The sequence below is a fragment of the Belnapia rosea genome (assembly GCF_900101615.1).
GTDB lineage: Bacteria > Pseudomonadota > Alphaproteobacteria > Acetobacterales > Acetobacteraceae > Belnapia > Belnapia rosea.
In genome coordinates, this window is record NZ_FMZX01000023.1 from 1 (window position 1) to 56,197 (window position 56,197).

Annotated in this window: 48 protein-coding genes, 2 tRNA genes and 1 pseudogene (1 of these 51 cut by a window edge); 23 read left to right on the forward strand and 28 right to left on the reverse strand. The window is 70.3% G+C overall.

Annotation, left to right across the window (positions count from 1 at the left end; all coding sequences use genetic code 11):
- The 3 genes and pseudogenes from BLR02_RS29725 to BLR02_RS23325 all read left to right on the forward strand — a co-directional run.
- Positions 1–237, forward strand: a pseudogene (locus tag BLR02_RS29725) (transposase); the annotation flags it as partial.
- A gap of 65 nt (positions 238–302) precedes the next feature.
- The gene (locus BLR02_RS23320; protein ID WP_245704921.1) at positions 303–1,301 is read left to right on the forward strand and encodes a Bug family tripartite tricarboxylate transporter substrate binding protein; all 999 of its coding nucleotides are present in this window, start codon (positions 303–305) and stop codon (positions 1,299–1,301) included.
- Positions 1,302–1,334: 33 nt separating this feature from the next.
- Positions 1,335–2,249 (forward strand): DMT family transporter, encoded by a 915-nt coding sequence (locus BLR02_RS23325; protein WP_090561340.1) that lies wholly within the window; start codon positions 1,335–1,337, stop codon positions 2,247–2,249.
- Positions 2,250–2,446: 197 nt separating this feature from the next.
- Here BLR02_RS23325 and BLR02_RS23330 read toward each other — a convergent pair whose 3' ends face one another.
- Positions 2,447–3,469 (reverse strand): enoyl-CoA hydratase/isomerase family protein, encoded by a 1,023-nt coding sequence (locus tag BLR02_RS23330; protein ID WP_090664830.1) that lies wholly within the window; start codon positions 3,467–3,469, stop codon positions 2,447–2,449.
- Between the two features lie 108 nt (positions 3,470–3,577).
- Between BLR02_RS23330 and BLR02_RS23335 the strand changes: the two genes are divergently transcribed.
- Positions 3,578–4,093 carry a pyridoxamine 5'-phosphate oxidase family protein gene (locus BLR02_RS23335; protein ID WP_090561335.1) on the forward strand — a complete coding sequence of 172 codons (516 nt, stop codon included), beginning with the start codon at positions 3,578–3,580 and terminating at the stop codon, positions 4,091–4,093.
- Positions 4,094–4,131: 38 nt separating this feature from the next.
- Here BLR02_RS23335 and BLR02_RS23340 read toward each other — a convergent pair whose 3' ends face one another.
- The 4 genes from BLR02_RS23340 to BLR02_RS23355 all read right to left on the reverse strand — a co-directional run bounded on the left by BLR02_RS23340 (position 4,132) and on the right by BLR02_RS23355 (position 7,154).
- Entirely contained in the window at positions 4,132–5,010 is an 879-nt protein-coding gene (locus BLR02_RS23340; RefSeq protein ID WP_090664831.1) for a 3-hydroxybutyryl-CoA dehydrogenase, read from the reverse strand.
- Between the two features lie 72 nt (positions 5,011–5,082).
- A complete protein-coding gene (locus BLR02_RS23345; RefSeq protein ID WP_090561332.1) occupies positions 5,083–6,012 on the reverse strand; it encodes an electron transfer flavoprotein subunit alpha/FixB family protein in 930 nt (309 codons plus the stop codon).
- A gap of 2 nt (positions 6,013–6,014) precedes the next feature.
- Positions 6,015–6,764 carry an electron transfer flavoprotein subunit beta/FixA family protein gene (locus BLR02_RS23350; protein WP_090561330.1) on the reverse strand — a complete coding sequence of 250 codons (750 nt, stop codon included), beginning with the start codon at positions 6,762–6,764 and terminating at the stop codon, positions 6,015–6,017.
- Between the two features lie 195 nt (positions 6,765–6,959).
- The gene (locus tag BLR02_RS23355; RefSeq protein WP_090561329.1) at positions 6,960–7,154 is read right to left on the reverse strand and encodes a twin transmembrane helix small protein; all 195 of its coding nucleotides are present in this window, start codon (positions 7,152–7,154) and stop codon (positions 6,960–6,962) included.
- Positions 7,155–7,267: 113 nt separating this feature from the next.
- Here BLR02_RS23355 and BLR02_RS29730 point away from each other — a divergent pair, with 113 nt between their 5' ends.
- Together BLR02_RS29730 and BLR02_RS23365 are read left to right on the forward strand one after the other, a co-directional pair.
- Positions 7,268–9,736, forward strand: coding sequence for a mechanosensitive ion channel family protein (locus BLR02_RS29730; RefSeq protein ID WP_176849762.1), 2,469 nt, complete (start codon positions 7,268–7,270; stop codon positions 9,734–9,736).
- A gap of 131 nt (positions 9,737–9,867) precedes the next feature.
- Positions 9,868–10,668 (forward strand): DUF305 domain-containing protein, encoded by an 801-nt coding sequence (locus BLR02_RS23365; RefSeq protein ID WP_090561325.1) that lies wholly within the window; start codon positions 9,868–9,870, stop codon positions 10,666–10,668.
- Here the strand turns inward: BLR02_RS23365 and BLR02_RS23370 are convergent.
- From BLR02_RS23370 to BLR02_RS23380, 3 genes are all read right to left on the reverse strand, one after another.
- Entirely contained in the window at positions 10,662–10,964 is a 303-nt protein-coding gene (locus tag BLR02_RS23370; protein WP_090561323.1) for an AzlD family protein, read from the reverse strand. The two genes, BLR02_RS23365 and BLR02_RS23370, sit on opposite strands and share 7 nt — an antisense overlap.
- Positions 10,961–11,614 carry an AzlC family ABC transporter permease gene (locus BLR02_RS23375; protein WP_090664833.1) on the reverse strand — a complete coding sequence of 218 codons (654 nt, stop codon included), beginning with the start codon at positions 11,612–11,614 and terminating at the stop codon, positions 10,961–10,963. Before BLR02_RS23375 ends, BLR02_RS23370 begins: the two co-directional genes overlap by 4 nt.
- 108 nt (positions 11,615–11,722) lie before the next feature.
- Positions 11,723–12,361, reverse strand: coding sequence for a NeuD/PglB/VioB family sugar acetyltransferase (locus tag BLR02_RS23380; RefSeq protein ID WP_090664834.1), 639 nt, complete (start codon positions 12,359–12,361; stop codon positions 11,723–11,725).
- Positions 12,362–12,455: 94 nt separating this feature from the next.
- Here BLR02_RS23380 and BLR02_RS23385 point away from each other — a divergent pair, with 94 nt between their 5' ends.
- Positions 12,456–12,680, forward strand: a complete 225-nt coding sequence (locus BLR02_RS23385; RefSeq protein WP_090561318.1) for a hypothetical protein — start codon at positions 12,456–12,458, stop codon at positions 12,678–12,680.
- Positions 12,681–12,717: 37 nt separating this feature from the next.
- On the opposite strand, the gene BLR02_RS23390 is transcribed toward BLR02_RS23385, so the two are convergent.
- The 9 genes from BLR02_RS23390 to BLR02_RS23430 form a co-directional block, all read right to left on the reverse strand.
- Positions 12,718–12,794, reverse strand: a tRNA-Met gene (locus tag BLR02_RS23390).
- Between the two features lie 82 nt (positions 12,795–12,876).
- Complete coding sequence (locus tag BLR02_RS23395) at positions 12,877–14,130, reverse strand: cation:proton antiporter domain-containing protein (protein ID WP_090561316.1); 1,254 nt, start codon at positions 14,128–14,130, stop codon at positions 12,877–12,879.
- Positions 14,131–14,208: 78 nt separating this feature from the next.
- The gene (locus tag BLR02_RS23400; protein WP_143018257.1) at positions 14,209–16,656 is read right to left on the reverse strand and encodes a putative bifunctional diguanylate cyclase/phosphodiesterase; all 2,448 of its coding nucleotides are present in this window, start codon (positions 16,654–16,656) and stop codon (positions 14,209–14,211) included.
- A 57-nt stretch (positions 16,657–16,713) separates the two neighbouring features.
- Positions 16,714–17,259, reverse strand: coding sequence for a molybdopterin-dependent oxidoreductase (locus BLR02_RS23405; protein ID WP_218127351.1), 546 nt, complete (start codon positions 17,257–17,259; stop codon positions 16,714–16,716).
- Between the two features lie 182 nt (positions 17,260–17,441).
- Entirely contained in the window at positions 17,442–17,762 is a 321-nt protein-coding gene (locus tag BLR02_RS23410) for a 6-pyruvoyl trahydropterin synthase family protein (RefSeq protein ID WP_176849763.1), read from the reverse strand.
- A 228-nt stretch (positions 17,763–17,990) separates the two neighbouring features.
- A complete protein-coding gene (locus BLR02_RS23415) occupies positions 17,991–19,094 on the reverse strand; it encodes a zinc-binding metallopeptidase family protein (RefSeq protein WP_090561310.1) in 1,104 nt (367 codons plus the stop codon).
- Between the two features lie 84 nt (positions 19,095–19,178).
- Positions 19,179–20,069 carry a transglutaminase family protein gene (locus BLR02_RS23420; protein WP_090561308.1) on the reverse strand — a complete coding sequence of 297 codons (891 nt, stop codon included), beginning with the start codon at positions 20,067–20,069 and terminating at the stop codon, positions 19,179–19,181.
- On the reverse strand, positions 20,066–22,588 hold the full coding sequence (locus BLR02_RS23425) for a circularly permuted type 2 ATP-grasp protein (protein ID WP_090664835.1): 2,523 nt from the start codon (positions 22,586–22,588) through the stop codon (positions 20,066–20,068). Before BLR02_RS23425 ends, BLR02_RS23420 begins: the two co-directional genes overlap by 4 nt.
- A complete protein-coding gene (locus tag BLR02_RS23430; protein WP_090664836.1) occupies positions 22,589–25,897 on the reverse strand; it encodes a transglutaminase family protein in 3,309 nt (1,102 codons plus the stop codon).
- A 226-nt stretch (positions 25,898–26,123) separates the two neighbouring features.
- Between BLR02_RS23430 and BLR02_RS23435 the strand changes: the two genes are divergently transcribed.
- Together BLR02_RS23435 and nhaA are read left to right on the forward strand one after the other, a co-directional pair.
- Positions 26,124–26,816 carry a cyclase family protein gene (locus BLR02_RS23435; protein WP_090664837.1) on the forward strand — a complete coding sequence of 231 codons (693 nt, stop codon included), beginning with the start codon at positions 26,124–26,126 and terminating at the stop codon, positions 26,814–26,816.
- Positions 26,817–26,924: 108 nt separating this feature from the next.
- A complete protein-coding gene (gene nhaA / locus BLR02_RS23440; protein ID WP_342670592.1) occupies positions 26,925–28,109 on the forward strand; it encodes a Na+/H+ antiporter NhaA in 1,185 nt (394 codons plus the stop codon).
- Here nhaA and BLR02_RS23445 read toward each other — a convergent pair whose 3' ends face one another.
- Positions 28,110–29,063, reverse strand: a complete 954-nt coding sequence (locus BLR02_RS23445; RefSeq protein ID WP_176849764.1) for a Bug family tripartite tricarboxylate transporter substrate binding protein — start codon at positions 29,061–29,063, stop codon at positions 28,110–28,112.
- Positions 29,064–29,181: 118 nt separating this feature from the next.
- Between BLR02_RS23445 and BLR02_RS29735 the strand changes: the two genes are divergently transcribed.
- From BLR02_RS29735 to BLR02_RS23470, 5 genes are all read left to right on the forward strand, one after another.
- Positions 29,182–29,688 carry a MarR family winged helix-turn-helix transcriptional regulator gene (locus tag BLR02_RS29735; protein WP_176849765.1) on the forward strand — a complete coding sequence of 169 codons (507 nt, stop codon included), beginning with the start codon at positions 29,182–29,184 and terminating at the stop codon, positions 29,686–29,688.
- The gene (locus BLR02_RS23455; protein WP_090664840.1) at positions 29,685–31,157 is read left to right on the forward strand and encodes a 4-hydroxyphenylacetate 3-hydroxylase family protein; all 1,473 of its coding nucleotides are present in this window, start codon (positions 29,685–29,687) and stop codon (positions 31,155–31,157) included. The genes BLR02_RS29735 and BLR02_RS23455 overlap by 4 nt, the downstream gene beginning before the upstream one ends.
- 92 nt (positions 31,158–31,249) lie before the next feature.
- Positions 31,250–32,440, forward strand: coding sequence for an ABC transporter substrate-binding protein (locus BLR02_RS23460; RefSeq protein WP_218128036.1), 1,191 nt, complete (start codon positions 31,250–31,252; stop codon positions 32,438–32,440).
- A gap of 120 nt (positions 32,441–32,560) precedes the next feature.
- A tRNA-Leu gene (locus tag BLR02_RS23465) sits at positions 32,561–32,646 on the forward strand.
- Between the two features lie 120 nt (positions 32,647–32,766).
- Complete coding sequence (locus tag BLR02_RS23470; RefSeq protein WP_090561293.1) at positions 32,767–33,369, forward strand: hypothetical protein; 603 nt, start codon at positions 32,767–32,769, stop codon at positions 33,367–33,369.
- 162 nt (positions 33,370–33,531) lie between these two features.
- Here the strand turns inward: BLR02_RS23470 and BLR02_RS23475 are convergent, their stop codons facing one another.
- A complete protein-coding gene (locus BLR02_RS23475) occupies positions 33,532–34,335 on the reverse strand; it encodes an SDR family NAD(P)-dependent oxidoreductase (protein ID WP_090561291.1) in 804 nt (267 codons plus the stop codon).
- A gap of 78 nt (positions 34,336–34,413) precedes the next feature.
- Here BLR02_RS23475 and BLR02_RS23480 point away from each other — a divergent pair, with 78 nt between their 5' ends.
- Positions 34,414–34,608 carry a hypothetical protein gene (locus BLR02_RS23480; RefSeq protein ID WP_143018258.1) on the forward strand — a complete coding sequence of 65 codons (195 nt, stop codon included), beginning with the start codon at positions 34,414–34,416 and terminating at the stop codon, positions 34,606–34,608.
- Between the two features lie 104 nt (positions 34,609–34,712).
- Here the strand turns inward: BLR02_RS23480 and BLR02_RS23485 are convergent, their stop codons facing one another.
- Both BLR02_RS23485 and BLR02_RS23490 read right to left on the reverse strand, forming a co-directional pair.
- Entirely contained in the window at positions 34,713–35,138 is a 426-nt protein-coding gene (locus BLR02_RS23485; protein WP_090664842.1) for a response regulator, read from the reverse strand.
- Positions 35,139–35,493: 355 nt separating this feature from the next.
- Complete coding sequence (locus tag BLR02_RS23490) at positions 35,494–36,222, reverse strand: transglycosylase (protein WP_245704922.1); 729 nt, start codon at positions 36,220–36,222, stop codon at positions 35,494–35,496.
- Between the two features lie 220 nt (positions 36,223–36,442).
- On the opposite strand from BLR02_RS23490, the gene BLR02_RS23495 reads away from it, so the two are divergent.
- The 3 genes from BLR02_RS23495 (at position 36,443) to BLR02_RS23510 (ending at position 43,357) form a co-directional block, all read left to right on the forward strand.
- Positions 36,443–37,432, forward strand: coding sequence for a Bug family tripartite tricarboxylate transporter substrate binding protein (locus BLR02_RS23495; RefSeq protein ID WP_090561285.1), 990 nt, complete (start codon positions 36,443–36,445; stop codon positions 37,430–37,432).
- A gap of 64 nt (positions 37,433–37,496) precedes the next feature.
- Positions 37,497–38,330: an NADPH-dependent oxidoreductase gene (locus BLR02_RS23500; RefSeq protein ID WP_090561283.1), complete on the forward strand. Its 834-nt coding sequence runs from the start codon at positions 37,497–37,499 to the stop codon at positions 38,328–38,330.
- A gap of 77 nt (positions 38,331–38,407) precedes the next feature.
- On the forward strand, positions 38,408–43,357 hold the full coding sequence (locus BLR02_RS23510) for a calcium-binding protein (protein WP_143018259.1): 4,950 nt from the start codon (positions 38,408–38,410) through the stop codon (positions 43,355–43,357).
- 2 nt (positions 43,358–43,359) lie between these two features.
- Here BLR02_RS23510 and BLR02_RS23515 read toward each other — a convergent pair whose 3' ends face one another.
- From BLR02_RS23515 to BLR02_RS23525, 3 genes are read right to left on the reverse strand one after another with little or no spacing between them, the layout of a single operon-like run.
- Positions 43,360–44,463 (reverse strand): microcin C ABC transporter permease YejB, encoded by a 1,104-nt coding sequence (locus BLR02_RS23515; protein WP_090664844.1) that lies wholly within the window; start codon positions 44,461–44,463, stop codon positions 43,360–43,362.
- Positions 44,463–46,334: an extracellular solute-binding protein gene (locus tag BLR02_RS23520; protein WP_090664845.1), complete on the reverse strand. Its 1,872-nt coding sequence runs from the start codon at positions 46,332–46,334 to the stop codon at positions 44,463–44,465. Before BLR02_RS23520 ends, BLR02_RS23515 begins: the two co-directional genes overlap by 1 nt.
- 38 nt (positions 46,335–46,372) lie before the next feature.
- Positions 46,373–47,146, reverse strand: a complete 774-nt coding sequence (locus tag BLR02_RS23525) for an inositol monophosphatase family protein (RefSeq protein WP_090664846.1) — start codon at positions 47,144–47,146, stop codon at positions 46,373–46,375.
- 86 nt (positions 47,147–47,232) lie between these two features.
- Between BLR02_RS23525 and BLR02_RS23530 the strand changes: the two genes are divergently transcribed.
- Positions 47,233–48,084 (forward strand): prephenate dehydratase, encoded by an 852-nt coding sequence (locus BLR02_RS23530; protein ID WP_090664847.1) that lies wholly within the window; start codon positions 47,233–47,235, stop codon positions 48,082–48,084.
- Here BLR02_RS23530 and BLR02_RS23535 read toward each other — a convergent pair.
- Both BLR02_RS23535 and BLR02_RS23540 read right to left on the reverse strand, forming a co-directional pair.
- On the reverse strand, positions 48,054–48,719 hold the full coding sequence (locus BLR02_RS23535) for a uracil-DNA glycosylase family protein (RefSeq protein ID WP_090664848.1): 666 nt from the start codon (positions 48,717–48,719) through the stop codon (positions 48,054–48,056). The two genes, BLR02_RS23530 and BLR02_RS23535, sit on opposite strands and share 31 nt — an antisense overlap.
- A gap of 11 nt (positions 48,720–48,730) precedes the next feature.
- A complete protein-coding gene (locus BLR02_RS23540; protein WP_090561272.1) occupies positions 48,731–49,432 on the reverse strand; it encodes a response regulator transcription factor in 702 nt (233 codons plus the stop codon).
- An 84-nt stretch (positions 49,433–49,516) separates the two neighbouring features.
- On the opposite strand from BLR02_RS23540, the gene BLR02_RS23545 reads away from it, so the two are divergent.
- The 4 genes from BLR02_RS23545 to BLR02_RS23560 all read left to right on the forward strand — a co-directional run bounded on the left by BLR02_RS23545 (position 49,517) and on the right by BLR02_RS23560 (position 54,800).
- A complete protein-coding gene (locus BLR02_RS23545) occupies positions 49,517–50,245 on the forward strand; it encodes a HugZ family pyridoxamine 5'-phosphate oxidase (RefSeq protein ID WP_090664849.1) in 729 nt (242 codons plus the stop codon).
- A 150-nt stretch (positions 50,246–50,395) separates the two neighbouring features.
- Positions 50,396–51,991, forward strand: coding sequence for a phosphoenolpyruvate carboxykinase (locus BLR02_RS23550; protein ID WP_090561270.1), 1,596 nt, complete (start codon positions 50,396–50,398; stop codon positions 51,989–51,991).
- Positions 51,992–52,107: 116 nt separating this feature from the next.
- Positions 52,108–54,273, forward strand: a complete 2,166-nt coding sequence (locus BLR02_RS23555) for a hypothetical protein (protein ID WP_143018260.1) — start codon at positions 52,108–52,110, stop codon at positions 54,271–54,273.
- Between the two features lie 176 nt (positions 54,274–54,449).
- Positions 54,450–54,800, forward strand: coding sequence for a DUF2237 family protein (locus tag BLR02_RS23560; protein ID WP_245704923.1), 351 nt, complete (start codon positions 54,450–54,452; stop codon positions 54,798–54,800).
- Between the two features lie 10 nt (positions 54,801–54,810).
- Here the strand turns inward: BLR02_RS23560 and BLR02_RS23565 are convergent, their stop codons facing one another.
- Both BLR02_RS23565 and BLR02_RS23570 read right to left on the reverse strand, forming a co-directional pair.
- A complete protein-coding gene (locus BLR02_RS23565) occupies positions 54,811–55,725 on the reverse strand; it encodes a dioxygenase family protein (RefSeq protein WP_090561268.1) in 915 nt (304 codons plus the stop codon).
- Between the two features lie 56 nt (positions 55,726–55,781).
- Positions 55,782–56,197 carry the 3' portion of a cupin domain-containing protein gene (locus BLR02_RS23570; protein WP_176849766.1) on the reverse strand. The gene runs 4 nt beyond the window's last position, so the window shows 416 of its 420 coding nt (coding positions 5–420); its start codon lies off the right edge, out of view; its stop codon occupies positions 55,782–55,784.

Sequence of the window (56,197 nt, forward strand, 5' to 3'; positions counted from 1 at the left end):
CTGCACGCCATCGTCCTCGCCCGCCGCCTCGGCCTGTTCTCCGCCCTGCCCGCGCCCTCCCAACTCCTCCCCGACCCGGATTTGTCCGAAATCTACCGCCCCATCTTCCGCCGCTTCGCCGAGAGCTTCCTCGCCCGCCCCTGGTACCCGCCCCGCATCGTCTGGCGAACCTTGCACTCGATGCACCGCATGGCCGGCGGCCGCGCCCGCATTCCACGCTGGATGGAGCCGGCATGAGCGCCCTCCCTGGCCGAACGAACCGTTTCGCGGCATGCTCCGCTGCAAATCCCGGGAGGATCCTCATGTCCATGATCACGCGCCGCACCGCGCTCGCCAGCCTGCTCGCCGCCCCTGCCCTGGCCCCTGCCCCCGCCCTGTCCCAAGCTTCGGACTGGCGCCCGAGCCAGCCCCTCCGCATCATCGTCCCCGCCGCCCCCGGCGGCACGGCCGATATCAGCGCCCGCCTGCTGGCCCCCTATCTGCAGACCCATTTCGGCCAGAACTGCGTGGTCGAGAACCGCTCCGGCGCAGGCGGCGTCATCGGCACCGCCGAGGTGGTGCGCGCCGCGCCGGATGGGCTGACCATGCTGCTCGGCAATATCGGCCCGCAGGCCATCGGCCACTCGCTCTACCGCAGCCTGCCCTATGCGCGGGACAGCCTGCTGCCGGTCTCCGGCACCGTGCGCGGCCCCAATGTGCTGGTCGTCCACCCCTCCGTCCCGGCGAAGACGCTGCCGGAGCTGGTGGCGCATCTGAAGGCGAATCCCGGCAAGCTGAGCTTCGGCTCGCCGGGCGTCGGCCAGTCGCCGCATCTCACCGGCGTCTGGTTCAACCAGGCGACGGGAACGGAGGCGATCCATATCCCCTTCCGCGGCGCCGGCCCGGCGGCGGTGGAACTCGTCGCCGGCAACATCCAGTACATGTGGGACAACCTGACGAGCGGCATCCAGCAGATCCGCGGCGGCCGGGTGCGGGCGCTGGCCGTCAGCAGCGCCGACCGCAACCCGCAACTGCCCGACGTGCCCGCGGCGCGCGAGACGATGCCGGAGCTGGCGGGCTTCGACGTCAACACCTGGTTCGGCATCTTCCTCCCCGCCGCCACGCCACGCCCGATCGCCGAATCCATCAACCGCGCCATGAAATCCTGGAGCGAGACGGAGGAGGTGAAGGCCCGCTGGCGCGAGATGGGCGGCGTCTCGCTCTACGGCTCGCTCGAGGACTACGCCGCCTTCGTCAATGGCGAGGTGGAGAAGTGGGCCAGCGTCATCCGCAAGGAGGGGCTGCAGCTCGACGCCGGTTGACGCCATGCGGCCCGCACCTCAGCCTGAGCGGCAATGATCCTCTCGCCGCTCTGGCTGCCGGTGACCCTGGCCGCCGCGTTGTTCCAGACCTGGCGTACCGCGATGCAGCAGCGGCTGCGCGGCCAGCTCTCCGTCAATGCCGCGGCGGTGGTGCGCTACCTCTACGGCGTGCCGGTGGGCGCCCTGTTGCTGGCGCTCTACCTGCTGCTCTTCGGCGGGTCGCTGCCGGCGCCGAACCTGCAATTCCTGCTGCTCTGCGCCGCCGGCGGGCTCGGCCAGATCCTCGGCACCAACCTGCTGATCATGGCCTTCGGCTATCGCGGCTTCGCCGTCGGCACGGCCTATGCGAAGACCGAGGCGGTGCAGGGTGCCATCCTAGCCCTGGTGCTGCTGGGCGAACGGATCTCGGCCATCGCCTGGTGCGGCATCGCCATCGGGGTCTGCGGCGTGCTGTGGCTCTCGCTCGCCGGCCGCGCCGCCTCATGGCGGGAGCTGGCGCGCGCCACGGTGCAGCCGGCCGCCGTCTGCGGCCTCGCCTCCGGCTTCTTCTTCGCCCTCACCAGCGTCCTCATCAAGGCCGCCAACCTTTCCCTCCCCGGCGAGGACCCGGTGCTGCGGGCGCTGGCGACGCTGGTGATGGCCAATATCCTGCAGACCATCATGCAGGGCGGCTGGCTCCTGGCGCGGGAGCCGGCGCAGGCCCGCGCGGTCTTCGCCACCTGGCGCACCAGCGCCCAGGTCGGCGCCCTTTCGGCCTGCGGCTCGGCCTGCTGGTTCACCGCCTTCGCCCTGGCCCCCGTGGCGCTGGTACGGGCCGTCGGCCAGGTGGAGATCCTGCTGACCCTGCTGTTCAGCCGCTTCTACCTGCGCGAACAGCCCAGCCGCACGGAAGTGCTCGGCGCGCTGACCGTGGTGCTCGGCGTGGTGCTCGTGCTGGCCGGGCAATAACGGGCCGCCACGTCACCGCGCGGCGCCGGGGCACCCATGGCAGGGCCTCGCCCGTAGAGAGGCGAGCACCGGCCGGACCGGGCCGAGACCACGTTGCTCGATGCCCGCCCAGCCGGCGACACGTGACCGGCGCAGGTCACGCAGACGCTGCGGCACAAGGCCCAGGGCCCTGGTTGAGCCCGGGGCCGGAGCGTCCCTCAGCCCTCGAAGAGCGCGGCGATCGCGGTCGGGTCCACGGCCTCGATCGTCGCCGGCTGCCAGCGCGGTGCGCCATCCTTGTCGACCAGCACGCTGCGGACGCCTTCCCGGAAATCCGGATGGTGGTTCACCACGCTGCGGGTGAGGGCGAGCTCCATCGCCAGGCACTCGTCGAGCGTGGCGCCGGCCCCTCGCCGCAACAATTCGAGCGAGACGCAGAGGCTGGTCGGCGACATCCGGCGCAGGATCTTCACCTGCTCCGCCGCCCAGTCCGTTCCCTCGGCCTCTAGCGCCGCCAGGATGGCAGGCATGCTGCTCTGCCCGAAGCAGCGGTCGATGGCGCCACGATGCGGCGCGAAGGAGGCCTCGGGCGGTGCCTCGGCGAAGCGCTCGACAACGGCGGCATCGCCGCCGAGCAGCGCCTCGCGCAGCGCCGGCAGCCTGGCTTTCGGCACGTAATGGCTGGCGAGGCCGGCCGCCACCGCATCGCCGCCCCGCAGCCTTGCGCCGGTGAGCGCCAGCCAGGTGCCGATGGCGCCCGGCAGCTTGGGCAGGACATAGCTGGTGCCGACATCGGGGAAGAGGGCGATGGCCGTCTCCGGCATGGCCAGCAGCGCCGCCTCGGTGACCACCACCGGCCGGCCATGCACCGAGACGCCGATGCCGCCCCCCATGCAGACCCCGTCGATCAGCGAGACCCAGGGCTTCTGCAGCGTGGCGATGCCGCGGTTGACCGCATATTCCTCGGCGAAGAAGGCTTCGATGGCCTTCGCATCACCGGCGATCGCCTGCTCGCGCACCCGTCGCACGTCACCACCGGCGCAGAAGGCCTTGCCGCCCGCGCCCTCGACGATGAAGAGCGCGACGGCCGGGTCCGCGCCCCAGGCATCGAGCGCCGACTGGAAGCCGCGGATCATGGCGAGGTCGAGCGCGTTCAGCGTCTTCGGCCGGTTCATCAGCAGGGTGCCGGCGGCGCCCTCGCGGCGGGCGATGATGGTGGGCTCGGATGCTGCGTCGCTCACGCGGGTTTCCTCAGGTTATGCGGGCGGAGGCTAGGCCGCCCGGTTTCCACCTGCAACCGGCCGCCGCCCCGATCGTTGGTCCCCCGATACCCCGAAACGGAGACCACCATGCCGGAAACCCGCAGCGACGCCGAGGCCAAGCGCAAGGTCTGGGAAATGATCAAGGACATCGACGTGACCATGATGGTCACGCAGGATGGCGAGGGCCGCTTCCGCGGTCGGCCGATGCGCGCGGTGAACAAGGAATTCGACGGCGTGCTCTGGTTCTTCGCCAGCGCCGGCAGCCCGGTGACCGGCGAGACCAGGGAAGATGGCCGCGTCCTCCTCGCCTTCTCCGATCCGAGCAGCCAGAACTACGTCTCGATCTACGGCATGGCCGAGGTGGTGAAGGACGTGTCGAAGCAGAAGGCGCTCTGGAGCGAGCCGCTGCGCGTCTGGTTCCCGGCCGGTGCCGAGGACCCGAAGATCGAGCTGATCCGCGTCGAATGCGAGGGCGCCGAATACTGGGACAGCCCGAGCAGCACGCTCGTCCATGCCTATGGCTACATCAAGGCCGTCACGACCGGCGAGCCGCCGCATCCCGGCGAGAACGACAAAGTGGACTTCACCAAGAAGGCCGGCTGAGACGCCTTGGCCGGGCGGCGAACCGCCCGGCCATGTTCCTACCGCGTCGGCGTCGGCGGGTTCGTGCTGTAGTCGTAGAACCCCTTGCCCGACTTGCGGCCGAGCCAGCCCGCCTCGACATATTTGGCGAGTAACGGGCAGGGCCGGTACTTCGGGTCGCCCAGCCCCTCGTGCAGCACCTTGAGCACGCTGTAGAGCGTGTCGAGGCCGACGAAGTCGCTGAGCTCCAGCGGCCCCATCGGATGGTTGGCGCCAAGCTTCATGCCGGCATCGATCGCCGCCACATCGCCAACGCCCTCCATCAGCGCGAAGATCGCCTCGTTCAGCATCGGGCAGAGGATTCGGTTGACGACGAAGGCCGGGTAGTCGGCTGCCGCGACAACGGTCTTGCCCATCCGCTCCGCGAGCGCCGTGACGGCGGCAACGGTCGCATCCTCGGTGGCGAGGCCGCGGATGACCTCCACCAGCTTCATCATCGGCACCGGGTTGAAGAAGTGCATGCCGACGAATCGGCCCGGCCGGTCCGTCGCGGCGCCGAGCCGGGTGATGGGGATGGAGGAGGTGTTGGAGGCAAGGATCGTGTCCGGCCGCAGGATCGGACAGACGGCGGCGAAGATCTTCTTCTTGATCTCCTCATTCTCGGTCGCTGCCTCGATGACGAGGTCGCAATCGGCGAAGGGCGCGTAGTCGGTGCCCGTGGAGATGCGCGCGAGCGCCTCCTCCTTGGCCCCGGCCGGAATGCCGCCCTTGGCCGCCTGGCGGTCGAGATTCTTGCCGATGGTCGCCAACGCCTTCTCGAGCGCCGCCGGGTTCACATCGACCAGCGCGACCGGGACGCCCGACAGCGCCGCGACATGCGCGATGCCGTTGCCCATCAATCCGGCGCCGATGACGCCAAGCTTCTTCACCTCTGCCATCACTTCCACCCCATAGAAAAAAGGCCGCCGGACGCTGAGCCAGCGTCGGCGGCCTTCCGTGGCACGGATGCCCTACTTCTTGGCCAGCTCGGCCTCGAATTCCGGCATCACCTTGAACAGGTCGCCGACCAGGCCGTAGTCGGCCACCGAGAAGATCGGCGCCTCCTCGTCCTTGTTGATGGCGACGATGACCTTGCTGTCCTTCATGCCGGCCAGGTGCTGGATGGCGCCCGAGATGCCGACGGCGATGTAGAGCTCGGGTGCCACGATCTTGCCGGTCTGGCCGACCTGGTGGTCATTCGGCGCGTAGCCGGCATCGACTGCGGCGCGCGAGGCACCGACGGCGGCGCCGAGCTTGTCGGCCACGCTTTCGATGATGTGGAAGTTCTCGGACGAGCCCATGGCCCGGCCACCGGAGATGACGATCTTCGCCGCCGTCAGCTCCGGCCGCTCGGACTTGACGATCTCGGCGCCGAGGAAGCTGGAAAGGCCCGGATCCTCGCCCTTCGGCGCGGCCTCGACGGCGGCGCTGCCGCCCTCGGCGGCGGCCGGGTCGAAACTCGCGGCGCGGACGGTGATGACCTTCTTGGGGTCGGCCGACTTCACCGTCGCCAGCGCGTTGCCGGCATAGATCGGGCGGACGAAGGTATCGGCATCGACCACGCCGGCGATGTCGGAGATCACCTGCACGTCGAGCAGCGCGGCGACCCGCGGCATGACGTTCTTGCCGGCGGCCGAGGCCGGGGCCAGCAGGTGCGAATATTCTGACGCCATCGAGACCAGCAGGGCCGCCAGCGGCTCCGCAAGGCCATTGGTGTAGAGCGCGTCCTCGGTGTGGAGGACCTTCGCCACGCCGGCGACCTTGGTGGCGCTCTCCGCCGCGGCGCGGGGGCCCAGCACCAGCACCGTCACATCGCCGAGCTTGCTCGCAGCGGCGACCGCGCTGCGCGTCGGCTGCGTCACCGCCGACCCGTCATGGTCGGCCAGAACCAGGACTGCCATGGTCAGATCACCTTCGCTTCGTTGCGCAGCTTCTCGACAAGTTCCTGCACCGAGCCGACCTTCTTGCCGGCCTGGCGCTTCGGCGGCTCCTCCACCTTCAGCACGGTCAGGCGCGGGGAGACATCGACGCCGAGATCGGCCGGCTTCAGCGTCTCGATCGGCTTCTTGCGCGCCTTCATGATGTTGGGGAGCGAGGCGTAGCGCGGCTCGTTCAGGCGAAGGTCAGTCGTCACGATGGCCGGCAGCTTGAGCTGCAGGCGCTCGAGGCCGCCATCGACCTCGCGCGTCACCTTGATGCCGCCATCGGCCGGCTCGACCTTCGAGGCATAGGTGCCCTGTGGCCAGCCGAGCAGCGCCGCCAGCATCTGGCCGGTGGCGTTCATGTCGTCATCGATCGCCTGCTTGCCGAGGATGACGAGGTCCGGGCTCTCCTTGGCGATGACGGCCTTGAGCAGCTTCGCCACGGCCAGCGGCTCGAGGATGCCGTCATGCTCGATCAGGATACCGCGATCGGCGCCCATGGCGAGGGCGGTACGGATCTGTTCCTGGCAGGCCGTAGGCCCGGCGGAGACGGCAATGATCTCGGTCGCCGCGCCTTTCTCCTTCAGGCGCACGGCTTCCTCGACCGCGATCTCGTCGAAGGGGTTCATCGACATCTTGACGTTCGCGGTTTCGACGCCGGTGCCGTCCGCCTTCACGCGGACCTTCACATTGTAATCGACGACCCGCTTGACGGGGACGAGGAGCTTCATCGCCTCTGCCGTTTCCTGCGTGCTGTTGATGTTTCCCCCGGCGCCCCGTGCGGGCACCGAAGCCGATCCCGGCGGCGTGGCACGGACCTGCCCCGGGACCGATCCCATCGGGGGCCACGCCCCCGCAAAATCCGCGGCAAAATAGGTCGCCCCGGAGGCCTCTGTCAAAGCGGCTACCGTGTGGCCGCAGCCCGCCTAGCCGCGTGAGATCGCCAGCAGCAGGGCGAACAACAGAAGCGTGATGCCCTGCAGCACCACGCGCCAGCGCATCAGCAGGTTCGACCGTTCCCCCGTGCCGTCACCTTTGGCGAGACCCAGCATGCCGGCGAAGAGAGTGCCGAGCGTCGCCAGCATGCCGATGGCGACCAGAATGGTCAGAATCGTCTTCATCGCCCCCAGTTAGATGTTTTACGCCGGGTTACAATCCTGCGCTGAATGCTTGACCGGAGATGGCCGATGAGGTTGCTGCCCAACCCATGAGCTTGTTCCGCATCCTCTCAGCATTGTTGCTCCTGCTCGCGAGCCCGGCCTTCGCCCAGGGTAATGCCCAGCCGGGCCAGTCAACGCGCCAGGCACCAGCAAAGCCGGCGACCAGCCTTACGACCGACGATATCGACCGGCTGACCTCCCTGCTGCAGGACGAGGCCAGGCGGGCGGAGTTCCTCCGCACGCTGGAGGCGCTGGCGGCAGCCAGCCGGGCCCAGGCGGGCACCGCCGGAGAAGGCTCCCTCCCGCCGGCGCATGCGACGGCTCCTGTCCAGCCGGCGGCCCAACCTGCCACGACGCCCGCGGCAGCCCCGGCAGCGGCCGAGGGGGCCGAGGCCAGCCCGCCGGAGCCGGCCAAGCCGGCCGCGCCTGCCCCGGCGCCCGCGGCACCCTCGGGCGCCGCCCCCGGCGGCGCGGCTCCGGCCCAGGCCGCGCCGGCCGAGCCGCTGATCGCCCCCAACACCGTCGGAGCCCAGCTCCTCTCCGGCCTGTCCGGCCGGATCGGCATCTTCGCCGACAACCTGCTCGCCGTGGTGCAGTCCATGGCCGACCTTCCCGCGCTGTGGGACGCGGCCGGGCAGCTGGCCAAGGATCCGGTGGCGCAGACGCGGCTGCTGGACGCCGCCTGGAAGCTGCTCCTGCTGATCGGCCTCGGCCTGGCGGCGGAGGCGGCGCTCGCCCGTGCCCTCGGGCGGATGCGGCGCTGGCTGGATGCCGTGGCACCCGCCGCGCATGAACGCTGGACCTGGCTGAAGCGCCTGCCGCTGCTGCTGCTGCGCCTGCTGCTCGACCTGCTGCCCATCGCGGCTTTCGGCCTCACGGTCTATGGCCTGTTCGGACTGGTGCAGCCGCTGCCGACCACGCGGCTGGTTGGGCTGATGATCGCACAGGTCTATATGGGCGCGCGGGCCGCCTTCGCCCTGGCACGGGCGCTGCTCTCGCCGGCCTCCAACCATCTGCGGCTGATCCCCTGCTCGGATGCGGCGGCCGCGGCCAGCATCGGCTGGCTCCGGCGGCTGATGCTGGTGGGGGTCGGCGGCTATGCGCTGGCGGAGGCAGGGCTGTTCCTCGGCCTGCCCTGGGCGGCCTATGACGCGATCATCAACGTCACGCTGCTGGTCAGCTCCCTGCTGCTGGTGCGGCTGGTGCTGCAGCAGCGGGAGGCGGTGGCCTCGGTGCTGCGGGCGAAGCCGCTCAAGCCTGACGAGACGCCGGACCGCACCCGGATCATGCTGCGTGGCATGCGCGACCGCCTGGCCGAGACCTGGCATGTCATGGTCATCCTCTGGCTGGTGGCCGGCTGGGCGGTCTGGGCACTGGCTCTGGAGAACGGCTTCCAGCGGCTGCTCTGGGGCACCGTGATGACCCTGCTGATCATCGGCGTGGCCAAGGCGCTGGACGAGGGCTTCATCCGCCTGACCGACAAGCTGCTCGACCCGGCGCATGACCTCGCCAAGCGCTGGCCCGGCCTGCCGGCCCGGGCGGCGACCTATGTGCCGCCGCTCCGGGTCGCCATCTCGGTGCTGATCGGCGCCGGCGCGATCGTGCTGCTGCTGCAGACCTGGGGTCTCGGGGCACTCGCCTGGTTCGCCGAGGGGACGCTCGGCAACCGGCTGGTGCAGACCTTGTTCAACATCCTCTGCACGCTGCTGCTGGCGCTGGTGGTCTGGGAGGTGACGAACTCCTCCATCCAGCGCCGGCTGACGCGACTGGCCCGCGACAGCCATGCGGCCCGCAGTGCCCGGGTGCGGACATTGCTGCCGATGCTGCGCACCATACTGGGCGTCTTCATCCTCGTCTTCGTCGTGCTGAACGCGCTCTCCCAGCTCGGCCTCAACGTGGCGCCGCTGCTGGCTGGTGCCGGCGTCGTCGGCCTGGCCATCGGCTTCGGCTCGCAGACCCTGGTGAAGGACGTCATCACCGGCGTCTTCCTGCTGCTCGAGGATGCGGTCGCGGTCGGCGACGCGGTGAATGTCGGCGGCAAGGGCGGCGTGGTGGAGCATCTCTCCATCCGCTCCATTAAGCTGCGGGATGGGGACGGGTCCATCCACATCGTTCCCTTCTCGAACGTGACGACGGTGACCAACAGCACCCGCGACTTCGCCTTCGCCATGGTCGACATCCTCGTCGCCTACGATACCGATACGGATGCGGCGGGGGCGGTGATCAAGGAGATCGTCGCCGAAATGCGGGGCGAGGCGCGGTTCAAGACGGCGATCCGCGACGAGTTCGACTTCTGGGGCGTCGACAGCCTCGGCCAGGTGGGCGTGCAGATCCGTGGCCGCGTCCGCACCGAGCCGACCCAGCGCTGGCCGGTGCAGCGGGAGCTGATGCGGCGGGTGAAGCGGCGCTTCTACGAGCTGGGTATCAACATCCCGCACCAGCCACTCGCGCCGCTGGCACGCTCGGCCAAGCCGCCGGAGGAGGAGGACGCGGAGGCACCGCCGGCACCGGCACGGAAAGGCGAGGCCAAGGCAGCCGAATAGGGCGCGATCGCCGACGGCCGCAGCGACGGAGGCCCGATCCTGCGGCCGGACGATAAAGGACATGGCCGTCCTTGACCTTCCCATGATGGGAATCCCCATCTGCCTGGTCCGACACGCAATGGAGGACCGTGATGCGCCCCTTACCGAAGATGCTGGCTGCCCTGGGCCTACTGGCTCCCTTGGGTCTGCTGGCCGCCCTCCCCGCCCGCGCGGCCATTGAGGAAGGCTATGTGCCCGGCGGCGCGCCGGTGCTCTCCACCTGGTACGGACGGGCTGATGAGGCCGCCCGGCAGGCGGATCGGGACTATATCCGTGGCATGCGGCCGCACCATGCCGGCGCGCTGACCATGGCGCGGGATTATCTCGCCGACCCCGAGGCGCGGAGCCCGGCGCTGCGCCGGCTCGCGGAAGCCATCATCCGCAACCAGAGCTTCGAGATCGGGCTGCTCGACGATGTGGCGCGTAATCTCGACCAGCCACCGCTGGTGCTGGGGGTGGGAGCCTTCCGCATGGCCCTGCAGCCGATGGCGACCGAGGGTGTGGCGCAGCGGCAAGGCTTCATGCGCTCGCCCATCCCGGGCGTGCTCGACGCGGCCGGGCCGGTGACGGCGCGGGACGTGCAGTTCGCCAAGGGGATGACGATCCACCACCAGGCGGCACTCGACATGGCGCGGGCCTACCAAACCAATCCGGCGGCACGGAACGGCTTCCTCGCCCTGATGAATGTCGACATCGTCACCGACCAAAGCCAGGAGATCGCCCTGATGCGGACGGTCACCGCCGCCTATCGGGGCGATGCCGCGGCGGTGCAGGTGGACCCCAGCATGATCCATGGCATGGAGGGCATGCACGGCATGGCAGTGCCGGCGGAGGCGAAGCGGGAGAAGATGAAGCCGGGGGCAGCGGCGCCGCACGCGCATCACCATCACTGAAGCGCGCGGATTCCCCAGAGCACGCCGACGCCGACCAGGATCGAGAGCACCATCCGTCCCAGCCGGGCCTGGACCAGCAGTGCCGCGCCGCCCGCGACCCAGGCCGGCCATCCCTCCCGCGCCAGGGCCGGGGCAAGGAAGGCGACGAATATCGCCCCCGGCAGGTGCTGCAGCATCGCCTGCACGAAGGGCGGCGGGCGGGTGACGCGGAGGATGGCATAGCCGCCGGCGCGGCAAAGGAAGGTCGCCAGCACCATCCCCAGGATGGCGGCCAGCACGTCCCAGCGGAGGCTCATCGCCGCCGCATGTCCCGTACGGCCCCGGCCGCGGCGCCGCCCAGCGCCCCCGCCAGCACCGGCCAGGGCTGGCCGAGCCCCAGCCCATGGGCCGCGAGGGCCAGCACCCCGGCAACGCCCCAGGGCAGCAGGTCCGACCGGCCGCGCCAGAGCGGCACCAGGATCGACATCAACGCGGCGACCGAGGCGAAGAAGACCGGATGCCCGGCCGGCAGCCGCAGCGAGGCGCCGAAGACCTGGCCAATGGTGCAGGTCGCCATCCAGCAAACCCACATGGCGAGGCTGGCGCCGAGCAGGAAGGCGGCATCGCGCCGCCCGGCCCGCATCTCGGCGACCGTCAGGGCGAAGGAATTGTCCACCAGCACGGCGAGCGTGCCCCAGAGGCGCAGCCCCTGCAGCCTGTCCAGCACCGGCGCCAGCGCCGCCCCCATCGGTGCCATGCGGAGGTTGATGACCAGCGCCGCGAGCGTGGCGGCCAGGATGGGCGCCGGGTCGGTCCAGAGCTCGAGGGCAACCAGCTGGGCGGTGCCGGCATAGACGAGGCCGCTCATGAGCAGGGTCTCGAGCAGGGAGAGCCCCTTCGCCTCCGCCGCCATGCCGACGACGAGGCCGAAAGGGGCGAGGCCGAGGGTGAGGGCGAGCCCGGCCATCGCACCACGGCGGAAGCCCTCGCGGGTGAAGGAGGCGGGCCGTTCGGCGGGTTGTGGCTGCAGGGCGGGGCCTCCTCCTCGGGCGGGCGGTATGCCACCGTATCGGGATCAGCCCAAGGGGCCACCGATCGGGCGCGCGGGTACGCCGCCGACGCGGGCACCATCGGCCAGATCCTCGACCACCGCGGCGCCGGTGCCGATCACCGCATCGGCGCCGACCGCCACATAGGGCCGGCAGGCGGCGCCGGCGCCGACCAATGTCCGGGCGCCGATGCGGACACCACCCGCGAGGACCGCGCCGGGGCCGATATGGGCCGCCTCGCCCACCACCGTGTCGTGCTCCAGGATGGCGCCGGTATTGACGATGGCGAGCCGCCCGACCGTGGCGAGCGCGCCGAGCACCGCGCGCGGCAGCACCACGGTGCCGGGACCGATGCTCGCACTGCGGGCCCGGATGGCGGAAGGATGAACCAGGGCGGGCAGGCTGAAGCCCAGCGCCTCCAGCCGGGCAGCGGCGGCGAGGCGGGCGGCGGGATCGCCGATCGCCACGCAGGCCAGCCGGATGCCACTGGCGAGCAGGCCGGGCAGGACGGCTTCATCGCCAAGGATCGGCAGGCCGAGCATGGCATGGGCGCGCGGCGCGGCATCGATGAGGCCAACCGGCTCCATCTCGGGAAGGTCGCGGGCCAGCTCGATCAGCGCCCTGCCATGGCCGCCGGCGCCGAGGATCACCAGCCTCTCCCCCATGCTCCCGTCCCCCTATCCCCTGCCGCGGCAGTCTCCCACCGGTGGAGGCGGCGCTCCAGGCGAACCGGAGCGGGGCGGGCCGCGTTGGCCGGACATGACCCAGAACAGCCAGAAATCCGACGACACCACCCCGGATGCCGAGCGTGCGAGCGGCACGATCGATCGACCTATCGGCACCGGCGACATCCAACAGGGCGACCTGGCCGAGCGGGCCGCCGATCTGGGCGGGCCGATCGACGTCTTCCCGACCCGGCGCGACCGCCCCGGCCTCGAGCCGCAACGCGCGACCGACGATCCGACGGAACCCCCGAAGGGATAGCCGCGACAGCGGATGGGAAGGATCAGCGCCCGAAAGGTGGTACCTGAGGCCGGACTTGAACCGGCGACCCCGGCATTATGAGTGCCGTGCTCTAACCAGCTGAGCTACCCAGGCGCGGCGCGCGGTATGCCGCGTTTTGCCGGCGGGCGCAAGGCCGGCGATGGCCCGGACGGGCTCGTTCCGTCCAGCGCAGGCGTCACGGGGCCGCCGGCGACGAGGCCCGGCCGGCCTCCGCCGCAGCCTTGGCCGGACCGAAGCGATCCGCCAGCCAGAAGACAGCCGGGTTGAGCGCGATGGTCAGCAAAGCCACGGCCAGCACCAGGTCCCGCCCGGCCGATGGCATGATCTTCTCCGCCACGCCGATCCCGGCCAGGATAAAGCTGAATTCGCCGATCTGCGCGAGCGAGGCGGCGATCACCAGCGCCTCGCCGTGGCTCATGCCGCGCAACCGGGCAATGGCCCAGGCCGCAACCGATTTGCCCCCCATCACCACCAGCGCCGCGGCGGCAACGGCCAGGGGCTCCCGCAGCAGGATGCCAGGGTCGAACAGCATCCCGACCGAGACGAAGAACAGCACCGCGAAGGCGTCGCGCAGCGGCAGCGTCTGCTCGGCCGCCTTCTGGCTCAGCGCCGACTGGCCCAGCACCAGCCCGGAAAGGAAGGCGCCGAGCGCGAAGGAGACGCCGAAGGCGACATAGGCGATGTAGGCGACGCCGAGAGCCGCGACCAAGGCCGCCAGCGAGAAGAGCTCGCGCGAGCGCAGCCCGCCCACCAGGGACAGCGCCCAGGGCAGCACCCGGCTGCCCACCACCAGCATCAATGCGACGAAGATCGCGACCTTGCCGAGCGTGATCAGCAGCGAGAGCAGGATCGCCTGGTTGCCGACGCCCATGCCGGTCAGCATGCCAGCCGGCGCCCGGCCATCGAGCAGGGCGGCGCCAACCGGCACCAGCACCAGGGCGACGACCATCGCCAGATCCTCGACCACCAGCCAGCCCACTGCGATCTTGCCGGCGGTGCTCGTCATCGCCCCACGCTCCTGCAGGGCACGCAGCAGCACCACCGTGCTGGCGACCGAGAGGCAGATGCCGAAGACGAGGCCCTGCCCGTCCGTCCAGCCCCAGAGCCGCGCCAACCCCCAGCCGAGGCAGGTGGCGACGCCCATCTGCACCAGTGCCCCGGGCACCGCGACGCCGCGTGCCTCGGCCAGCTCCTTCGGCGAGAAATGCAGGCCCACACCGAACATCAGCAGGATGATGCCGATCTCCGACAGCTCCCCGGCCAGGGCCAGGTCGCCGACGAAGCCCGGCGTATGCGGCCCGATGAGGATTCCGGCCAGCAGATAGCCGGCAAGTGGCGGCAGGCGGAGCTTGCGGGCCAGCACCCCGAGCAGCAGGGCAGCCCCGAGTGCTGCGGCAAGCGTCGTGATGAGGGGGATATGGTGCGGCATGCATCCTATCTGCCAGCGGCGGGCGCCGAGGCCAACGCCAGCTGGCGGTGAGACTTGTACCGAATCGTCTCGGGAAGGCTACAGGGCCGCCTGCAGGATGCGCTCCGACCGGCTCGGCTCGTCGAACCAGCGGCGCAGCTCGGTGGCGGATTCGGGCGGGCCGAAGAAATAGCCCTGGGCTTCCGTGCAGCCGGCCTCGCGCACGCGGCGGAGCTGCTCGGCGGTCTCCACCCCCTCGGCCGTCGTCGCCATGCCGAGCTGGTTGGCCAGATGCGCGACGGAGTTGACGATGGCGACGCAGTCCGGCCGTGTCGCCATCTCGCGCACGAAGGCCTGGTCGATCTTGATCTTGTCGAAGGGGAAGCTGAGCAGGTAGCTCAGGGAGGAATAGCGCGTGCCGAAATCGTCGAGCGAGGTGCGGATGCCGGTGCTGCGGAAGGCCTGCAGCACCTCGGCCACGCCACCATCGGCCTGGAGCAGGGCGCTCTCGGTGATCTCGAGCTCCAGCCGCTGCGGTGCCAGGCCGGATTCGCGCAGCACATGCAGCATGCTGGAGGCGATGTCGGCGGCACGGAATTGCAGCGGCGAGAGGTTGACCGCCACCTTGAGCGGGGCAGGCCAAGTCGCGGCTTCCCGCGTCGCCTGCTCCAGCACCCAGCGGCCGACCGTCTCGATCAGGCCGATTTCCTCCATGATGGGGATGAACTCGGCCGGCGAGACCCGGCCCCTCACCGGATGGCGCCAGCGCAGCAGCGCCTCGAAACCGGCGAGGCGGTTGGTCTGCAACCCGAAGATGGGCTGGTAGACGACCTCGAGCTGGTTGAGCGGCAGTGCCTCCCTGAGATCGGCCTCCATCGCCAGCCGGGCCTGGAGCTCGGCCGCCATGCTGCTCTCGAAGAAGCGCCAGGTACGGCGGCCCTCGGCCTTGGCGCGGTAGAGCGCCAGGTCGACATTCTTCAGCATCTGGTCGGCCGCCGCTGCGCCATCGCCGACGAGTCCCTCGGCGAGGGCGATGCCAATGCTGAGGCCGACCTGGGCGCGATAGCCGAGCAACTCATAGGGGGCGCAAACCACGTCGACCAGACGCTGGGCGAGCCCGGCCGCATCCCCTGGCTGGTGGCCATAGGCCTGGAGGATGGCGAATTCGTCGCCGCCCAGGCGGGCGACCAGGTCGCCCTCGCGCACACAGCCGCGCAGCCGCCGCGCGACGTCCCGCAGCAATGCATCGCCCACCGGATGGCCGAGCGTATCGTTGACGTTCTTGAAATGGTCGAGATCGAGGAAGAGCAGCGCCAGCCCGCCTTCCCGCCGGCGCCCGACCGCCAGCGCCTCCTCCATCCGCTCGCGGAAGAGCAGGCGGTTGGGCAGGCCGGTCAGCTCGTCATGATGCGCCATGTAGCTGATGCGGGCCTCGACGCGCCGGCGCTCGGTGATGTCCTCATAGGTGGCGACCCAGCCGCCATCGGCCATGGGCTGATGGGAGACAGCGATGGCGCGGCCCTCCCCCCCTTCGCGCCAGAAGGTCCCTGGCCTTCCCTCGGCCAGCAGCGCGTCCTGCGCCTGGCGGAGCGCGTCGAGCAGTTCCGGCTCGATCCGGCCGGCGGCCTGGATGGCCCGGTGCAGGGCGTGCAGCGAGGTGCCGGCGATGGCATCCGCATCCTCGAGGCCAAAGAGCTCGAGGAAGCGGCGATTGCAGACGATCAGCCGGCGCTCGGCCCCAAACATGCACAGCGCCTGGGACATGTTGTTGAGCGCCGCGTCGAACCGGGCGTTCTGCACGTTGAGCTCGGCATCGCGCAGGCGCAGGGCGCGGTATTGCTGCTGTACCTCGCCCATCGCCTCCTGCGCCTGCTCCTTGGCGATGGCGAGCTGGCGGCCGGTGCGCGTCAGGTCCTGGACCAGCGCATTCACCTCGGCATGGGCGTTGCGGATCAGCCGGTTATGCGCCATCAGCGTGGCAATCAACCCGCCGCAGCAGAGCAGCAGGGCGACCAGCACGCCGGTGAAGGTCCAGTACAGCCGGCCGAGTTGCTGGATGTCGCCAGAGATAAGGTCGTTGCCATGGGTATAGGCGACGGCGCCGAGCCGGGTGAGGCGGGGATTCAGCTCGGTGAAGGAATCCAGCATGCGGTCGGCGATGCCGGGCTGGTCGAGCCGCTCGGCAAGCGGCTGGGCTGCGGCCACGGCGCGGCGGAGCTGGGCGACCGTCGCCTGGCGCTCGGGGTCCTCGCGGATGAAATACGCCACGTCGCCGCTGCCGAAGAGTTGCGCCCGGTTGGCAACGATGTCGAGCCAAAGCTGGACGGTCTCGAGATTCTCCTCCTCCGGCCGGATCCGGTAGGTGGCGATGGCGGCCTGCAGCCGCACCACCTCCAGCACACCCTGGCTGACCAGCCAGGTGACGTTGTAGCGGGAGATGGATGTGAGCGATTGCTGCCGCTGGCTGATGAGCACCGAGACATAGGCCGCAGCGGCCGCCAGGAAGGCGATGACGATGAGGAAGCCGAAGCGCTGCGAGCGCGGCAAGCCAGCCGGCGACACCACCCGTGGCTGAGGCTCAGGCGGGTCCGGCTGCGGCATCGGCTAATGGACGACCAGGCGCGCCAGCTGCCAGGCGGAGCGGCCATAGTAGCGGGGGGACTTCAGCGCCGGGTCCGAGTCATAGGGGTAGACGATGAAGAGCGGCCCCTTGTCCCGCACGGTGAGGTAGTGGCCGTCGCGCTTCAGCGCCAGCAGCACGTCGTAGCGGGCGAAGTCCGCGATCGGGATTTCGGTCGAATAGTCATTGAGGGCGATAGCCCGCACCGACTCGCCCTGGGCGCCGATCCGCTGCAGCAGCCTGGCCATCGGCACGCCCTCGAAGGTGACCGGGCCGTCATACCAGGGTGTCGCGGTGGTGAAGGAGGTCATGCCGATCTCCTCCAGCATCGCGCGGTCGAAACGGGCGGCATCGCCGTCATTGGTCACGCCGATCCGGCCCGAGACCGACAGGATGACCCGTCCGGATGGCGCAGGCAGAGGCGGCGCGGGCTGCGCCGAAGGGGAGGCAGGCTGGGCCGAAGCACCGCTGAAGGCCAGGGGCGAAAGGCTGAGCCCCAGCATCAGTCGGCGTCGCTCGATCTGCTGCATCCTTCGACCTGCCCTCTTGGCTGCGATCATGGCCGCCAGTCCCCAGACTTCGACCAGCCCCACCGCCTGACCAACCGGTTCAATCCGGATGCCGAGCCGGTGGGACCCAAACCATATAAACGAGAAAGGGGAGGCTTTGCAGCGTCGTATTTTACGATATCGACAAGGATCGCAACCCGAGCTCAACCAGCGAGCACGAGGCGGCAACCAAGCCCCTCGGGTCGGCTGATCTGCACCTCGGTGACGTCGTACCGCTCCTTGCGCAATTCCCGCGCGAACCAGCGCGCCAGCTCCTCCATCGTGGGCGTCTCCAGCACGTCGTTGAGGCAACGGTGGTCGACGCCGCGGCGGATGCGCAGCAATTCGTCGCGGAAGGTCTCGGCGTTGAGGAAGCCGTCCTCCGCCTCCCGTATCGAGACCCGAACGATATAGGTATGGCCATGCATATCGTAGTCGGCAAAGCGATGCGCGGCCGAAACGGTACATTCTGCCCATATCGTCATCATGGGAAGGGGCTCTCCCCCACGGCTGGGCCTCGGCTCCTGCCGGGCGAGGTCCAGGGGGGTTCCAGTCGCGGATGACAGAGTGTCATGACCCGCGATTAATGTAGCATCAAGTTTTGCCATTTCTCTCACGAGTTGTGAAACGCGGGACAGTTTCGCCTAAAAACTGCGAGATGTTAACCCATAGGTTGCTCTCGAGCAAAGCTTTCCCGTTCCAGTGCCGTGACATCATCGTGCCGGCCCGCCAACAAGCTCGCCTCCCCGTACCAGCGCATGGATGTAGCCGAGCTTGGCGATGGCCGGGGCCGAGAGCACGAAGGGATAGAGGTCCGGCGCCCCCATGCAGCGGTTCAGGCTGTTCGCTGCATAGGTCAGGGGCAGCCAGGCCTCGATCAACTCCTCGATCGTTACCGCTCCATAAGGGTCGAAGTCGATCTTAGCCGCCAGCACCTCGGCCGTTTGCTCAGCCTGGGGCAGCCGCGGGCGGAGGCGGAGACCGAATGCGGCGGCCATCTCCAGCGTGTCGACGATATGCAGGTAATGCGCCCAGGTCTCGGCGAAATCCTCCCAGGGGTGGGCGGTGGCATAGGCGCTGACATAGGCATCCTGCCAATCCGGCGGGGCGCCATTGGCATAATGCGCCTGCAGCGCCTGGCCATAATCCTGGCTGTCATCGCCAAAGACGGCACGGCAATCCTCGAGCCGCCCCGCATCGCGCACCAGCAGGTCCCAGTAGTGGTGCCCGGTCTCGTGCCGGACATGGCCCAGCAGGGTGCGGTAGGGCTCGCCCATGGCAGTGCGACGGCGCTCGCGCTCGGCATCGTCGGCCTCGGAGAGGGCGAGGGTGATGATGCCCTCGTCATGCCCGGTGAGCACCTTGGGCCCGTCCGGCGGATCGGCCAGCACGTCGAAGACGAGGCCATGCTGCGGGTCGTCCACCCGGTTGGCGAGCGGCAGGCCCAGCCGGCTCAACGTATAGAACAGCCGGTGCAGCGCGCTCTGCCAGCGTTGCCAGGCGAACAGGTTCATGGGCTCGGTGAGGTCGGGAACGGTGCGGTTGTGCCGGCAGGTGGCGCAGAAGACCTCCTCCGAATCTGCCTGCACCAGCCAGTTGCAGGCCTCGTACTGCGCATTGGCGCAGAGCCGCATCCGGGAATTGGGCATGGCAAGCGGACGCCAGAGCTGGGTGCCCTCCGCACTCGTCTCGAGCGGTTCCAGGGCGGAGAGGTCCATATTATCCGAGAGGAAGCCCAGCGTATGGCCGGAGCGCTCGCAGCGGATGTTCTCGAAATACAGAACCTGGGCGCAGGCCTGGCAATGGAAGAGCTTCATGGGGGGACCTTGTCGCAGAACCGGAGCGGCGCCGGCCGCACGGCGCGGGCAGGACGCGCCGAAGGCCCAATGGTTCCGCCCCGTTCAGCCCGCCGCCTCCACTGCCAGCGGCTCGAGGTCCACGCCGATCGTCAGGCCATGCGCCCCGCCGCCCAGCACCACGCCACTGACCGGGCTGACATCGGCATAGTCGCGCCCCCAGCCCACCACGAGGTGTTCGTCCCGCACCACCGCGTTGTTGGTCGGATCGAGATCCACCCAGCCATGCTCCGGTCCCAGCCAGCATCCCACCCAGGCATGCGACTGGTCGGCGCCGCGCCGCCGCGGCTGGCCAGGGGGAGTCAGGGTGCGGATATAGCCGGAGACATAGCGTGCCGGTAGGCCGAGCGCCCGCAGCGCGCTGATCATCACATGCGAGAAGTCCTGACAGACGCCCTGGCGCCGCTTCAGCACCTCGGCCACCGGCGTCGCCAGGCTGGTGGCGCCGGGGCGATAGGCGAATTCGCGGCGGATGCGGGTGTTCAGCTCCAGCAGCCCCTCCAGCACCGGGCGGCCTCTCGGAAAGCTTTCGGCGGCATAGGCGCCGGCCGCGGCTTCGATCGGCACCATCGGGCTGTCGAAGGTGAATTCGGCCGCCTGCCAGGCGGCAGGGCCGCCGGCCCGGGCGCAGGCGGCCACCCGCTCCCAGGGCAGGGTCGCGGCGGCCGGCGGCGGGGCGGGGAAGCCGACCTCGACCACCGCCTCCCCCACCACCTCGAAAGTCGCATGCGGCTGGTCGAGGAAGAGCCAGGTGACGTGGTTGCCGAAATGGTCGAGCGCGTCACGCCGGCGGGAGGCAGCGGGCACCGCGGTGATCCCCGCCGAGAGCACGCGCTGTCCGGGCAGGTCGCGCGGCCTCAGATGCAGCAGATGCGCGGCGAGGTCCACGGTGCTGCCATAGTCGTAGCGCGTGCTGTGACGGACGCTGTAGATCACGCGGCGCCGCGCAGCCGACCGCCCGGGGCCGCAGGGCCGAGGCTGTGCGCCGCCGGCAGCAGGGTGAAGTAGCGGCGGGCGATGCGGTTCGAGAGGGCCGCGACGGCGCCCTCCATCGCGCGCAGCCGCGGCGGAAGGCCCAGCGCCACCTCCGCCTGCGCCGCTGCAGTCGCGACATCCCGCACCATGGCCCTCGCATCCTTTAGCAATTGCCCGGCAGCGAGGCCGAGAGGGGACTCGGCATCGCCATCCAGTTCCACCAGCATGTCGCGGGCGGCGGCCAGCTGGAAGGCCAGGCCGCGCGGATTCCCCTCATCGGCGAGCACGAGATCGAGCACCGGCCCGGCCTGCAGGGCAGTCAGGTAGCGGCTGCGATAGGTGATCACCGAATCCCGCAGCTCCAACGCCAGCCGCAGCCCGGGTTCCAGCCGGGCCGGCTGGGCCGCGGCGCCGGGCTGGTCGAGGGCGCGGGCGATCTCGGCGGCGATCGCCTGGGCGCGCTCCACCCGGCGGCCGAGATCGAGGAAGAGCCGGCCGCCGCCGCGCACCATGTTCTCGGCGGCGAGGCCGGCGACGGTCGCGGCGAAGGAAAGGATGGCGTTGCTCGCCTCCTCCAGCCGCTCGAGGCCGAGCGTCTCCTCCCGCGCCTGCGGCACCGGGCGGATCTGGGCAGCGAGTTGGCGGAGGCCCTGATGCAGCGCGAGCTGCATCTCGCCGGTCAGCCGGTCGCGCAGCAGCTCGGCCAGGTGCGAGACGCGGCCGAGCTGGGCAGCGACCGGCCCGCCCTCGCACATGGCCCGCAGCAGGGCGCGGGTCAGCGCCCGGGCACCCAGCCCATGCGCCCCGGCCTTGGCGGTCTCGGCATCCAGCAGCTCGGCACGGACGAGGCAGGCGAAGAGGCTGCGGAGCTCGGCGAGCTCCCGCGGTGTCGGCGAGGCGCGGCTGAGCCGGCTGGCACCGGCGCGCAGCAGGCGGGCGGCGCTCTCCAGCCGCTCCAGGTAACGGCCGAGCCAGAAGAAATTGTCGGCGACGCGGCTCGGCAACTCGCCTGAGGTGCGGCGAATCGGCAGCGGCGCGAAGCCGCTGCCGCGCGGCCCCTGGATCGCCGCATCCTCCTCGGCCGGAATCCAGACATCCTTGGTGACGGTGGGGCCGGGCCGCGCCTCGTCCAGCACCCGGACGAGGCCACCCGGCAAGGCCCGCCAGCCCCGGCCGTCGAAGACGAGGAAGAGGCGCAGCATGACCGGGCGCGGCACCAGCCCTTCCGCCCCGACACAGGGAGCAACCGAGGGGGTGAGCACCTCGGAGAGGGCAAAGTCCTGCGGCGCGGCGGCGATGCGGGCGAGCAGCGCGGCGCGGGACTCGGGCTCCAGGCTGGACGGGCGGAGCGAATGGATGGTGCCGTCCACGGCCCGGCGCACCAGCCAGGCGTCGAGATCCGCCTCGGCCTCGGCGCGGGCCTCGGCCTCGCCGAGCCACAGAGTGCGGGCGCCCTTCAGCCGCAGCGCCTCCCCCAGCAGGCGCGGGGCAAGGCGGGGGAGGAAGGCGGCAAGGCCAGGCGCCTCGGCGCAGCCCGTGCCCGGGTCGTTGACGATCTTCACCGCGCCGCCGCGGGCGGCGTCGAGCAGGCCGGCGATGCCATGCGCCATGCTGGATTCAAGCTCCAGCGGGTCGATGGTGCGGCCGTCCTGCCGGCGCAGCAGGACATCCACGCGCTGCAGGCCGCGCAGGGTCTTCAGGTAGAGCACGCCGTCGCGTACCGTCAGGTCGCCGCCCTCGACCAGGGCGCAGGACAGTTCGCGCGAGAGGATCACCTGCTCGAACCAGAGCGGGCTGGCATGGCCGGTGGTCAGCAGGGCGACGCCGGGATTGCCGCCGGGCGCGCCGGGGGCCAGGTCCTGCAACGCGTCCTGCCAGATATCGAAGAAGGGGCCGAGCTGGCGCAGCTCCCGCGAGCGGAGGAATTCCGGCATGTGGCGGGAGAGGGCGCGGCGGTTCTCCAATACATGGGCGAGGCCGGTCGGGCTCGCCGTGCGGTCGGCGACGACGCGCCAGTCGCCATCCGGGGCGCGGACCAGGTCGGCGGCATAGAGATGCAGCAGCGGCCCGTCGCGCCGGCCTTCCGGCGCCCGGCAGGGGCGGAGGAAGGCCGGGTTGGCGTGGATGAGGGCGGGCGGCAGCGCCCCCTCGGCCAGGAGGCGCTGCGGGCCATAGACATCCTGCAGCACCGCCTCCAGCAGCGTGGCGCGCTGGGCGAGGCCGGCCTCCAGCGTGGCGAATTCAGCGGCCGGAAGGATCAGCGGCATCGGATCGCAGCGCCAGGAGGTGGCGGGGGTGCCATCCTGCGGGGCGAGGAGGCTGGTCACCCCCTCATCGGCGAAGAAGCGGTCGATGAGCAGGGCGCGCTCGGCCAGCACCCCCCGTCCGAGATCGGCCAGCGCCCCGAGCAGGGGGCGCCAATGGGGCCGGAAGCCGCCGGCGCCATCCACCATCTCATCCAGCGGGGCGCCGTCCGGCACCTAGCCGACCCGCCGCAGGTCGAGGCTACGCGGCGCCTCCTTCGCAGGCACGGCGGCAGGCGGTGCCATCGGGCCGGGGGTATGGCCGAAGGGCTGGAAGCGGGTGCGGCGGCGGGCCTCGGCCTCGTTCGCATTCACCGGCAGGGTGGCGTAGTTCCGCCCGCCGGGATGCGAGACATGGTGGGTGAGGCCGCCGAGGCTGCGCCCCGTCCAGCGGTCATAGAGGTCGAATACCAGCGGCCCCTGGGCGTGAATGGTCGGGTGCAGGGCCGAGGGCGGGTCCCAGGCCTTGAAGCGGATGCCCGCCACATACTCGCCCTGGGTCTCGGTCGGCACCAGCGGGACCTCGTATCCGTTGCAGGCGAGGGTATAGCGTTCCGCGACCCATCCCGCCACGCGGGCCTGCAGCCGCTCCGTGCTGCTGTCCACGTAGCGGGCAGTGCCGCCAGCGGCCGGCTCCTCGCCCAGCACATGCCAGGGCTCGAGGGCATGGCGCAGCTCGATGCTGGTGCCGCGCAGCGTCACCTCGCCGATGCGGGGGAAGCGGAACTCCAGGTGCGGGGCGAACCAGGCAGGGTCGAGCGGGAAGCCGAGGCCCTGCAGCTCCCCCAGCACGTCGCGGAAATCCTGCTCGACATAATGCGGCAGCATGAACTCGTCATGCAGCCGGGTGCCCCAGCGGATCAGCCGGCGCTCATAGGGTTGCTGCCAGAAGGCGGCGATGGCGCTCCGCATCAGCAGCATCTGCGCCGCCGACATCCGCGCATGGGGCGGCATCTCGAGCGCGCGGTACTCGACCAGGCCAAGCCGTCCGGAGCTGCTCTCCGGCGCGTACATCTTGTCGATGCAGAACTCGGTCCGGTGGGTGTTGCCGGTCATGTCGGCCAGCAGGTTGCGGAACAGGCGGTCGACCAGCCAGGGCGGCGTCTCCTTGCCCGGCTCGATCTTGCTGAAGGCCACCTCCAGCTCGGCGATGCTGTCCTGCCGCGCCTCATCGACGCGCGGATGCTGGCTGGTCGGACCGATGAAGAGGCCGCTGAACAGGTAGGAAAGGCTCGGATGGTTGTGCCAGAAGCCGAGCAGGCTCTTCAGCAGGTCGGGGCGGCGGAGGAATGGGCTGTCGGTGGGGGAGGCAGCGCCCATGACCACATGGTTGCCGCCGCCGGTTCCGACATGGCGCCCGTCGAGCATGAATTTCTCGGAGGCGAGGCCGAGCTGGCGCGCCTCCTCATAGAGCACCTCGGTGCGCCCGACATGCTCCGCCCAGGAGGCGCTGGGATGGATGTTCACCTCAATCACGCCCGGATCGGGGGTGATGGAGAAATGGTTCAGCCGCTCGTCATGGGGCGGGAGATAGCCTTCCAGCACAACCTTGCGCCCGGCCTCCCCGGCCGTCGCCTCGACGGCGGCGGTGAGGTCGAGCCAATCCTCGGCGGCGGCAAGGGGTGGGTAGAAGACGTGAATCTTGCCATCGCGCGCCTCGACGGTCAGCGCGGTGCGGACGAGGCCCGGCTCGCCGCGGCCGACCACCGGCAGGTCCTGCGGCACCGGGCGGAAGCCCTCGGCGCCGGCACCCATGGTGCTGCTGCCGCGCAGCCGCTCGAAGGCGCGGTGAGGCGGCAGTTCCTTCTTCGGCGCGAAGGGATCGACCCCGAACTCGCCCTCGATGCTGGCGGGGTCGGCCCAGGGCAGGCTTTCCAGCGGCAGGCGGAAGCCGATCGGGCTGTCGCCAGGAATGAGGAAGAGGGTGTTGTCGCGGAAGAACCAGCGGCCCGACTGCCAGCGGCGCTGGCCCTCCTCCATCACCCGGCGCAGCGGCAGCACGCTACCGACCGGGGCGGCGAGGCCCTGGCCGAAGACACGGGCGAGGCGGGCGCGCTCCAGCGGGTCGCGCAGCTTCGCATCCTCGGCGACGACATTGGCGGGGAGGCGCCGTTCCTTCCACAGATAGTAATGGATGTCCTCATGCGCCGGGTTGACCAGGGCCGGGTCCACCTGCAGCCGCTCGGCGAGGATTTCGGCGAAGCGCGCGGCATCCGCCGCGGTCGCCGTATCGGTATCGTCATCCGAGGCGAGGAGGGAGGCATCCTTCCAGACCGGCTCGCCATCGCGGCGCCAATGCGCGTGCAGCGCCCAGCGCGGCAACTGCTCGCCCGGATACTGCTTGCCCATGCCGTATTGCAGCGCGGCGCCCGGTGCCCAGAGCTCGGCGAGGCGGCGCAACAGGCGGCCGGCATAGCGGCGCTTGGTGGGGCCGAGCGCATCGGTGTTCCATTCCGGCGCGTCCATGTCATCGGCGGCGATGAAGGTGGGCTCGCCGCCCATGGTGAGGCGGATATTGCCGGCCTGAAGCGCGCGATCCACCCGCTCGCCCTGGGCGAGGATGTCCTGCCACTGCCGCTCGGTATAGGGCTTGGTCACGCGCGGCGTCTCGCGGACGCGGGTGACGGACATGGCGAAGTCGAATTCGGTCTCCGCCTTCTCGACCAGTCCGCTGATGGCCGCCGCCGAGGCAGGTTCCGGGCTGGCGGCGAGCGGGATATGCCCCTCCCCCGTCATCAGGCCGGAGGTGGCGTCGAGCCCGACCCAGCCGGCACCGGGGAGATAGACCTCGGCCCAGGCATGCAGGTCGGTGAAGTCGGAGGTCGGGCCCTCGGGGCCGGTGACCGGCTTCTGGTCGGCGACGAGCTGGATCAGGTAGCCGGAGACGAAGCGCGCGGCATAGCCCAGATGCCGCAGCGCCTGCACCAGCAGCCAGGCGCTGTCGCGGCAGGAGCCGTGGGCATTGCCGAGCGTCTCCTCCGGTGTCCAGACACCAGGCTCCATGCGCACCACATAGGCGGTGCGCTCCTGGATGCGGCGGTTCAGCCCGACCAGCATGTCGACGGTCGGCTGCTCGCCGCGGGGGATCTCGGCAAGGAAGGCCGAGAGCAGCGGGCCTGCCGGCTCCATGCGGCGGAAGGGGGCGAGCTCCTGCTCCAGCACCGGATCGTAGCTGAAGGGCCAGGTCTCGGCCTCGGGCTCAAGGAAGAAGTCGAAGGGGTTGATCGTCGCCATGTCGGCGACGAGATCGACCGTGACGTCGAAATGAGTGACGCGCTCGGGAAAGACCACGCGCGCCAGGTGGTTGCCCTGCGGGTCCTGCATCCAGTTGAGGAAGTGGGGCTTCGGCTCGATGGTGAGCGCGTAGCTGACGATCGGCGTGCGGGCATGCGGCGCCGGGCGCAGGCGGATGGTCTGCGGCCCCAGCGTGATGGCGCGCTCGTACCGATAGCTGGTGCGGTGGTTCAGGGCGACGTGCAGCGGCATGGAGGTATCCGGAGGTCCTGGGTGGGACGGCTGGGGACCGCTTACAGCAAGACAGCCTCCCGCGCAGGCCCGACCTTATCGCCCGAGCCATGCGCTGGCGGTGCCCGCCGGAGAGGCAGGTACCCACGCTGCGATGCAATGTCGGTGCCAGATGCGGCCGGCGCGTGGATTGCCAGGACGGGAGCGCCGCCCATACTCGCCACCCCACCTGACGAGGGCGCCCACCATGCCGCTGATCGACCTCTCCCGCGAGATCACTCACAAGATGCCGCGGCTGCCGAACCACCCCATGGTCATCATCGCCCCCTTCAGTACCCATGAGGAGAAGCGGGAGGTTGATGGCTACACCTTCTCCTCCGCGGTCATGTCGCTGAACATGGGCGACCATTCCGGCACGCATGTCGATGCGCCGGTGCATTTCGACGAGCGGCCGGGGGCGCGCGGCATCGACGAGATGCCGCTCGAGGATTTCTTCACCGAGGCGGTCTGCCTCGACCTCTCGCACAAGCCGCTCAGGAGCGAGATCTCGGTCGAGGACCTGGAGGCGGCCGAACGCGCCGCGGGCGTCGAGATCCGTCGTGGCGACACGGTTCTTCTGCATATGGACCATTACCGCCGCACCTGGGGGACGGAGGGCTACATCACCGACTTCCCCGGCCTGACCAAGGCCAGCGCCACCTGGCTCGGGCAGAAGGGCATCCGCATGTTCGGGGTGGAGGCGGTGAGCCCGGGCCGGCCGGGGCGGGCCAATTTCGAGGTCCACCATGTCTGCCGCGACATGGGCTTCACCCATATCGAGGGGCTGGTGAATCTGGACAGGCTGGTCGGCCGTGGCCGGTTCCGCTTCATTGGCTTTCCGCTGAAGATCAAGGGCGGCAGCGGCAGCCCGATCCGGGCCGTCGCCTGGATCGAAGGGTGAGTTGCTGGCTGGCGCGATTGTCAGGCGCCTCAGGTTGCACTTTATCCATCTTTCCGTCAGCAGGGCCGGGCCGATTGATGGGACCCTGCCATGCCGGATACGCCAGTGATGCCTGTTTCGCGCCGAGCCCGATCCCTGTTGCGGGACTTCCTCTCGAACAGCGCCTCGGGCGGGATGGTGTTGATGGCAGCGGCGGCGCTCGCCCTCATCATCGCCAATTCGCCGCTGGCCGCCCCGTATTTCGGCGCGCTGGAGACCTATCTCGGCCCGCTCAGCCTGCTGCACTGGATCAATGATGGGCTGATGGCGGTGTTCTTCCTGCTGGTCGGGCTCGAGATCAAGCGGGAGATGCTCGATGGCCAGCTCGCCAGCTGGGGACGGCGCATCCTGCCGGGCTTGGCGGCAGCGGGCGGCATGGCGGCGCCGGCACTGATCTATGTCGCCTTCAATGCGGGGAATGCGACGACGCTCCGCGGCTGGGCCATTCCGGCGGCGACGGATATCGCCTTCGCCCTCGGGGTACTGGCGCTGCTCGGGTCGCGTGTGCCGGCCTCCATGCGCATCTTCCTGACGGCGCTCGCCATCCTCGACGATCTCGGCGCGGTCGCCATCATCGCGGTCTTCTACACCGGCGACATCGCCCTGCCCTATCTCGGCCTCGCCGCGCTGGTGGCCGCGGCCCTGTTCGGGTTGAACAGGGCCGGCGTGGTACGGCTGCTACCCTATCTGCTGCTGGGCGCGGTGCTGTGGTGGCTGACCTTGCGCTCCGGCGTGCATGCGACCGTCGCCGGCGTGGTGCTGGCCTTCACCATCCCGCTGCGCAACCGGCCGGGCGGGGCGGATGACCTCGCCGCCTCACCGCTGCACCGGCTGGAGCATGGGCTGCATGTGCCGGTTGCCTTTGCCATCGTGCCGATCTTCGGTTTCGCCAATGCCGGCGTCTCCTTCGACGGCCTGACGGCGGAAGCGCTGGTCGATCCGCTGACCCTCGGCGTCGCGCTTGGCCTGCTGGTCGGCAAGCTGATCGGCGTATTCGGGGCGGCTGCCGCCGCGATCCGGCTCGGCTGGGCGGAGATGCCGACGGGCGCCGGCTGGATGCACCTGCTCGGCACCGCCCTGCTCTGTGGCATCGGCTTCACCATGAGCCTCTTCATCGGCATGCTCGCCTTCGAGGGGGAGCCGCTGCTGCAGGCCGAGGTGAAGATCGGCATCCTCATCGGCTCGATGCTGGCCGGGCTGGCGGGCGCCTCGGTGCTGCGCCTGGCACCGCGACGGGAGGCGCAGCCCGGCTGATCAGCCGGGCTCCAGCCCCGCCTCCTTGGCACGGGCTGTTAGTTCCTCGATCTGGGCGCGGAGGAAGGTCCGGAACTCCTCCGGCGTCGAGCCACGGGGCACATAGCCGAGGCGGCCGACCTTCGCGATGAAGTCCGGCGCGGCCAGCGCCTTGTTCATCGCCGCATTGGCGCGGGCGATGATGGGCGCCGGCGTCGCCGCCGGCGCGGCCATGCCGAACCAGGCGGAGAGCCCGTAGCCCGGCAGCAGGCTCGCCGCCGGCGGGATCTCCGGCGCCAGGGGGAAGGGCTGCGGCGAAGTGACGGCCAGCGCCCGCACCTTCCCCTCCCGAACCTGCGGCATGCCGGCGGCGAAATCGGTCCAGGTGCTGTCGATACGGCCGGCGATGACATCGGTCAGCGCCTCCGGCCCACCGCGATAGGGCACCGCCGTCATCTCGACGCCACCCATGCGGGCCAGGGTGGCCGAGGCGATCAGGGCGCTGGAATTGCCATGGCTGAAGGTGAGCGGGCGGCGCTTCGCCAGGTCGAGGAAGCCGCGCAGGTCACGCGCCGGGCTCTCGGCCGGGACGACCAGGACATAGGCGGTCTCGGCGACGAAGCCGATCGGGGTGAAATCCTTCAGCGGATCATAGGACAGGCGGGGGACGAGATAGGTGTTCAGTGCGCCGTTCGTCGTGCTCAGCACGCACCAGGTGAGGCCATCGGGCGCTGAGCGGGCGACGCTGTCGGTGCCCACGACACCACTGCCGCCCGGCCGGTTGTCGACGATGACCGGCTGGCCGAGCTCGCGGCCCAGCGGCTCGGCGAGGTGGCGCATGAGCGTGTCGGTCACGCTGCCGGCCGGGAAGGCGACGACGAGACGCACCGGGCGGTCGGGCCAGGCAGGTTGCGCCTGCGCCAGGGCGGGCAACAGGGCAGGCGCGGCAAGCAGGGCCCGGCGGGAGATGGTCATCCAATTTCCTCCGATCATTCCTTGGAGGCGACTGAACAATGCGCGCCGGGTACTGGCAAGGCTTGCGGCACCGAGACGAAATTCGCTAAGCTACTTAGCGACCCTTGACGGAGCACCGATGGCAGCGACGGTCACCCGCCCGGCCCTGATGCCCGATGGCACGGACCGGGAATTTCGGGTCTTCGTGCATGAACTCCTCGCCTTCGCCGACCGGCTGACCTCGGTCCGGGCAGGTTTCGCCGCGCGGATCGGCCTGCCGGGGGCGGCCTATACCCTGCTGATCGCCCTGGCCCGGCTGGAGGCGGAGGCGCCAGGGATCGCGGCGCTGGCGGCGCATCTGCATGTCTCGACCGCCTTCGTCACCACCGAGATGGCGCGCCTGCAACGCCTCGGCTTCGTCCAGAAGCGGCCGCATCCGAGCGATGGGCGGCGGGTGGTGCTCTCCGTCACCCCGGCGGGGCGGGCGGCGCTGGCGCGGCTGGCGCCGGTCCAGGCGCCGGTAAATGACGCGCTCTTTGCCGCGCTCGACGCCGATGATTTTCGGCGCCTTGCCACCCTGCTGCCCCGGATGGTGGCGGATGGCGATGCGGCGCTTGCCCTGATCGAGCGGGAGGATGCCGCATGACCCCGAAGACCGGCCGCGACCATCTAGAGAGCCTGCGCGACGGGCGGGCGCTGCATTATCGCGGGGAGCGGGTGGCGGATGTCACCGCGCATCCGGCCTTCCGCCAGGCAGTGGCGACGGCGGCCGGCCTCTTCGACCTGAATGCCGATCCGGCGCTGCAGGAGCTGCTGACCTTCAGGAGCCCGGAGACCGGCCGCCCCGTCTCCCGCATGTGGGAGCTGCCGGAGAGCCGGGAGGTGCTGGTGCACCGGCGCATGGCGCTGGAGCGCTGGGCGGAGAGCCATTGCGGCTTCCTCGGCCGTTCGCCGGACCATGTCGCCTCCTGCATCTCCGGCATGGTGATGGGGATCGAGGCCTTCGATGCGCGGGCGGCAGGGGCACTGCAGGACTACTACCGCTACGCCCGGGACAATGACCTCTACCTGACCTACGCCATCATCAACCCGCAGGCCGATCGCGGCCAGGGCGCGGCCGGCCAAGCCGAGGACCTGGTGCTGCGGCTGGTGGACCAGGATGCCGGCGGCATCACCGTGCGTGGCGCCAAGATGCTGGCGACCAGCGCGATCATGGCGAATGAGGTCTTCGTTTCCTGCATCCAGCCGCTGCAGGCGGGCGCCGACGAGCCCTTCGCCCTCTCCTTCGTCATCCCGATGAGCCAGCCGGGGCTGAGGATCCTCTCGCGCAAGTCCTACGAGGCGGAGGCGGTGAGCGTCTTCGACAACCCGCTGGCCAGCCGCTACGACGAGAACGACGCGGTGCTGTGGTTCGAGGATGTGCGGGTGCCGTGGGAGCGGGTGTTCGTCGCCGGCGACACCGCCCTGTGCGGCAGGCAGTTCCATGCGACGCCGGCGCATGTCTACCAGAACTACCAGTCGCAGGTGCGGCTGATGGTGAAGCTGCGCTTCCTGGCCGGGCTCGGCCGCCGGATCGCCGAGGTGAACGGGACGCTCGGCTTCCCGCAGGTGCGGGAGATGCTCGGGCAGCTCGCAGCCGAGGCGGCGATGGTCGAGGGCATGGTCGCCGGGATGGAGGCGAAGGGCCATTTCCACGGGCACTACTTCATTCCAGACCGGCACCTGCTCTATGCGGCCCAGGTGCTGACGCAGCAGCTCTACGGCAAGGTGGTCGGCACGCTGCGCGAGCTGGCGGGAGGCGGGATGATCATGCTGCCCTCGGGCATCGAGGATTTCGCCGATCCCGAGCTGCGCGCCATCATCGGGCGGACGCAGCGCTCGCCCGCCGTCGCGCCGGAGGAGCGGGTGAAGTTCTTCCGCCTTGCCTGGGATGCGGTGGGGAGCGAATTCGCCTCCCGTCATGCGCAGTACGAGTTGTTCTATGCGGGGGCTCCCTTCGTGCCGAAGGGCCATTCATTCCGCAGCTATGATTGGGGGCGCGCCACGGGCATGGTGGATGGCGTACTCTCGGGCTATGGGCTCGACGCGCCGGCGCTGAAGACGGCGCCGGAGTAGCCTGAACGGGCACCGCAGCCGCGGCGGTGCCCCAAGACCAACAAGCGGCAGCCACGGCAGGCTTCTGGACGACGAGGTTTGGGGCGATGCGGATGGGGTTTTGGCTGGCAGCCATGCTGGCGCTGGCGGTGCCTGCACGGGCGCAATTCACCGACAACATGGTGCGCATCGGCGTGCTGAACGACCAGACCGGCCTCTTCGCCGACCTGGCGGGGCCCGGCTCGGTCGAGGCGGCGCGCATGGCGGTCGCGGATTTCGGCGGGCAGGTGCTCGGCCGGCCGATCGAGGTGGTCGCCGGCGACCACCAGAACAAGCCGGATGTCGGCACGGCGCTGGCGCGGCGCTGGTACGACCAGGACCGCATCGACGTCATCATGGACCTGCCGAATTCAGGTATAGCGCTGGCGGTGCAGCAGGTGGCACGGGAGAAGCAGCGGCTGGTGATCTTCAGCTCCGCCGCCGTCTCCGACCTGACGGGCAAGGCCTGCTCGCCCTATGGCATCCATTGGGCCTTCGACAGCTATGCGCTCGCCACCAGCACCGGCAACGCCGTGCTGCGCCGGGGCGGCGACAGCTGGTTCTTCCTCACCGTCGACTACGCCGTGGGCCATGCCTTCGAGCGGGATACGGGCACGGTGGTGCGCGCCAATGGCGGGCGGGTGGTCGGCAATGTCCGGCATCCACTGAACACGGCGGATTTCTCCTCCTTCCTGCTGCAGGCCCAGGCCTCGCGCGCCAAGGTGATCGCCTTCGCCAATGCGGGCGGCGACCTGTCCAACTCCATCAAGCAGGCGGCGAGCTTCGGGCTGTTCCGCAGCATGACGCCGGTCGGCATCATGGTCTTCCTCACCGACATCCACGCGATCGGCCTGCAGGATGCGCAGGGGCTGATGCTGACCGAGAGCTTCTACTGGGACATGAACGAGGAGGCGCGCAGCTGGTCCCGCCGCTTCTTCGAGACGATGCGTCGCATGCCGACCATGCCGCAGGCCGGCGTCTATACCGCGACGCTGCACTATCTCCGCGCCATCCAGGCGGCCGGGACGGATGATGCCGACAAGGTGGCGGCGCAGATGCGCGCCATGCCGATCAACGATTTCATGACCCGGGAGGGGCGCATCCGCGAGGATGGCCGGGTGCTGAGGGACTTCACGCTGTTCCAGGTGAAGTCGCCGGCCGAGAGCACCGGCCCATGGGATTACTACCGCAGCGTCGCCACCATCCCGGCCGAGGTCGCGGCGCGGCCGCTGGACGAGAGCGAGTGCCCGCTGGTACGGCGCTGAAGTCGCGGCGCCCCGGAGGCCGAGGGGCGGGCGTGGGTCATGGCATGGGGGCCTTGGGCGCCGGATCGGGTGCCCCCCGCTTCGCAGCGGCGGGCCATTCGTGCTATGCTTCGGGGCGCTGGGGGCGTGGTGGAATGGTAGACGCAGGGGACTCAAAATCCCCCGGCCGCGAGGCCTTGCCGGTTCGAGTCCGGCCGCCCCTACCACCGCGCCATTAACCCCGCTTCAACCCTCCTTGAGCCAACCTCCCTGAGCGGCATGTGAAGCATGACATGCCGATTTGTGACGCAAGATCGTCACAAGAGACTCTGGTGGGAAACGCGCATATGGCGACCGATACGATCCGCAGCGGCCTCCGCTTTGGCCGTCTGGTGGTATCGCATGAGGACACCCCGTATTTCTGGCGCGGCCGATTCGCCCGGCGCCGCTGGCTCTGCGATTGTGCCTGCGGCGGCAGCGCCACGGTGCGTGAGGACAGGCTGAAGGCCGGCACCACGCTGAGCTGTGGCTGCCTGCGCGACGATGCCTCGCGGGAGCGGCAGTTCCGTCATGGCGGCAAGTCCGGCGGGCGGGTGGCACCCGAGTACCATGTCTGGCAGGGCCTGCTGCACCGGCAGCAGGAGGCCTCGGTCTGCCGCCGCTGGCGGGCCTCCGGCGGGCGCGGCTATGCCGCATTCTTGGAGGATCTCGGCCCGCGGCCGAGCCCCGAGCACCGACTGGTACGGCTCAACGAATCGCGCGGCTTCTCACCGGCCAACTGCGCCTGGGAACATGCGCCACCGCGCCGTGGCACGCCGCGGCATTTCATCCCCTATCGCGGGCGCATGGTGAGCCTCTCCGCCGCCGCGGCGGCTACCGGCATCGACTACCGCCGGCTCTGCAAGCGGCTCGAGCGCGGCTGGTCGCCAGCCGAGGCACTGCGGCCCTGAGCCGCAGCTGGTCGCCAGCCGAGGCACTGCGGCCCTGAGCCGCAGCTGGCACGGCCGGACCCAAAGCGGCTTCCGTTCGCATCGGCTCACGGAAGCCGCTCCAGCTTGTTGCCTGGTCGAGCAAGTATCTCCTGTCAGGCGATTCCCTGATAGGAGCTTACTCTAAACAGGCCCCGCCGCCGTGAAGCCGCCATCCACGGCGAGCTCGGTGCCGGTGATGTACTTCGCCTCGTCGGAGACGAGGAAGAGCACGGCATGGGCCACGTCCCAGCCGCTGCCCATATGACCGACCGGCACGCTGGCATGGCGCCTGGCGATCAGCGCCTCCGCATCATTGGCGCCGAGCTGGCGGACCAGGCGATGCTCCACCAGCGGCGTGTGCATCAGCCCGGGGATCACCGTGTTGCAGCGGATACCCCGGCGCGCATAGCCCATGGCGACGGATTTCGAGAAGGCGATGACGCCGGCCTTGCTGGCCGAATAGCCGCTATGGATTCGCCCTGCCCCCATGCGCAGCGCGGCGACGGAGGAGATGTTCACGACCGCCCCGCCGCCCTGCGCCTCCATCACCGGCAGCACGTATTTGCAGCCGAGGAACGGGGTTTTCAGGTTGAAGTCGATCTGGCGGTCCCAGACCTCCTCCGGCATGTCCACCGGCCCGCCGGGATGCGAGCCGCCGACATTGTTCACCAGGATGTCGATGCGGCCGAAACGCGCGAGGCAGGCGGCGACGGCGGCCTCGACCGCCTCGGCGACCAGCATGTCGCAGACATGGGTGGCGCAGATGCCGCCCTCGCCCTCGATGATCGCCGCCGTCTCGGCGACCGCCGCGGGTTCGATGTCGAGGGCGAAGACCTGAGCGCCCTGCCGGGCCAGCAGCACCGCCGTTGCCTTGCCATTGCCCCAGCCCGGGCCGACCGAGCCCGCGCCGGTCACGAAGGCGACCTTCCCTGTCAGATCGAGCATCTCTCCCCCCTTTTGCTTCGATGAACTTCCGTGCCGGTCAGGCGATGAAGCAGCCATCGTATCGTGAAAGAGGATTGCATGCCGACCCTGCTGCGACTGCTGATCATCCCTGCCCTGCTGATGATGTCGCTCGCTGCCTGCGAGCGTTCGGGTCCCGCGGAGCGGGCTGGGCGCAGCCTCGACCGTGCCGGCGAGCGGGTGCGGGACACCGTGGACCCGCCGCGCGGCCCGGTGGAGCGGCTGGGCCGGTCAGTGGACCGGGCGGTAAACTAAGGAGGCTCGAGGCACCGGGCGCCAGAGCAAGCCCCGATCAGGTGGAATCACCTGGTCGGAAGGCTTTGCGCGATCGGACAGCAAGCAGGGCGAGCAAAGCCGTTCTAGATACGGCGGTCGAGCCCCAGGCGCTCCGGCCGGATCTGGCCATGGGTGGGCTCGGCTCCCATCAAATCGGAGATCACCGCGGCAGCCAGGGTCGGGGTGAAGGGCTTGGCGATGAAGCGTGAGCCTGGCACCTGCTGCTTTGGTTCGGCCCGGCTGTAACGTCCCGAGGCATAGATGATCGGCAGGCCAGCACGGATCACGCGTGCGGCGCGGGCCAGGGCAAAACCATCCGAACCGCCCGGCAGGTTGATGTCCGTCAGCATCAGGTCGATCTCGGGATGGTCGCAGAGGATAGACAGTGCCGCCCTCGCGTCCTCCGCCTCCAGCACCTCGAAGCCAAGATCGCCCAGGGCATCCACAAGGGTGAGACGAACCAGGAAGTCGTCCTCGACAATCAGCAAAACAGATTGGTGACCGCGCATAAATAAGGTTCCTTGCCCCGTCTATGCGAAGACCCGAAGCCTGATTGCGTTGCCCGCCGCCGCTGTGACGAGCGCGTTACACGGCGCACGAAAATGCGCTCCTCATCCTGTAGTCGCATGTCAGGGCCTGAAGGAAACCCGCACAAATCGCCCGACAGAATTGTCGTTACATTTCGCCGCTCAAGTATTGGACCTCCGGAAGAATGCCGAGTGCGATATTGTTGCGATATAGGATATGAAATTTCATTAGCCAGGACAAGCTTTACCCGCCAATTTCTGACGGAGTTCCGATGCTTTCATGAAAGAGATGATCGCAACAGGCGCGCGGAGGCACGCCATCGGCGACGGATAATGCCTAGTTCGAGGCGTCCTGCATTTCGGCGACTTCGAGCAGCGCCGCGCCGTTACGCCGGGCTTCGATCGTCTCGCCGTGCCGGCAGGCTTGGCCCTGCAGGAGAGCCGAGCCAGGCGCGGTCACCTCGAGCTTGGCGCGGACGCGGCAGACCACCCGCTGCGCGCTGGCCGAGGAGCCGCCATGCCAGCGCCGGATCGCCTCCACCCAGGTGCCGGTCTCGACATACCAGCGGCGAAGCAAGCCGCCGGCCCAATCCGTGGAGCGCACCGGGTCAAGCGGCCAGTCGGAGCCGCGCGCATGCACCCGTGCATTCACCTGGACGCAGCCGGCCATGACGCTGTGCCGGGCGGGCACCTGGGCGAGCAGCCGGCGCGCGGTGGACAGATCCTCCGGATACTGGGCCCGGCCGCCGATGCTGAGAGCATGGGCGTGGAGCCCGCTCTCCGACAAGGCAACAGCCACCAGCAAGCCCTGCGGCAGGCCATGCACCCTTTCAGCCCTGCGTGCGGCGGCGAGGCAGGCGCCACGCGGCGAAGCCAGGGACGTCGCCGGCAGGGGTGCCGGCAATAATTCCTGAGGCGCGTCCGGCAGTCTCGGACCGGCCGCTGCGACCAGCGTCCCGGCCCGGCCGCCCTCGCGTGGCGGGGTGCGGGCGAAGGCCTCGGCAAAGGGAAGGGCCAGCATCGCCGCCATCAGGGCAATACTCCCCCGCCGCATGGCACCTGCCATGCGGTTTTCCCCCGAAGGGAGGGCGCCCCGCGCATCACACGGGAACGCCGCTGAGGGTCGCCGGGAGTTGCCTGCCGGCGTGCCGTTCGCGGACGTCATGCCCCGGCGTTAGCATGGGCCGGAAGGATTGCGCAACATGGCGTGATCGAGGAACGGGCTGTGCCGGCCCTGAGACGGCCCCATTTGCGGCCCAGGCTCCTGCTGCCGGGAGACATCCAATATGCCGCAGCTTACGCGCCGCGCCCTGACCGCCGGCCTCGCCGCCACCTTGTTGCCTTGGAGCGCCCGGGCCCAGCCCGCCTATCCTGAACGGCCGGTGACCCTGATCGTGCCCTTTTCCGCCGGCGGGGCCGCCGATATTGCCGGGCGCACCCTGGCGGCCCATGCGCCACGCCATTTGCCCGCCCCCTCCGCCGGGATGGTGGTGGAGAATCGCACCGGCGCCTCGGGCGCGGTCGGCACCGGCTTCGTCGCCCGCGCCAAGCCGGATGGGCAGACCTTGCTGCTGGCCCGCATCGGCTCTTCCGCCATCCTGCCGGCGACCGACCCGCGTACGCCCTATGCCTGGGACGAGTTCTCCATGCTCGGCCTGCTGGACGAGAACCCCTTCGTGGTCTGCGTCCCGGCCACCTCGTCCTGGAAGACGCTCGGCGAGCTCGCCGCGGCGTTGCGCGAGGGGCCGGGGCGGCTGAATTTCGCCACCACCGGGCCGGCGACGCTGCTCGATCTCGGCGTGCGGCATCTCTTCGCCAGCCTGGGCCTGCCGATCGACGCCGGGGTCGCCATCCCCTTCCGCGGCGGGGCGGATGCGGTGGCGGCGGTGCTTGGCGGCCAGGCCCAGTTCATCGGCAACAACCTGAGCGACATGGCGGGAGCCATCGCGGGCGGCCAGCTTCGCGCCCTGGTGGTCGGCACGGCGGATCGGCTGCCCTCCCTGCCTGGCGTGCCGACGGCGCGGGAGGCGGATGTCGAGCCGCTCGCGCGCATCGCCGGCTGGAACGCGCTGTTCGGCCCGCCCGGCCTGCCGGAGCCCGTGATCGCGGCCTGGGCAGGCGCCATCGCCCGGCTGCGGCAGGACCGGGACTGGCTGGCGGCGACACGGCGGGTGGGCTCCATCCCCCGGCTGCTCGAGCCGGACGAGACGCGCGAATATGTCCGGGCGCAGGTCGCGCTCTACCGCGAACTGGCGAAGCGGCTCGGTCTGGTCTGACCTGGGGGCGGTCTTGCCGGTCGGTCCCGGGGGATTACCCTGGCGGCCGAAATGGAGACCGCCCATGGATAGCCTGACCCCTACCGCCGCCGGCAAGACCGAGGCGCTGGCCGCCCGCTATGGCCGTGATGCCATTCCTCCCGCCGGGCCATGGAACGAGACGATCGCCGGGATGCTCGGCCATCGTTCCGTCCGCGCCTACCGGCCCGACCCGGTTCCGGAGGGAACGCTGGAGACGCTGGTGGCCGCCGCCTCCTCCGCCGCCACCTCATCCAACCTGCAGACCTGGTCGGTGGTCGCGGTGCGGGACCCGGCGACGCTCGCGGCGCTGGCCGAGGTGGCGAGCGGGCAGAAGCACATCCGGCAATGCCCCCTCTTCCTCGTCTGGGTCGCCGACCTCTCGCGCAATGCCCGGCTGGGCGAGGCGGAGGGCGTGACGCTGGAGGGCCTGCCCTATTTCGAGAGCTTCCTGGTCGCCGCAGTCGATGCGGCGCTGGCGGCGCAGAATGCGGTGGTCGCAGCGGAATCCCTCGGCCTCTCGACCGTCTATATCGGCGCGCTGCGGAATGACGTGGAGCGGGTGGCCGGGCTGCTCGGCCTGCCGCCGGGGGCGGTCGGCGTCTTCGGCCTTTGCGTGGGCTATGCCGCCAACCCCGGCGAGGTGAAGCCGCGGCTGCCGCAGGCGACCGTGCTGCACCATGAACGCTACGGCACGGATGCCGAGGCGGCGCAGCGCGCCGCCTATGACGACCTGCTCCGCGATTTCTCGGCCCGCAACGAGATGGGGCCGGAGACCTGGACGCGGCGCGTGATCAATCGGATCGGCACGCTGAAGGCCATGGCCGGCCGGGACCGGCTGGCGGCAGCGATGCGGGCCCTCGGCTTCCCGCTGCGATAGGAGAGCCTTTCTTAAGCTGGGGCAGCTAGACCAGCCCGACCGGCCCAGCCGATGCACGGCAGGCCGGCGAGGGTTCCATGGCGACGCTCACCGGCACGGCGGATGCGGATCTGCTGCAAGGCACGGCGGGGAATGACAGCCTCTCCGGCCTGGGCGGGGACGATACCCTGCTGGGCGGCGCCGGGCAGGACAGCCTCGATGGCGGGGCAGGCAGCGACCGGGCGGTGGTCGACCGCGCCTCCAGCACCCTTGCCCTCTCCGTCTACATGCTGGCGCCCGGCTTCGTCAGCCAGATCGCCGGTACGGCCATGATGGGAGTGGAGCATCTCAGCCTCACCGCCGGCAGCGGCGATGACGGGCTGGTGGGTGGCACGGGCCATGACAGCCTGGCGGGCGGCGCCGGGAACGATGCGCTGCAGGGTGGCGCCGGGGCGGATACGCTGCTCGGCGGCGATGGCGCCGATACCCTGCTCGGCGGCGCCGGGGCCGACCTGCTGGCCGGCGGGGCGGGGGCCGACCGCTTCATCCTCCAGGGCAGCGGCGGGCTCGACAGCAGCCTCGCCGCAATGGATCGCATCACCGACGTCAACGCCGCCGAAGGCGACCTGCTGGTGCTGCGCGGCGAGGCCATCGGCACCGGGTTGCTGCCATTGGCCTCCGGTTTCTTTGCCCTGTCGGGCCAGGCCGGCCTGCCGGTGGGGTTCGGTGGGTCGCTTGCGGCGCGGGCCGCACCGGTGGCCGGCATGGCGCTGCCCGAGGCGACCGGCGGCCAGGGCCTCACCCTGTACTGGCAACCGGGCACCGCGGCCGGCGGCTGGCTGCTGCTCGACCTCGACCGGGACGGGCTGCTCGGCCAGGCCGATCTGGCCGTAGGGGTCGATCTCCCCGCGGGGCAGGCGATCAGCACGGCGAATTTCCTGCCCGGCACCTTCTCCGGCCTCGGCACCACGGCGGCGGACAGCCTGGCCGGCACCGCCGGGGCGGACCGCCTCTTCGGCTTCGCCGGCGGGGATACCCTGGCCGGGCTCGATGGCGACGATACCCTCACCGGCGACGCGGGGGCGGACAGCCTGCTCGGCGGCACAGGCTTCGACAGCCTGGTGGGTGGCGAAGGGGATGACACGCTCGACGGAGGAGCCGGCACCGACCTGCTCGATGGGGGTGCCGGCCAGGATCTGCTGCTGGGCGGCGAGGGGGATGATCTGCTGCTGGGCGCGGCGGGTGATGACTGGCTGCAGGGCGGCGCCGGCAATGACAGCCTCCAGGGCAGCTTCGGCGCCGATCGGCTGGAGGGTGGCGCGGGGGCCGATACGCTGCTGCTCCAGGGCATGGGCCAGGCGAGCTGGTCCGGCCTCGCCGCCATGGACACGGTGCTCGGCTTCAGCCGGGCGGAGGGAGACCGGCTGCGCGTCAGCAATGCCTGGTTCGGCCGGGCCGATGGTGTCGGCGCGGATGCGGGCACCTATACCGGGGCAGATGGCATCGCCCGGCCGCTGCTGTTCAACGGCAGCAGCGGCGCCGCCATCGCCGCGCCCATAGCCGGCCTTGCCCTGCCGGCACAGCCGCTCGACGCCTATCAGATCACCTGGCTGCCCGGCGAGGCTGGCGGCTGGATGGTGCTCGACCTCGACCGCAATGCCCGGCTGGATGCGACGGACCTCATCATCCGGCTCGACGGGACGGCCACGCTCAGGACGGCGGATTTCATCGACGGCACCTTCCTGACGCTCGCCGGCGGCCATGTGCTGGCCGGCACGGCGGGGAATGACAGCCTGCAGGGCGGCAGCCTGGCCGAGACCTTCCTCGGCAGCCTCGGCAATGACCGCATCGCCGGCGGGGCGGGGGCAGGCAATGCGCTGAGCTATGACGGGCTGGCCGGCCCGGTTGCCGTCCGCATCGGCGGCTATGCCATGGGCACCGCGCTGAAACCGGGGAGCCACAGCGACAGCTTCACCGACATCCAGGTCGTCGCCGGCACGGCCGGAGCCGACACGCTCGATGCCGGCGGGGCGAGCCCGGGCTTTTTCGCCCTGAGCCTCGAGGGACGGGCGGGGGCCGACCTCATCATCGGCAACGGCACCACGGCCGTGCAGGTCTCCTACGCGACAAGCCCCACGGCCATCGCCATCGACCTTCAGGGAGGCGGCGTGGCGGATGGCTGGGGCAGCACCGATACGCTGGTGGAGATCCGCAGGGTCGCGGCGCTCTCCGCCCATGGCGATACGGTGCTGGGCTCCGCCTGGGATGACCTGTTCCTTTCCGGGCGCAACGGCAACAAGAGCTTCGACGGGCGCGCCGGCCGGGATGAATGGCGCTATGCCGGGGACGGTGCCATCACCGTCGTGCTGTATCCCAGCACGGTCGGCGGCTTCGCCCAGGGCGCTTATGTATTGAAGCCGGGCGGCACGGACCGGCTGAGCGGGATCGAGATCGTCACCGGCGGGACGGGCGATGACCGCATCACCGGCTCGGCGGCGGAGGAGCGGCTGACCGGCGGCGCCGGCAACGACACGCTCGATGGCGGCGGCGGCTTCGATACCGTCAGCTACGACGGCGGCGGGCTCGTGACCCAGGGCGTGGTGGTGGACCTCTCCGCCGGAACGGGCACCGATCCCTGGGGCGGCGTGGATCTGCTGCAGGCCATCGAATCCGCCTGGGGCACGCAACTCGGCGACGATCTGACGGGCCTCGCCACCGGCGCCTATACCTGGCTGCGCGGCCTCGCCGGGAATGACACGCTGCGGGCACCCTCCGCCGGCACCTGGGTCGGCGCCGACTATGCGGGCGACCCGGCCGGCATCGCCGCCGACCTTGCAGCAGGCCTGGTGCGGGATGGCTGGGGCGGCACCGACCGGCTCGCCGCCATCGGCCTGGTCCGCGGCTCGGCCCATGCCGATACCCTCGCCGGCGGTGCGGAGACGGAGACGCTGGTCGGCGGGGCAGGCGATGACCTCTACCGGGCCGGCGCCGGCGACGTGGTCGTGGAAGCACCGGGCGAGGGCCACGACACCATCATCGCCGGTTTGAGCTGGGCGCTGCAGGCGCATGTCGAGGCCCTGATGCTGGACGCATCGGCCGGCGATGCCAGCGGCTGGGGCAATGAGCTCGACAACCTCCTGGCCGGCAATGCCGGTGCCAATGCCCTTGATGGCGGCACGGGCGCAGACCGGCTGCAGGGCGGCGGGGGGGCGGATACGCTCTATGGCAGCGCCGGCGACGACCTGCTGCTGGGGGAGGCCGGCCACGACGTCCTCCTCGGCGGACCGGGCACCGATACCCTCCGCGGCGGCGAGGGCGACGACATCGTCATCGCCGAGGCGGATGGCCGCGTCACCGCCACCCTGCTGCTGGAAACCGGGGAGGCCACGCCGCACCTCATCCGCCTCACCGGCATCGCCACCACGGATGACAGCGTCGAAGGCGGGGCCGGCTATGACCGCTGGCTCGCCGCCGCCTCAGGGCTGCTGCTCGATCTGCGGGAACGGCCGCGGGCGATGCTCGGCATGGAGGAGGTGATCGGCTCCGACGGTGCCGATGTGCTGCTGCTGGCGTCGGGGCAGGCGCCGGCCAGCCTCTTCGGCGGGGTGGGGGATGATACGCTCGGCGGTACAGAGGGCGCGGACCGGCTCGATGGCGGCGATGGTCAGGATCTTCTGGCAGGCCAGGGCGGCGGGGATACCCTGCTCGGTGCGTCGGGTGCGGATACGCTGCTGGGTGGCGCCGGGGCGGATTGGCTCGAGGGCGGCGAGGCCGACGATCTGCTGAACGGCGGAGACGGCGAGGATACGCTGCAGGGCGGGGCGGGCGAGGATCTGCTGCTCGGCGGTGCAGGGCGGGACCTGCTCGATGGCCATGGCGGCCGGAACAGCCTGGATGGCGGCGCGGATGACGACACGCTGATCTCCGGCGACTGGGATGCGGCGCTGGAGGGCGGCGAGGGCGATGACCTGGCCTGGATCGGCCGTGGCTTCAGCCAATCCGGCCTCGTTCTTGACATGCCGGCGGGCATGATCAGCGATGGCGCCCGGACCACGCTGCTGCGGGGCCTGGAGCGTCTGGAGGTCACCGGTGGCGCAGGGGCGGACCGGCTGATCGCTGGGGCCGGGGCGGATAGCCTGGCCGGTGGCGCGGGCGATGATACGCTCGATGGCGGCGCCGGAGCCGATCGGCTGGCCGGCGGGGCCGGCGACGACCTTTTCCACCTCGACCAGGCCGGGGATCGCGCCATCGAGGCTGCAGGCGAAGGGCGGGATACGGTCATCGCCTCGTTCGGTTACGCGCTTCCGGCGCATGTCGAGGCCCTGGTGCTGACGTCAAGGGCGTTGCGGGGCAGCGGCAACGCGCTGGACAACACGATCACCGGGACGGATGGGCCGAACATCCTCGCGGGTGGCGAGGGCGACGATACGCTGATCGGCGGTGGCGGAGCCGACCGTCTGATCGGAGGTCGGGGAAATGACAGTTTGGACGGCGCCTCCGGCCTCGGCGAAATGGATTGGCTGGCGGGCGGCGCGGGCGATGACAGCTATCGGGTGGATACCGCCCAGGACGTCGTCAACGAGGCATTCGGCGAAGGCAACGACACCGTCTACGCCGCTATCGATGCCGGCAGCTATACCTTGCCGGCCCAAATGGAGGCGCTGGTGCTGCTGGGCACCACCCGCCTCGGTCAGGGCAATGCATTGGACAATGCGCTGGCCGGCAACGCCGCGGCCAATTGGCTGCTGGGCGGCGCCGGGGCGGACAGGCTCGATGGCGGCGGCGGCAATGATGTGCTGTTCGGCGGGGCGGGGGCGGACCTTTTCGTCCTGCGCCCCGGCATGGGGATGGACCGAATCGGGGATTTCACCCCCGGCCAGGACCAAATCAGCCTCGCTGGCTTCGGCATCGCCAGCCTGGTCCTGCTGCTGGCGGCGACCACCGACCATGCCGGCGCCGCCATCATCGGTTTCGGCGGCGGGGACAGCATCACCCTCGCCGGCATCGGCAAGTCGTCGCTCGCTGTGGGCGACTTCTTGCTCGGCTGAGCTTACCGCCGCGCCTCGAAATCGATCCGCGGGTCGACCAGCGTGTAGGCGAAGTCGCCGATGATCTGCATCACCAGCCCGAGCAGGGTGAAGATGTAGAGCGTACCGAACATCACCGGATAGTCGCGGCGGATCGCGGATTCAAAGCCGAGCAGGCCGAGCCCGTCGAGCGAGAAGATGATCTCCACCAGCAGAGCTCCGGTGAAGAGGATGCCGATGAAGGCCGAGGGGAAGCCGGCGATGATCAGCAGCATCGCATTGCGGAAGACATGGCCATAGAGCACGCGCTGCTCCCCTGCCCCCTTGGCACGGGCGGTGACGACGTATTGCTTGTTGATCTCCTCCATGAAGGAATTCTTGGTCAGCATGGTCAGCCCGGCAAAGCCGCCGATGATGAGGGCCAGCGTCGGCAATACCATGTGCCAGGCATAGTCGGCCGCGCGCGTCACGAAGGAGGCGTTCTCGAGCCCGGGCGAGAGCAGGCCGCGTAGCGGGAACCACTGAACGAAGCTGCCGCCGGCGAAGAGCACCACCAGCAGGATGGCGAAGAGGAAGCCAGGGATCGCATAGCCGACCAGCACCACCGCGCTGCTGGCGAGGTCGAAGCGGCTGCCATCCCGCACCGCCTTGCGGATGCCGAGCGGGATGGAGACGAGATAGATGATCAGCGTCGACCAGAGGCCGAGCGAGATGGAGACCGGCAGCTTGTCCATGATCAGCTGCGCGACCGGCCGGTCCTGGAACAGGCTGCGTCCGAGATCGAAGCGGGCATAGCCGGCCAGCATCTCGCCAAGCCGCGTCGGCCAGGGCTTGTCGAAGCCGAAGGCGCGCTCGATCTCGCGCACCACAGCGGGGTCGAGGCCGCGGGCGCCGCGGTAGCGGCTCGCCTCATTGCCGCCGCTCTCGCCGCGCGGCGGGCCGGTGGTCTCGCCCTGGCCCTCGCCGGACAGGCGTCCGAGGGTGCTGCCGCCCTGCCCCTTCAGCTCGGCCAGCATCTGGTCCACCGGGCCGCCGGGGGCGAATTGCACCACGGCGAAATTGATCAGGATGATGCCGAGCAGCGTCGGCACCACCAGCAGCAACCGCCGGAGGAGATAGGCGCCCATTACTGGGGCCGGGCTTCGCGCTTGCCCTGCTCGACGGTGCCCTCGCGGCCCTGTTCGATCCACCAGCTGTCGAGGGCCAGGGCATATTTCGGGTTGCGCGGCGGGCGGCCGAACTTGTCCCAATAGGCCAGGCGGAAGGTCCGGCTGTGCCATTGCGGGATCATGTAGTCGTTCCACAGCAGCACGCGGTCGAGCGCGCGGGTGCGGGCGACCAGTTCGGCGCGGTCGGGCGCTGCGATGACCAGCTCCACGAGTTCATCCACCACCGGGTTGGCGATGCCGGCGACGTTCTGGCTGCCATTCTCCTGCGCCTTGGCGCTGGTCCAGAAATCCCGCTGCTCGTTCCCGGGCGAGAGGGACTGGCCCTGCCCGTCCACCGTCATGTCGTAGTCGAAGGCGTCGATCCGCACCTGGTATTGCGCCGGGTCGATGGTGCGGATGCGGGGCTCCATCCCGAGGCGCTGCAGGTTCTGCATATAGGGCAGGGCGACGCGCTCGAAGCTCGGCCCGTTCAGCAGGATCTCGAAGGCGAAGTTCTGGCCCGCGGCATTCACCAACTTGCGGTCCTTCACCACCCAGCCGGCCCCGCGCAGCAGGTCGAGCGCGCGGCGCAGCCCGTCCCGGTTGTTGCCGGAGCCGTCGGTGACGGGCAGGCGGTAGGGTTCGGTGAAGAGGCGGTCGGGGATGCGGCCCTTATAGGCCTGCAGGATCTCCAGCTCCCGCCCCTCCGGCACACCGGAGGAGGCGAGCTCGGAGTTGGAGAAGTAGGAGGTCGTCCGCGTGTAGCTGCCGTAGAAGAGGTTGGCGTTCATCCATTCGAAGTCGAAGACCTCGATCAGGGCGCGCCGTACCCGCGCATCCTGAAAGAGCGGCCGGCGCAGGTTCATGGCGAAGGCCTGCATGCCGGTCGGCAATTCGTGGCGGATCTCGTCGCGCTTGACGAGGCCGCGCTGCACCGCCGGGAAGTCATAGGCTGTGGCCCATTCCTTGGCGATGTTCTCGGTGCGGAAATCGATCTGCCCGGCCTTGAAGGCCTCCAGCGCCACGGTCGCGTCGCGGAAATACTCGTAGCGCATCACGTCGAAATTGGCCGTGCCCTTCGCGGTCGGCAGCCCCGCTGCCCAGTAATCCGGCACGCGGCGGTAGACCAGGCTGCGCCCGGCCTCGAAGCGCTCCAGCCGGTAGGGGCCGGAGCCGAGCGGCGGCTCGAGCAGCGGGCGGGCGAAGTCGCGGCCCTCCCACCAATGCTTCGGCAGCACCGGCATCTGGCCGAGGATCAGCGCCAGCTCGCGGTTCTCGTTGGTCCTGAAGCGGTAAGTCACACGCCGGGGGCCTTCGGCCACCACCTCCGCCACATCGGCCCAATAGGCGCGGTAGAAGGGCCGGCCGCTCTGGCGGAGGGTGTTGAAGGTCCAGACCACATCCTCGGCGGTGACGGGCCGGCCGTCATGGAAGCGCGCCTCGGGGCGGAGCTCGAAGGTGACGCCCATGCGGTCGGCCGGCTGCTCGATGGCGGCAGCGAGGTGGCAGTATTCGGTGCTGGCCTCGTCCGAGCTCTGCTTCAGCAGCGTGTCGTAGAGATTGACGAGGCCAACGGCCGCGGTGCCGCGCAGGACGTACTGGTTGAAGCTGTCGAAGCTGCCGAGCGCGGTCAGCGCGATCTCGCCGCCCTTCGGCGCCGCCGGGTTCACCCAGGGGAAATGCGGGAAATCCGCCGGCAGGGCCGGATCGCCCAGCAGGGAGAGGGCATGGCTGCGGGTCGCGGCGGCCGGTGTCGCGGCGGGCTGGGCCGCGGCTGTCTGGGCCCCGGCCCGGGCGGGCTGGAGGAGCGGGAGGGCGAGGCCCGAGGCGAGAAGGGTGCGGCGATCCATGGCGGGAGGATGGGGGTTCGCCCCGCCAGGAGCAACCATCAGCCGCCGAGCAGGCCGATCGCCTCCGGCAGCAGCGCCGGGTCGCCCACCGCCAGGACCCGCCCATCGCTCTCGAGGGTCAGCGCCTCGCCCCGCCAGCCAGTGACGCGGCCGCCGGCGCCCTCCACCACCGGCACCAGCGCCGCCCAGTCCCAGGGTTTCATGGTGCATTCGGCGACGATATCGACCAGGCCGAGGGCCAGCAGGCCGTAGCTGTAGCAATCGCCACCCCAGGTGACGCGGCGGGCGGCGCCGCGCAGCCGCTCGAAGCCCGGCCGGTCCTTCTCCTCGAACATGTCGGGGCTGGTGCAGGAGAGCTCGGCCTCGGCCAGGCGCGCGCAGGGGCGGCAGCCGGGGGTGCCGCCGAGGGGCGAGCGGAAGCGGGTCTGCTGTCCCCTGGCGCCGATCCAGCGCTCGCCGATGCCCGGCTGGTCGATCAGGCCGAGCACCGGCACCCCGCGATGCAGCAGGCCGATCAGCGTGCCGAAGAGGGGGCGGCCGGTGACGAAGGCGCGGGTGCCGTCGATCGGGTCCAGCACCCAAAGATATTCCGCCTCCACGCGGTCCGGCCCGTATTCCTCGCCCCAGATCCCATGCCCGGGGAAGCGGGCGCCGAGCACCTCGCGCATCGCCCGCTCGGCGCCCCGATCAGCCTCGGTTACCGGGCTCGCATCGCCCTTGGCCTCGACCAGCAGGGGGGAGCGGAAGAGCGGGCGGATGACGGCGCCGGCCGCCTCGGCCGCCGCCTCCGCCGCCGCGATGAATGCCTCCATGCCTCCGCTCCCCGGTTTGCGCCGCCAGACACCGTCGATTAGAAGCCGCGGACCCTTCTTGCAACGCCACCCGCTGGGGCACCCGCATGACCGACGTGATCGCCTTCCAGGGCCTGCCCGGCGCCTATTCCGACCTGGCCTGCCGCGCCGCCTATCCTGGCTGGACCACCCTGCCCTGCCCAAGCTTCGAGGCGGCGATGGATGCGGTGCGCGGCGGGCAGGCGGGGCTCGCCATGCTGCCCTGCGAGAATTCGCTGGCTGGCCGGGTGCCGGACATCCACCGCCTGCTGCCGGAAAGCGGGCTCTCGGTCGTGGGCGAACATTTCGAGCGGGTGGAGCATTGCCTGCTGGCGCCCCCGGGCGCGACACTCGCCACGCTGCGGCGGGCGCATAGCCACCCGGTGGCGTTGGGTCAGGTGCGGAACATCCTGAAGGAGCTGTCGCTCACCCCGGTGATCGAGGCGGATACCGCCGGCGCGGCGCAGATCATCGCCGAGCGTGGCGGCGTCGAGGACGCGGCGATCGCCAGCGCGCTGGCCGCCGAGACCTACGGCCTCGCCATCCTCCGGCGCAATGTCGAGGATGCGGCGCACAACACCACGCGCTTCTATGTCTGCTCCCCTGCCCCGCATGTGCCGCCGGCGGGCACGCCGGATTGCGTCACCACCTTCGTCTTCCGGGTCAGGAACATCCCGGCGGCGCTCTACAAGGCGCTGGGCGGCTTCGCCACCAATGGGGTGAACATGACGAAGCTCGAGAGCTACATGCTGGACGGCGAGTTCACCGCGACGCAGTTCCTGGCCGATGTCGACGGCCATCCGGAGGAGGCGCCGGTGCGGCGGGCGCTGGAGGAGCTGGCCTTCTTCTCCCGCGAGCTGAAGCTGCTCGGCACCTATCCGGCGCATCCCTACCGGCAGGCGCATCGCGGCTCGGCCTGAGGCCTGTCCAGCACCTCGGCATCCGGCCAGCAGGAGGGGATCGCCTCCCATCGCTCGCGGTAGCCCGCATAGACCTGCGGGCTTGGATGCGCCGATCGCCAGAAGCCGACGCCGGGAGGCGGCTGCACGTCGCTGCGGTCCCAGGCGCGCTGTGCCGTCGCGCCGACCAGCACGATGGCGCGCAGCCCCTGGAGCAGGCCGACCAGCCCCGTGATGGCGCCGGCCGCCAGCCGGCGCTGCAGCGGGCTGATCGCCAGCGTCCCGTCCCACCAGGGGATCACGTTGGAGATCAGGCACCATTCGAGGGGCAGCCGGTTCCGCTCGAGGGCGAAGCGGTAGGTCGCCTCCGCCGTCCGGTCGTCGTTGTGCATCGAGATAAAGCCGGAGCCTCGGGTGCGGGACGTCCTCGGCCCGGGCTTCTCGAACAGGAACAGGGCACGGGCCGCTTCGCCGCCGCTTGCCGGGTCGAGGTCGGGCACTTCCCAGCCCGGTTGCTGCGCCCGGAGATCCGCGACGTAGTCGATGAGCCGGGCCATGTGCCGCGGCCGGGACTCCAGCAGCGCGCGGCGGCGCCGCACGGCATCCGGGTCGCGCAGCGCGCGCGGCGTGAGGTCGCCCGGTGGCAGCCCGGTCACGCGCCCGCCCGTCAGCTCTCCTTGTAGCGGTAGCCGATGCCGTAGAGCGTCTCGATCTGGGCGAAATCGTCGTCCGCCTGGCGGAACTTCTTGCGCACCCGCTTCACATGGCTGTCGATGGTCCGGTCATCGACATAGATGTTCTCGCCATAGGCGGCATCGATCAGCTGGTCCCGGTTCTTCACCATGCCGGGGCGCAGCGCCAGCGCCTTCACCAGCAGGAATTCGGTGACGGTGAGCTGGATGTCGGTGCCCTTCCACAGGCAGGTGTGCTTCGTCTCGTCCAGCACCAGGTCGCCGCGGACGATGACGCCGCCGGCCGGCGTGCCGCTGCCCTCGGCGCGGCTGGCCTCGTTGCGGCGCAGCAGGGCGCGGATGCGCTCCAGCAGCAAGCGCTGGCTGAAGGGCTTGGTGATGTAGTCGTCGGCGCCGAGGCGCAGCCCCATCAGCTCATCGACCTCCTCGTCCTTCGAGGTGAGGAAGACCACCGGCATGGCGCTGCGCTGGCGGAGGCGCTGCAGCAGCTCCATCCCGTCCATGCGCGGCATCTTGATGTCGAGCACGGCGAGGTCGGCCGGGCGTGCGAGCAGGCCCTGCAGGGCGCTCTCGCCATCCGTATAGGTGCGGACGGTGAAGCCCTCCTGCTCCAGCGTCATGGAGACGGAGGTGAGGATGTTGCGGTCGTCGTCCACGAGGGCGATCGTGGCTGGCATGATCGGGTCTCCGCCTGAACTCGTGCGAGGGTCGGATGACCCATATAGTGCGGCATTGTGGCACAACCCGGACGGGATCGCGTGATGGGGACCGAAAACCTGGGCTTCGAGGCCCGCTGCCTGCTGCGGGGCGCAGCGGCCGGGACGCTCGCCACCGCGGCGGAGGGCCAGCCTTTCGCCAGTCTCGTCACCCCGGCCATGGCGCCCGACGGCGCCCCGCTGCTGCTGCTCTCCTCCCTGTCCGCCCATACGCGGCAACTCCGGGCGGAGCCGCGCTGCGCCCTGCTGGTCACCGGCACGCCCGAAAGCGTGAACCCGCAGACGGCGCCGCGGGTCACGCTGACCGGCCTCGCCGAGCCGGTGCCTGAGGCGGAGGTCCCGGCGCTCAAGGCACGCTGGCTGGCGCGGCACCCCTATGCGGCGATGTATGCCGATTTCGGCGACTTCGCCCTCTGGCGCATCCGCCCCGGCGAGGCGCTGCTGGTCGGCGGCTTCGCCCGGGCACATCGCATCCGCCTCACCGACCTGCTGCCCGCGCCGGATTCGGTCGCGGCGATCGAGGCGGCGGCGGAGGACATCATCAGCCATGTGAATGCCGACCATGCCGATGCCGTGGCGGCCATCGCCACCGGCCTGCTCAACGGCGCGCCGGGCGAGTGGCGGATGGTCTCGGTCGATGTCGATGGTGCCGACCTCGCCGCGGGCGAGGCGGTGCGGCGCCTCGCCTTCACCACCCCCGTCACCGATCCTGGCGGGGTACGGACAGAACTGGTGCGCGCGGCCCGCGAGGGCAGATCCCGCCTTGGTTCGTGATCTGGCGCCAATGTGCGGGGCTTCGCGTTGACCCGGGCTGTCATCGCGCCGTAATTTGGCCCCCGAATTGGCCGATATGTATCTCGCGGAGGCATCGCCACGGGAGAGCCTGGGCGCCTTTCGCGCGTAACCAACCGGAGAAGAGACTGCATGTCAGCGCCCGAGACCGCCCTTGCCGGGACCGGCGTGGCCGGTGCCACCACCGTCCATGCCAACCTGACCGCCGCCGGCCTCTACGCCCATGCGCTGCGGCGGGGCGAGGGCCGGCTGTCCGCCGACGGCGCCTTCATGGCGGTCACGGGCGTGCATACCGGCCGTTCCGTCCAGGACAAGTTCGTGGTCGACGATCCGGAGGTCCACGAGCAGATCTGGTGGGGCAAGATCAACCAGCCCATGGCGCCGGAGAAGTTCGGTGGCCTCGCCGCCAAGGTCCGCACCTGGCTCGGCGCCCGGCCGGAGCTGTTCACCGAGGACCTCTATGCCGGCGCCGACCCCGCGCACCGCATCCGGGTGCGGCTGGTCACGACCAATGCCTGGCACGCCCTCTTCGCCCGCAACATGTTCATCCGCCCACCGCGGGAGGAGCTGGCCGGCTTCACGCCGGACTTCACCATCCTGCACGCGCCGGAATACGAGGCCGACCCGGCCGTCGATGGCTGCCGGACCAGCACCTGCATCGCCCTCTCCTTCGCGGCGAAGACCATCCTGATCGCCGGCACCTCCTATGCGGGCGAGATCAAGAAATCGATCTTCACCGTGATGAACTGGCTGCTGCCAGAGAAGGGCGTGCTGCCGATGCATTGCAGCGCCAATCTCGGCAAGGGCGGCGATACCGCGCTGTTCTTCGGCCTGTCCGGCACCGGCAAGACCACGCTGAGCAGCGACCCGGAGCGCAGCCTGATCGGTGACGACGAGCATGGCTGGTCGGATAGCGGCGTGTTCAACTTCGAGGGCGGCTGCTACGCCAAGGTCATCCGCCTCTCGCGCGAGGCCGAGCCGCAGATCTGGGATGCCAGCCACCGCTTCGGTGCCGTGCTCGAGAATGTCGTCGGCGACGAGCGTGGCAATCTCGACCTCAACGACGGCTCGCTGACCGAGAACACCCGCTCCTGCTACCCGCTCGAGTTCATTCCCAACACGGTGAAGGGCGGCAAGGCCGGCCTGCCGAAGAACGTCGTCATGCTGACGGCGGATGCCTTCGGCGTGCTGCCGCCGATATCGAAGCTCTCGGCGGCGCAGGCCATGTATCACTTCCTCTCGGGCTATACGGCGCGCGTCGCCGGCACCGAGAAGGGCCTGGGCAAGGAGCCGCAGGCCACCTTCTCCACCTGCTTCGGCGCTCCCTTCCTGCCGCGGCACCCGGAAGTCTACGGCAAGCTGCTGGAGGAGCTGATCAAGCGCCACGGCGCGGATTGCTGGCTGGTCAATACCGGCTGGAGCGGCGGCGCCTACGGCGTCGGGCAGCGCATGTCCATCCAGCACACCCGCGCCCTGCTGCGGGCGGCGCTCGATGGCTCGCTGGCCCAGGTCGAGTTCGTCACCGACCCCTTCTTCGGCCTGCAGATCCCGAAATCGGTCCCGGGCATCCCCGCCGAGGTGCTGAACCCGCGCGAGGCCTGGGCGGACAAGGCCGCCTATGACCGTACCGCGAAGGAGCTCGTCTCCCGCTTCGAGGCGAATTTCGAGAGCTTCTCGGGCGGGGTCAGCGAGGCGGTGCTCGCCGCCGCCATCCGCGCCGCGGCCTGACAACACGGGCGCCGCAGCGAAGGCCGCGGCGCCCACCGTTTCCTGACCAGACCACGTCTTGCCGCGCTGCCATCGCCGACGGTTAAACCTTCCGGCAGATGAGGAGCGCGAGGCCATTGCCCCAGTCAGCACAGGCGACCGAGGCAGGGCCTTCCGTCGTCCCGGCAGCGGTCCGTGCCGACCACATGCCGGCTTGGCTGCAACTCCTCCTGGCCGGGTTGTTCGGCCTGGCCCATGTCGCGATCCTGCTGCGTCTGGGCCTGGCGATGGCCGGCGATGCCTTCTGGCAGCGGCCGCCTGGTGACCTGGCAATGGCCACGATCGGCGCCGAGGCACTGCTGCGCGACGGCTGGCACTTCCCGCTCTCGGCGACCGCCCTGCTCTCCTCCAGCGCCCCCTTGCCCATCGTCTACACCGACAGCATGCCCTGGCTGGTGGTGCTGCTGAAGGCGCTCGGCCTTTCGGCCGACAGGGTCGCGCCGATGGGCCTCTGCATCCTGCTCGGCTTCGTGCTGCAGCCGGTCGCGGCGCTGGTCCTGTTGCGGGCCGCGGGGGTCCGCCGATGGGAGGTGCTGCTGGCGGGCATCGCCTTCGCCTCCTTCCTCCCGGCCTGGATCCTGCGCCTGCACATGCACCACCTGGCGCTCGCCTCGCACTGGGCGCTGCTGCTGGCGCTGGCGCTGGCGGTGCAGGCCGTGCGGCAGGGTGTCTCCGGGGCGGTCATCGCCGGCTTCGCGGCGCTTGGCGCCCTGGTGATCGGCCTGCACGCCTATCTCTGGGCCATGGTAGCCGGCATCGCGCTCGGCGGGCTCATCGCCGATGCCGCGAGGCACCCCGCCCCCGGCTCCGCTCTGCGCGGCGGCCTCGGCTTCGCCGCGTTCCTGGTGGCTTCCGTGCTCGCGGCCTGGCTGCTCGGCTACCGGACGGAGAACGGGGCACCGACCGGCTTCGGCTTCTTCTCGATGAACCTGCTGAGCCCCCTCGTGCCGCAACTCTCCGGCCTGTTCGGAACGCTGCCGGCGGGGCCGGTGACCAATGGCATCCTCGACGCCACAGGCGGCCAGTATGAGGGCTTCAACTATCTCGGCCTCGGCATCCTGCTGCTGCTGGCCGCCGCGGCGCTACACCTGGCGCGCCACCGGGTGCAGGCGCCGCCCGGCCTCTGGCGCGCCGCCCTGCCGCTCGGCCTGGTGCTGCTCGGCTGCCTCCTCTTCGCTCTCAGCAACCGCATCATCCTGGGCAGCCTTGCGCTGCCGGCCATACCCCTGTTCCCTTGGCTGGATAACCTGGTGAGCCAGTTGCGGGCCTCGGGCCGCTTCTTCTGGCCGCTGGCCTATCTGCTGCCCGCCCTGGCACTGGCGGTGCTCGCGCGGGCACGGCACCGGCAGGCCGTGGGCGCCATGCTCGCGGGCTTCGTCGTGTTGCAGGCGGCTGACATGGCGCGGCTGGACGGCATGCTGCGGGCGACCTTCCGCGCGCCGATGTCGGCGGATTTTGACCCGACCCCGCTGCGGCAGCCCGGCCTCGAAGGCCGGATGATGACGCTGCACCCGCCGCTGGCCTGCACGCGCCCGGGCGGCTGGCCGCTGGACTTCTCCCAATTCGCCATGGCGGCGATGCGGGCCGGGATGCGCGTCGAAGGTGGGCCGGTCACGCGGCTGATCGGCGGACGAAGCTGCGAGGCCGCGCGGCGGGACGCACTGGCGGGGCTGCAGGACCGCAGCGGGCTGCATGTCTTCCTTGCCGGCCAATGGCCGGAGGCCCTGCTGCTGCGCGCGGCCGCGACGGCCCCCTGCCGCGGTTTCGAGATGGGGCTGGCCTGCGGCGACCCGGTCCTCATCGCCGGCTTCCCCCAGGCCGTGCCGGCCCCGCCGCCACCCCTGCAGCCGGGGGCGGCGCGCTCCTTCGCCGCGGGCGGGGACGGCATCAGGCTGCTCGGCACGGGCTGGTCGATGCCGGAGCGCTGGGGCGTCCGCTTCGTCGCTCCTACGGCCGAGCTGGTCCTGCCCATGCCGGCGGACCGGAAGGGGCCGGCGAGGCTGACGCTGCGCCTGCGCGGGCCGGCGGCGCCCGGCCGGACGGTGATCGTCGAGGCGGAGGAGCGCGAACTCGCCCGCGGGTCTATCGCCGGGAGCCGCGGCATCACCCTCGCCGTGCCGCCGGAGGCCCTCCAGGCCGGCCTTCTCACCCTGCGCTTCGTGGTCCCGCCGGCGGGCGGCGATGCGATGGACGACCACCAGCGCGAACTGGGCCTCGAGGCCATCAGCCTGGACGCAGGCTGATCGCTTCGCAGTCCCGCCCAAAGCTGTGGACGGCACCCGGAGACCCGGCGCAGAGTCGGCTCTCCCGGTCCCTGGCCGGGCCTTGACCACCCGCTTTGGATGGAGGCCTGCCGATGCCGGATGGCGGAATGGGACCGGGACGTTGGCCGCCCAAGGGCCAACCCTCCTCCACGAACGTGCTGGGCAGTCCGCTGCTTCCCTGCTCCGTCGCGCCGCTCACCGGCTTCTACCGCGACGGCTGCTGCAACACCGGCATCGAGGATCGCGGCCTCCACACCGTTTGCGTCCAGGTCACGGCGGAGTTCCTCGCCTTCTCCCGCAGCTGCGGCAACGATCTCTCGACGCCGGTGCCGCAATACGGCTTCCCTGGGCTGCGGCCGGGCGACCGCTGGTGCCTCTGCGCCGCGCGCTGGGAGCAGGCGCGCCAGGCCGGTGTGGCACCGCGCGTGCTGCTCGAGGCAACGCATGTGGCGGCGCTCGAGATCTGCGCGCTCGACGACCTGAAGGCGCACGCCCTGGAGGCGTGAGCCGTCCTTGTCAGCCGGCGGCGGGCATCAGGCTCGAAGGGTCGGCGCCGACGCGGGCGCCGCCTTCCCCGGCTTCCAGCCGCGACAGGCGGAAATCATAGTGGATGCTCGGCAGATCGGGCCTTGGTGAACCGGGTTGGCCCATCGCCTCCTGCACCACGAGGGATTGCGAGACGCCGAAGACGGTGTCGCTGCCGATATTCGGGTCGTCGGCGAAGTAGAGCGCCGTCACCAGCTCCCGATGGCCCTCCGCCGAGACCAGCACGTGGATATGGGCCGGGCGCATCCCGTGCCGGTTCTGGCGATGGACGAATTGCCCGACCGGTCCGTCCATCGGGATGCTGTAGCCGATGGGCTTCACCGTGCGGAGGTGGAAGCGCCCCTCACCATCGGCGCGGAAGCGGCCGCGCATGTCCATGACCGAGGCGTCCCGCGCCTGAAGGTCGTAGAGCCCCTCCGCATTGGTCTGCCAGACATCAATCACCGCGCCCGGCAGCGGACTGCCCTCGGCATCCGTGACCTGGCCGAAGATCACCAGCTCCGTCCCGCCGGCATCATGGATGGCGATGCTCTCGCCCGGGGCGAACTCCGGCGCCTTCTCGCGGAAGAAGGGGCCGAGCAGGCTGGTCTCGGTGCCCGCCGCCTCACGTCCCTCGGCATCATGCATGACATTCACGAGGCGGGAGAGGCCGAGCACGTCGGAGAGCAGGATGAACTCCTGCCGGTAGGGCGTGCAGGCCTGGCCCACCGCGGTGAGGAAGGCGATGCCGGCCAGCCATTCATCCGGCTTGAGGTTCACCTCGCGGGCGAATTCATGCAGGTGCCGGGTGGCGGCGGCCATGATCTCCCGCATCCGCGGGTCGGGCGTCGCCGCCATCTGGGCGATCGCCTCGCGGGTGACGCTGTCGCGGTCGAGATCCTGCATGGCGTCCCATCCTTCCGATGCCGAGCCCCCAGGATCGGAGGCCCAGCCGGCCGCGGTCAATCCTGGCGCGGCGGGTCGCAGGCCATGGTCGCCATGTCGCCCGGGATGGATAGTTCGAGAATCTCCACATCGTCGGAGGTAGCGATCTCGTTATGCTTCATCCCGCCGGGAATGAGGATGGCATCGCCGGTGCCGGAGCGGGTCCGCGTCCCGTCCTCGAATTCGAGCTCCACCCAGCCCTTCAGGATGTAGATGAACTGCGCCTCGCATTGGTGGGTGTGCCAGCCGGTCGGCTCGGTCATGCCGGTGATGGCCTCCATCACCTGGGCCCGCAGCTTGCCGCCGGTGGCGGCCTGGACGCCGAGGTCCCGGTAGCGGAAGAATGTGCGCCGCCCCTTGACGAAGGGCTGGTCCGCCTTCCGGGCCACAATGAGCTTGATCTCCGGGCTCGACGCGCCCGCGACGGAACCAT

Excerpts from the sequence above, each read along its gene's own strand:
- BLR02_RS23320 (WP_245704921.1), top strand. The coding sequence starts at position 303 with ATGTCCATGATCACGCGCCGCACCGCGCTCGCCAGCCTGCTCGCCGCC.
- BLR02_RS23325 (WP_090561340.1), top strand. The coding sequence starts at position 1,335 with ATGATCCTCTCGCCGCTCTGGCTGCCGGTGACCCTGGCCGCCGCGTTG.
- BLR02_RS23335 (WP_090561335.1), top strand. The coding sequence starts at position 3,578 with ATGCCGGAAACCCGCAGCGACGCCGAGGCCAAGCGCAAGGTCTGGGAA.
- BLR02_RS23340 (WP_090664831.1), bottom strand. The coding sequence starts at position 5,010 with ATGGCAGAGGTGAAGAAGCTTGGCGTCATCGGCGCCGGATTGATGGGC.
- BLR02_RS23345 (WP_090561332.1), bottom strand. The coding sequence starts at position 6,012 with ATGGCAGTCCTGGTTCTGGCCGACCATGACGGGTCGGCGGTGACGCAG.
- BLR02_RS23350 (WP_090561330.1), bottom strand. The coding sequence starts at position 6,764 with ATGAAGCTCCTCGTCCCCGTCAAGCGGGTCGTCGATTACAATGTGAAG.
- BLR02_RS23355 (WP_090561329.1), bottom strand. The coding sequence starts at position 7,154 with ATGAAGACGATTCTGACCATTCTGGTCGCCATCGGCATGCTGGCGACG.
- BLR02_RS23365 (WP_090561325.1), top strand. The coding sequence starts at position 9,868 with ATGCGCCCCTTACCGAAGATGCTGGCTGCCCTGGGCCTACTGGCTCCC.
- BLR02_RS23370 (WP_090561323.1), bottom strand. The coding sequence starts at position 10,964 with ATGAGCCTCCGCTGGGACGTGCTGGCCGCCATCCTGGGGATGGTGCTG.
- BLR02_RS23375 (WP_090664833.1), bottom strand. The coding sequence starts at position 11,614 with ATGGCCGGGCTCGCCCTCACCCTCGGCCTCGCCCCTTTCGGCCTCGTC.
- BLR02_RS23380 (WP_090664834.1), bottom strand. The coding sequence starts at position 12,361 with ATGGGGGAGAGGCTGGTGATCCTCGGCGCCGGCGGCCATGGCAGGGCG.
- BLR02_RS23385 (WP_090561318.1), top strand. The coding sequence starts at position 12,456 with ATGACCCAGAACAGCCAGAAATCCGACGACACCACCCCGGATGCCGAG.
- BLR02_RS23395 (WP_090561316.1), bottom strand. The coding sequence starts at position 14,130 with ATGCCGCACCATATCCCCCTCATCACGACGCTTGCCGCAGCACTCGGG.
- BLR02_RS23405 (WP_218127351.1), bottom strand. The coding sequence starts at position 17,259 with ATGCAGCAGATCGAGCGACGCCGACTGATGCTGGGGCTCAGCCTTTCG.
- BLR02_RS23410 (WP_176849763.1), bottom strand. The coding sequence starts at position 17,762 with ATGACGATATGGGCAGAATGTACCGTTTCGGCCGCGCATCGCTTTGCC.
- BLR02_RS23415 (WP_090561310.1), bottom strand. The coding sequence starts at position 19,094 with ATGAAGCTCTTCCATTGCCAGGCCTGCGCCCAGGTTCTGTATTTCGAG.
- BLR02_RS23430 (WP_090664836.1), bottom strand. The coding sequence starts at position 25,897 with ATGCCGCTGCACGTCGCCCTGAACCACCGCACCAGCTATCGGTACGAG.
- BLR02_RS23435 (WP_090664837.1), top strand. The coding sequence starts at position 26,124 with ATGCCGCTGATCGACCTCTCCCGCGAGATCACTCACAAGATGCCGCGG.
- nhaA (WP_342670592.1), top strand. The coding sequence starts at position 26,925 with ATGCCTGTTTCGCGCCGAGCCCGATCCCTGTTGCGGGACTTCCTCTCG.
- BLR02_RS23445 (WP_176849764.1), bottom strand. The coding sequence starts at position 29,063 with ATGACCATCTCCCGCCGGGCCCTGCTTGCCGCGCCTGCCCTGTTGCCC.
- BLR02_RS29735 (WP_176849765.1), top strand. The coding sequence starts at position 29,182 with ATGGCAGCGACGGTCACCCGCCCGGCCCTGATGCCCGATGGCACGGAC.
- BLR02_RS23455 (WP_090664840.1), top strand. The coding sequence starts at position 29,685 with ATGACCCCGAAGACCGGCCGCGACCATCTAGAGAGCCTGCGCGACGGG.
- BLR02_RS23460 (WP_218128036.1), top strand. The coding sequence starts at position 31,250 with ATGGGGTTTTGGCTGGCAGCCATGCTGGCGCTGGCGGTGCCTGCACGG.
- BLR02_RS23470 (WP_090561293.1), top strand. The coding sequence starts at position 32,767 with ATGGCGACCGATACGATCCGCAGCGGCCTCCGCTTTGGCCGTCTGGTG.
- BLR02_RS23475 (WP_090561291.1), bottom strand. The coding sequence starts at position 34,335 with ATGCTCGATCTGACAGGGAAGGTCGCCTTCGTGACCGGCGCGGGCTCG.
- BLR02_RS23480 (WP_143018258.1), top strand. The coding sequence starts at position 34,414 with ATGCCGACCCTGCTGCGACTGCTGATCATCCCTGCCCTGCTGATGATG.
- BLR02_RS23485 (WP_090664842.1), bottom strand. The coding sequence starts at position 35,138 with ATGCGCGGTCACCAATCTGTTTTGCTGATTGTCGAGGACGACTTCCTG.
- BLR02_RS23490 (WP_245704922.1), bottom strand. The coding sequence starts at position 36,222 with ATGGCAGGTGCCATGCGGCGGGGGAGTATTGCCCTGATGGCGGCGATG.
- BLR02_RS23495 (WP_090561285.1), top strand. The coding sequence starts at position 36,443 with ATGCCGCAGCTTACGCGCCGCGCCCTGACCGCCGGCCTCGCCGCCACC.
- BLR02_RS23500 (WP_090561283.1), top strand. The coding sequence starts at position 37,497 with ATGGATAGCCTGACCCCTACCGCCGCCGGCAAGACCGAGGCGCTGGCC.
- BLR02_RS23510 (WP_143018259.1), top strand. The coding sequence starts at position 38,408 with ATGGCGACGCTCACCGGCACGGCGGATGCGGATCTGCTGCAAGGCACG.
- BLR02_RS23515 (WP_090664844.1), bottom strand. The coding sequence starts at position 44,463 with ATGGGCGCCTATCTCCTCCGGCGGTTGCTGCTGGTGGTGCCGACGCTG.
- BLR02_RS23520 (WP_090664845.1), bottom strand. The coding sequence starts at position 46,334 with ATGGATCGCCGCACCCTTCTCGCCTCGGGCCTCGCCCTCCCGCTCCTC.
- BLR02_RS23525 (WP_090664846.1), bottom strand. The coding sequence starts at position 47,146 with ATGGAGGCATTCATCGCGGCGGCGGAGGCGGCGGCCGAGGCGGCCGGC.
- BLR02_RS23530 (WP_090664847.1), top strand. The coding sequence starts at position 47,233 with ATGACCGACGTGATCGCCTTCCAGGGCCTGCCCGGCGCCTATTCCGAC.
- BLR02_RS23540 (WP_090561272.1), bottom strand. The coding sequence starts at position 49,432 with ATGCCAGCCACGATCGCCCTCGTGGACGACGACCGCAACATCCTCACC.
- BLR02_RS23545 (WP_090664849.1), top strand. The coding sequence starts at position 49,517 with ATGGGGACCGAAAACCTGGGCTTCGAGGCCCGCTGCCTGCTGCGGGGC.
- BLR02_RS23550 (WP_090561270.1), top strand. The coding sequence starts at position 50,396 with ATGTCAGCGCCCGAGACCGCCCTTGCCGGGACCGGCGTGGCCGGTGCC.
- BLR02_RS23565 (WP_090561268.1), bottom strand. The coding sequence starts at position 55,725 with ATGCAGGATCTCGACCGCGACAGCGTCACCCGCGAGGCGATCGCCCAG.